This is a genomic window from Micromonospora sp. HNM0581 (genome assembly GCF_012726175.1).
Taxonomy (GTDB): Bacteria; Actinomycetota; Actinomycetes; order Mycobacteriales; family Micromonosporaceae; genus Micromonospora.
Genome location: NZ_JAASAD010000016.1, coordinates 57,222 through 107,775 on the forward strand (window position 1 = coordinate 57,222; position 50,554 = coordinate 107,775).

Genomic DNA, 50,554 nt, shown 5'->3' on the forward strand with positions numbered 1-50,554 from the left:
GATCCCGCGCTGACCGCCCGTACCCTGGGTACCGAGTTTGAGCCCCGGGACCGGTGGGCTACTATTTGTCGGCACGCCTCGGGGTGTGGCGCAGCTTGGTAGCGCGCTTCGTTCGGGACGAAGAGGTCGTCGGTTCGAATCCGGCCACCCCGACCAGGTAAGAGGGCACATCCGATCGATGGATGTGCCCTCTGGTGCTTCTGTACAGCAGTGGAGTACAGCAACAGCGGTCAACGCAGACTCTCGCCCAGGCGCTTGAGGGCTTCACGGGTGGCGTCCGAGGACGCCTGCGAGTAGATCTCCATCGTCACCGACACCTCGGCGTGCCGGAGCACCTGCATGATGACGCGCGGGTGCACGTCCAGGTCGACGAGCAGGGTCGCGCAGGTACGCCGGGCGTCGTGCACGGTGATCTTCCGAACCCCGGCACGGGCGCAGCGGGCGTCCCAGGAACGGTTGAAGTTGCGCGGCTCGATGGGGGTCCCGTAGCGGGTGGTGAACAGCAGTGGCGAGCCCTGCCAGGCGATCCCCGCCTCGTCGCGGTCGGCCTTCCTCGCCTGCTGGCGGAGGTCGAGTGCCGCCGCGCAGATGTCCGGCAGCGGAAGGGTGGCGTCCGAGGTCTGCGTCTTGGTCTCCCGGTGCAGCAGTTGGCCGCCGACCCGCTGCAACTGCCAGCCGATCGACAGCTCGCCCGCCGCCAGGTCCACGGCGTCCCCGGTGAGGCCGAGCACCTCACCCTTGCGCAGGCCGAGCACCAGGATCAGCACGTACGCGGCGTACAGCGGATCGCGGTCGGCCCGCGCGGACTCCAGGAAGCGACGCGCCTCGTCGCTGGTCCAGGCCCGGCCCTTGCGGCGGCGGACCGGTGGGAGCTTGACCAGGGCGGCGGCGTTACGGGTGACCAACTCCTCAGTGGCGGCGTGGTTGAGCGCCGAGCGCAGCACACCCCGGACGTCCTTGACCGTGCGGGCGGACGGCACGTCACCGCAGCACCGGCCGAGCGCACAGCAGCGCCGCCTGAGTTCCGGGCGGCGGGCGTCCTTGCCCTGGGCACAGCACTGGCAGGCGCGGGCCACCTCGTTGATCCAGGTCTGCACGTCGCGCACCTGGAGCCGGTCGAGCCGCTTCCCACCGAGGCCGGGGATCACGTACAGCCGGAGGATCGTCTCGTAGGTGGCGCAGGTCAGCGGCGCGAGGTTGGGGCGCACGACCTCCCGGTGCCAGTAGGTCAGGTAGTCGCCGAGGGTCGGCACCCGGGTGGCGACCGGGCCGGCCTTGGCCTGCTGGTGCAGCTTGATCCACTTGTCGTGGACGACCTCCCGGGTCTGGCCGTAGACGTACTTGCGGGTGCGCTTGCCGTCGGGCTTGATGATCCAGACATACGCGGCGAAGCCGTTGCGGTACGGGAAGATCGAGCCTTCGCCGTTGGCGCGGGTACGGGCGGGCATCAGGCGGCCTCCTGCCGCTGGACCTGCTCGCGGACGTACTCGTCGACCCACTCGGGCAGGACGCGACGGTACTTGCCGTCCTTGATGGAACGCAGCTCCCCGGTGGCGATCTTCATCTTGACCTTGGACAGGCCGAAGCCGAGCAGGACGGCGACCTCGGCCGGGGAGTACCAGCGCGGGGTGAGGTGCCGGGTCACGCCGCCACCCCCGACCACGCCTCGTGGGCGAGTTCTTCCCGGCCGACGCGTTGGCGTTCCCGGCGTTGGGCGGCGGCGGTGTTGGCGAGCAGGGCGTCGCCGTCGGTCAACCAGCCGGAGCCGACGAAGGCCAGCGTGCCCACGGTGACCATGCCGGCGGTGTCGTCGCTGCCGGCGGTGTCGGTGTGCTCGGTGCGGCGGTAGGCGGCGCGGGTGTCGCGGAGCAGGCCGAAGGTGACCGAGTAGCGACGGGCCTTGGTGAGGAAGTGGCCGCCGTAGCCGAGCATGTGCGCCCAGCGGCGCAGCCCGGCGTACTCGTTCGGTGTGGTGTCAAGGTCACCTTGACGGTCTTCTGTCTTTCCGGCCGTCCGGGTGACGTGGTGCCGGGTGGGGCGGCCGAGTCGCCAGCAGGCGTCGATGAGGCGGGCTAGGTGGTCGCCTTCCGGGTCGGCGTAGGCGTCGACGGTGTCCGGGGTGAGTCGGGTGGAGCAGTGGCCGGTGACCTCGGTGGACTTGGTGGCGTACTTGGCGAGGTAGGCGGCCACCTTGGCGTCGGTCACGTCGCCGTCGCTGGTGCCGATGCGGCGTACGTCGACCTGCTCGCCCCAGGCGATCGGCCAGCCCTGCGGGCGGTCGGGGTGCGGCGGGGTGGTGACGGCGATCTGTCGGGTGGCGGCGTGGACGGCGGCGTCGAGATCATCGACGGTGATGCCGGCGGGCGGCGGCACCAGGGCGTGCCGGTCGTGCGGGTCGACGCCGTCGAGGCGCAGCAGAACGTGGAAGTGCACCGCCCCCCGGCGCTGCATCTCGGCGACTTTGCCGTGTGACACCCGCACCGGAGGCACCCGCCGGATTCGGCCGGACTCGGTGACGACCTCGACGTGGGGGATGCCGCGTCGGCGGCACACGGCGGAGAGGTGGCGTTCGATGGCCTGTTTCGTGCGTCGCCACAGCTCCCCGGAGAAGTGGTTCCAGACGACCTGGTGGTCGTGGTCGTAGCAGTCCAGGCAGAGCGGCCGACCGAGCTGCGAATCGTCGGCGTCGTGGCGGGCGAAGCAGGCTGCGGGCCGCCCGTGCGGGCAGGTGCCGGCGGTGCTCCGGGCGCGGCAGGGAGCCGGACGGCAGTCGCAGCGCCGCCGGGCGGCGCAGGTGTGCCGGGGGATGTGCCGGTGGTGCACCGGGCCGAACGACGGCGCGGTGAAGGTGGCGAAGACGACCGGATGCCGGGCGACGGTGGTGGGGATGGTCTTACCGCCGGTCAGGCCGCAGCGGACGACCTGGAAGGCGTCACCGGCGTAGACCCAGGCGCAGTCGGGGCACTGGGCGGCACGGCGGTTGCCGCACGCCTTGTGCAACGTCCGGTCGGGCAGCTCGTCGGTGTGCTGCTCGGCCAGGACCGGCCGGTGCCGGATTCGACGGCGGTGAGGGTGCCGGTCAGCCGGATCGGGCGGGTGCAGCCTCCGGCGGCACGGGTGTGCTCCAGCCAGCCGAAGAAATCCGGGGTGGCGGCGCGGTGCAGGGCCTGGGCGTCACGGCCGGCGGTGAGGGTGGACGGGGTGGACACGGGTTCTCCTCAAGGGGTGGCAGGGGACGGGCGACGAACTGCCACCGGACGCCGGAGCGGTGTCCGTCGGTGGTGTTCGTGGTGTCTCCTGGCACCGCCGGGGAGGGCGGCTCACGCCGGAGGGCGGGGTTGGCCATCGGCCTTGGACCGCCGTAGAGCTGGGTTCCTGGATCTTGAATGACGCCGGGACGGGTGGGGTGCCTGGTCGTCGGCTACCGGCGGGTTGCCGCAGGCGATCCCCACCCGTCAAAGTGCGCGAATCCGAGGGCCATCGTGGACGGCAGGAAAGGCCGCGCTGGGCCGCTCAGCGGATTCCGGGTCGGCGCAGTGGCCGGTGCGATCGAGAGCCGGCGGGACGTGACCCGCATCAGCGGCAGGAAGGCCGCTCGGCAGCTCCGAAGTCGAGTTCAGCGATCCGGCGGGAAGGCGGCGCTGACGTGCTCGACGAGGGCCAGAGTAGCACCAGGTACCGACACGTCAACCCGCCGTGAACCCGCTGGGTGGCCGGCTGCCGGCCGGTGTGGGAGGACTTTCTGTACGTCTATCAAGGCGGCCCTGAACGGGCCGCACGCGCCGCCGCCAGGGCGCGCGCCCGGCGGCTGGCGCGGACAGCGGGAAGCCCGGAGGGCCGCCGCATGACGACAGGCCGTTTCCCGGTGGGGTGGAGGGGTCGGCAGCCGGCCGGGCCGCGCGGCGAGCACCGCGCGGCGTGGGGGAGCGGACGCCGGGTCCGTCGGCGGCTGCCGGGTGGTGGTGGGGTTGCGGTTACTGCGCCTCCGGCGGGGGCGCTCGGGCTCCGAGATGGCCGGGGCTCCGTCGGCGCGTCGCGGCCCGTGGGTGGTTGCGGTGGGAACCATCCCGCCCACCGTCGACCCGGGCGAGCCGAGCAGACCACCGTCCGGCCCGCCAGCGTCCGTCCGGGCGTCAAGGCCGTCTTGACGTGGCGGGCCGGGCGGCGGCCCGCTCCACAGGAGTGCGGGTCGACGGCAGACGGGATGGCGAAACTGAAGTGATCTCAACGACTTTCTGGTAGGTATTTGTACTCGAAGTGGGTCAGGTGTAATGCGGCGGCGACGATGTCGCCGATTCGGCGTGGGCTGATGTTTGTATGGCGTAGCGTTTTCCAGCGTCCGATCAGGATGGCGAAGCCGCGTTCGCCTTGCCATCGCAGGCCGCGGAGCAGTCGGTTGTAGACGCGGTTGTCGGGTGCGAGGCGGCTGCCGTCGGTAGGCTGCTTGATCGGGGTCTTGATGCCGTGGCCTGTGCTTTCGTAGCCGGAGTCGGCCAGGGCGGGTAGGTCGAGTTCGGCGGCGGACCAGTTCAGGGCGGCGGTGATCCCGAGGTCGCGGGCGCAGCTGGTGTCGTGTAGATGTCCGGGCATCGCTTCCGAGGTCCAGATCGGCAGCCCGTCTGGACGCATGATCGCTTGAATGTTCGCGCCGACGTCGCGGTGTTTTCCGGAGTACCAGGCGTCGATGACCTCGCCCTTGACGCTCGTGGTGGTTTCGGTGAACCGGTCGCAGTCGAACAGTTTGCCGTCGAGGATCACGTGGGACCAGCCGTCGGCGGCGGCCCGACGCAGAGCGGTGTGCAGGTCGGCCGCCTGGGCGGCGAGCACCGTGATGCCCTCGTCGCGGTAGCGGTACGCCGTCGCCCGGGAGATACCGAAGCCGGCTGCCAGCAAGGTCATGTCCTCACCCTTGCGGAACCACACGAGCACCATCAGGGCCTGGTAGAAGCAGGTCAACGCCCGAGTGCCACGGCGAGTCCCGCAAGCCCGGCGCTGTACGTACAGCAGCCGCGCGAGATGCTGCACGAGTTCCCTCGGGACGTCGACCATGGCACGATAGGCAATCACGTGGAGCCCTCTCGAAGACGTGGATCTGTCGCAAGGACATGTCTATCGATGGCTCCACGCCTGTCTCCACCACCGCCCGACTCGCCGCCTTCACCCGTGTCGCGCCAATCAACCCATATGCGTTACTGAGATCACCTCACTGGGTGGCTGGAATCGTTAGGTAACAGCCTGCAGTTGTGGCAGCGCGCGCCCATCAAAACGAACAATGGGTGCGCGCCGGCTTAGCTGGAGGGACTTACCGCCTTCTTGCGCGTCGCCGAAGCCGGAAGCTTTGAACCAGCAAATTGATGAAAAGAATCGTCGCAAGCAGAGGTGTCAAGTCAATAAGCCAGTCCCACCGCTTCCACTCGCCCGGCTCGAACAGGAGCGTCATGAGGAAGGCGAAGGCAATGACCACCGCAGCAACTTGTAAACTGGTGATCAGGAGGAAGCGGAAAGCTGATTGCATCTTGACTCCTTCAGGCTGCGCGCCCGATTCTAGTATCTCACCCTGCAGAGCTGCTAGCGACCTTCCAGCTCCATGGGTACGAGCCAGCGGTCGTGCCTAGCTCAATGTAGATGTAGGGGTAGGTGGTCGTGTAGCAACCGACGTTCCCCCCAACGCAGTATTCAATGTTTGCCCTTTTGTCGTGCCAGCCGCTGTACTTGGTGCTCCGTACGCCATAGCTGTCAACCTGCCAGCCGCGGAAGTAGATTCCCCACGTTTCGTTGTTGATATATCCGACCGCTCGGTCGATATTGACCAGCTTGTTGGTCGTAACGTCATAGCACCATTCGGTTTCTACATTGAAGCGATAGATGCGGCTTCCGAAGACGTCCTTTTTTTCGACGTAGCTCCACTGATTCCAGCAACTAATCGCCAGCGTCCCGATCCCCGACTTGCTTGCCTTTTCTATTGCCTTTACGGAGGGCTCGATTGGCCGCGCTGGCATCGTCGTTAGGGTGCCGGGATCCCGGGGATCCGGAACGGCGTGGCCAACCTCGGGAATCTGCTTGAGCAGATCAATGTCACTTTCGGTCCAAGTGCCATTCGAAATCCGGTCCAGGGCGCTCCGAATCTCCACAACGCTTGGCTTGTTTCCCGTCTGGTCTGCGGCTGAGGCTGAGGTGCCTACTCCCGCGACGACGGCACCAACCATGAGCGTGGCTACCGTGACTTGACTGAGCTTTCGGAGTATAGTAGGTCCAGTTCTCATGTTGCCTCCACGGCGATTGAGGATCCGACGGCCCACGGGCCCAATCCCGTGGGCCGTCTTCGTGCGTTGAGAAATGTATCAAGGCAGATGCCTCAAAGGTGGCCGCACGTGCGCTGCGTAGCCGACCTGGCTACGCAGCGTTGTTGTGATACTCAAACCATCGTCCCATTTCGGTGGCTAAGTGGGGTTACCCAGCTACTGAGGGTTAGGGTAACGAAAAGGTAACAGAAGATCACTTGCTGTTTGGTGCGATGCCAGCCGCCTTGCCCGCCCTTCTTGAGTAGCGGAGCGCACAGAGGGTCGACGGATGCAGGTCGGACAGACCCTCGAAGGGGCAGGCTTACGAGTGGGCGTCAGGCAGCGAGGCAGCAAGAAGGCAGCGCGAGCGTCAACGCGGGTCGGCTCCGGACGTGAATCAACGACGCCCGGCACCTGCTCACCGACGCAGGCCGCCACCAGCTGACAGCCGCCGACAGGTTCAGACCGCATCCCCCCGACGGGGGTCGGTGTTGGGGTTCGTCTGGGCGTCACACCGGGCTGTGCCCCCGGTAGACGCCGCCTACTACGCGAGCGAGGGTTCGGTGCGGATACTGGCGGGGTGGTGGAGGAGCAGGCGACGGAGTTGACCCGGTGGACGATCCACGGCGAGCGGGTGGTGGACGACTCCCGTCGAGCGCGGTTGAGCATCGCCGAGGTGGAGTTGCCCGACGGGGTGCGCTTCGAGCAGTACGTCATCCGGGCTCCCCGGTCGGCCATGGTCGCCGTACTCGACGACCAGGAGCATCTGTTGTTGATGCGGCGGCATCGGTTCGTGTTCGACCGGTGGGTGTGGGAGCTGCCCGGTGGCTACGTCGACGACGACGAGCAACCGACGCAGTGCGCTGTGCGTGAGGTCGAGGAGGAGACCGGCTGGCGCCCTCAGTGGATGGAGCCCTTGCTGTCCTTTCAACCGTGGGTCGGGACTGCGGACGCCGAGAACCTGCTCTTCCTGGCCCGGCAAGCCGAGCACATTGGCGCACCCGTGGACGTGAACGAGGCTGAGCAGGTCGCGTGGATCCCGCTCGACGAGGCGTACGGGCTGGTGTCGCGGGGTGAGATCGTCGGTGCCGGCACGGTTATCGCGGTGCTGGAGCTGGTGGCGCGCAAGGCCCGGGGAGAGCTGTGACGGTCAGCGTCGAGGGCCGAGGGTGGCGTCAACGCGGCCGGTGAAGTGCCGGACGGCCGGTAGCCGCCGGTGTGGGGCGAGCTGCGCTTGCAGGTCGCGGACATAGCGAACGGCCCTGGCCGAACGGAGCTGGTTAGTCAGAGTGAGGGCTTCCGCGCCGATGACACAGGCCCGGTCGGGTTCGCCCTGCTGGGCGTGGACGCTGGCGAGCAAGGCGAGGTTGAACGCTCTGCCGCGAACGTACCGGTTGTCCATCCGTAGGGATCGGGCGGCGAAGCGTTCGGCGTGGGTGTTGCGGCCGAGGGCGTGGAAGCAGTGGCCGAACTTGGCCGATAGGTACGCCTCGTCGAAGTAGCTGAGCCACTGCGGGTCACTGCTGCGGTCGGCCCGGTCGAGGGCCTGTTCCGCCTGGTGCAGGGCGGCAGCGCAGGCCCGTTCGTCGTGGGCCTTGGCCAGGGCGTGGGCTTCCATGACGTGGGCTTCGGCGGTCAGCACGGGAACCCCGGCGCGGCGGGCGGTCCGGCCGGCAGCGCGGGCCAGGTCGAGGCCGGTGGCGGTGTGGCCGAGGTAGGTGGCCTGGTGGCTCATCGCCGCCAGGATCTCCGCGCCGAGTCCGTCGTCTCCGGCGGCGTGGGCGAAGTCCAGGGCAAGGGTCAAGTACCGCTGGGCGATGCCGTGCTCGGCCGTGTCGTACGCCTGCCATCCGGCGAGTTGGGCCAGTTCGGCGGCGGCGCTGAGCAGCCGTTGCCCGGTGGCGTGGTCGTACCGGCCGTCGGTGAGTAGCGGGGTCACCTCCTGGTGGAGGTAGCGGGCCACAGTGTCGCGGGCGTGCCCACCGCCGTACTGGTTGTCCAACTGGCGGTAGGTCGCCGTCATCGCGCGGATGGTGTCAATGTCGGCTTGACCGATGGTGTTGCGGCCGGGTTGAGTGACCGGGGCCGGGTCGGGGGCGGTGAACCAGCGCAGCGCCGGCAGGGTGTAGCCGGCGGAACTGAAAGCAACCTGCCGCAGGATGTCTCGACGGTTCACGTCACCTCGCCAAAGCTCTGCGGCACTGCGTACGTCCTCCTGCCAGGTCCGGATGGCCGGCGGCTCGCTGGGGGCGCGCCGGCCGGTGCCGGTGGGTGGTGCGGCCTGGCGGGGTGCCAGGCCCATAGTGGTACGTGCCTGGTCGGGCATCCGGCATCCGTCGGCGATCCGCTCCAGGACGTCGATCGAGGTGACCTTGCGTCCGGCCATGATCCGGCTGACGTACCCCTGTTCCAGCCCGACGGCAGCCCCGATCCTGCTCTGACTCGCCCCGGTGAGACTCGTGATCCAGCGGAACAGGCCGCCGATGTCGCGGGCGGCCAGGGCGGCCAGCACCTCGCCGTGCGACCACGCATCCTCCGGTATTCGCAGCGGATCGAGCAGCACGGCGGCTCCCAGCGTCGCGTTCCGACTACTCAAGGTGTTCAGATCGACAGCCTAGGGCGACCCTTCGTACTGGTCGAGCCGTCCCATGTCACCGTGACATGACCGCTGGTCATGGAGCGGTCCGCCGTCGGGCGGGATGGTCGGCGCATGTCCTTCGATGTCGAGAACCCGCCCCTGGAACCGCCCGCCGACTGCCAGCACCGCCTACTGTGGCGACTGGCCCGCGCCCTCTGGGAGGCCCACCGACCCGACAGCTTCGGCTTCTGCGTGATCGCCGGCTGCTGGCACACGAACCAACGCGACCCCTGCCGGCTCGCACAGCTCGCCCAGGAGGGGATGCGAACCGCCTGCGGCGAAGTCACTCCCGCCTCACCGCCCTGGATCGCCGTCACCCGCGAGCGCCTGGCGTCCGGAGACATCGACCCCAGAGACGCCGTCGCCGAAGCCCTCTGGCTCCACCGCCACACCCCCGGGTCGGGGCGGTGACCGATGGGAGCCATCTACACCTCGGCAGCCTTCCGCGAGTACGCCCAAGCCCAGGTCGACCACGCCGACATCCTGCTGACCAAGCACGCCGAGGCGGCCCTGAACCTGTGCCGGTGCGGCCGACTCCACCCCTGCGACGAACACCGTCACTGGCTGGAGATGCGCACCCACTTCCGGCAGTTCCTCGTCGACGAGCAGTACAGCAGCGAAGTACAGCAACCCAGCCCTCCGAACCCGACCCAGCGCGACCCCAGCAGGCCGGACGGCCTCGGATGACACCCGATCCGACCGGCGTGCCGCCAGTTCGGGACGAAGAGGCCGTCGGTTCGAATCCGGCCACCCCGACCGAGGTCAGAGGGCACATCCGATCGATGGATGTGCCCTCTGACGCTTTCGTGCACAGATCAAGTACAGTAGTGGGTAAGCGCAGGCTCTCGCCCACTGTGGCAGGCGTACGCAGTCGACCCCGGAGACGATCCGCGACAACGGGTACGCCCGACAGATCACCTTGAACCTGCTCGATGGACTGCGCGCCGTCCGAAACGGCGCCTGCGACCTCGCGGTCCGGGTTGGACTCTCCTCGTGATCCACGGGGCAGGAGCCTTACCCACTTGCCGCGCAACCGACCACAGCTTTTCGCTGGCGAGATGCGGCGGGCTTCGGGGAGCGGGCGACGGGTCGGTCGGGTTCAGCGCAGTTCGGCGATGGTCGTCCGCAGCTCGCGGAGTGCCTGCCGGGCGAGTTCGTCGAATCCCTGGTGGTTGGCGGGGTCGGCCCAGCGCGAGTATGCCTCGCCGAACGCGAGTACGCCGAGCCAGGCGGCGACGCTTGCGGGCCGGTCAGGGATGCCTCTGCGGCGCAGCGCCTCGGTCATGGTGTCGGCGAAGCCTCTGCGCTTGAGCGCGTCGCGCTCGCGTAGTTCGCTGTTGTCGGCGAGGGCGGCGAGGAGAGCCGGCGCGTACTCGCGCCTTGCGGGGGTGAAGATTGTGGCGACGGTGTCGAGGGCGGCCTCGACGGCGTCGAGTGGCGTCGCGGCGCTGGGGGCGTTCGTGATGCCTTCGGCGAGGAGGCCGTTGAGGAGGTCCTGGCCACTGAAGAGCACTTCCCGCTTGTCGTGGAAGTGCCTGAAGAAGGTGCTCTTGGCCAGTCCTGCTCGTTGGGCGATCTCGATGACGGTGGTGCGGTCGTAGCCCTGTTCGGCGAACAGGTCGAGCGCGGCGCGTAACAGCCGGTCCTGGGCGTCGGGTTCCCATCGGGCCATGCCCACAGGATAGTTGATAGGACTTGGTCTCATCACTCTGCTACGGTGATGGGACCAAGTCCTATCACTCGTCCGGCACTGGGCGGACGAGCTGTTCCCAGGAGGCTTCTCATGCGTGTTCTCGTCACCGGCGCAGCGGGCTGGATCGGCTCGGCTCTCGTACCCGAGCTGATCAGTGCGGGGCACCACGTCGTCGGGTTGGCCAGGTCGGACCGCTCGGCGGCGGTCGCCGCCGAGCTGGGCGCCGAGGTGCTGCGCGGCGATCTGGCGGACCTCGACCTGCTGCGCGACACGGCGGCGGGCGTCGACGGGGCGGTACACCTCGCCTTCGGCCACGATTTCAGCCGATTCGAGGAGTCGGCGCGGGAAGAGGGACGGGTCGTCGAGGCGTTCGGCACGGCCCTGCGAGGCTCCGGCAAGCCGCTGGTCGTCGCATCCGGGACGCCGGTCGTGCCCGGCGGGGTGGCGACCGAGCGCGACCGGGCCGAGGGCGAGGGATTCGCGGTGCTGCGTGACGCGAATGCGCAGGCGGCGGTCGGACTGGCCACGCTCGGTGTCCGCTCCTCGGTGGTGCGCCTACCCCGGTCCGTACACGGCACCGGCGACCGGGGGTTCATCAGGATGCTGGTCGACACGGCCCTCGACCGAGGCGTCTCCGGTCACGTCGGCGACGGCTCCCAGCGCTGGCCCGCCGTGCACGTGCGGGACGCGGCGAGCCTGCTCCGCTTGGCGCTGGAGCAGGCTCCGGCCGGGTCGGTCCTTCATGCCGTGGGCGACGAAGGCGTACCGATCCGGGAGATCGCCGGGACGATCGGCCGTCACCTGGACGTGCCCGTGACCGCCGTCCCGGCCGACCAGTTCGGCTTCCTCGGCGGGCTCCTCGGAATCGACCAGCCCGCCTCCAGCGCACTGACCCGCGACCTGCTCGGCTGGCAGCCCGTCGGGCCAGGGCTGATCGAGGACCTGGACACGGGTCACTACTTCCCGTGACGCACGAAACCTTCCGCAACTCGGTGAGGGGTCTCCGGCCGGTCGGCCGGAGACCCCTCACGTTCGTCCTACCTCAGAACGGGCACGCCGCGCCTCACTCGGTGCTACGCCTGCGCAGGATCAGCGTTGCGGCACCCCCGATGGTCACCATGGCGGCGCCGACGCCGAACAGCCACCACAGCTGCGTCGGCTCGCTACCGGTGACCGGGAGGGTGGGGACGGGGCTGACCGTCGGTGGTTGGGTCGGTGCGACCGTGGGTGACGTGGTCGGGGTCACCGTTGGCGTCGGCGTCGGTGTCACCGTCGGCGTCGGCGTCGGCGACGGGCCGAGCGGACGCTCACAGGTGGCTTCGGCGAGGATGACGGTGCCGACCGGGATGTCGAGCAGCGGCCCACCGATGATGGTGCCGGTCAGCCGGAGGGTCGCCTGCACGGCGATGGCCACGGCACCGGCATCGGTGACGGATTCGACCCTGGTCAGGGTAGCGCTGAGGGAAGCGTCGAGTAGACCGGGAACGGCGACTGCGGCACTCGCGGTGATGCCGGGGGTGTTCGGCAGCAGATCGATCGGTGTGCTGAACAGTTCCAGCCCCACGAGGGTGGTGTCGGCTGTCTGTGCTCCGACCTGCGGGCAGGTGACCGCCGCGGTGATCACGTCGGCGTCGATGACGGGGGTGTCGAGGACAGTCAGGGCCAGGTTGGCGATGTCGGCGTTGGCCGATGATGCGGTCTCGCCTCGTGTGGCACTCACCTCGACGACCGTGCCCGAGGCTGTCACCCCCAGAGCGCCGGGGAGGGTGATCGCCAGAGCGGTGTCGGTGTCGGTACCACCGCCGGGCGGTGCGGTGACGCTACCGATGACCGCGTCGGCGGTGATAACCGGCACGCCGGCCACGGTTGCGGACAGGTCGACCACGACACCACGAGCGCTGGCATCCCCGGGCGCGGCAAGCACCGGGGTCGCGCTCGACAACGCGACGGCACCCACGGCGATCGCTATCGCTCCGGTGGCGGAAATTCGCCGGATTACACTCACGTTTTCGCCTCTACTCGATCAGACCTTCCCGACCGTCGGGAAGGCAGACCGACTTTAACCACGAAGACCCCTATATTAGTCCAAAACGGACAATATGCATTCCTTTCATTAACATGGTGCCGTCCCTCGACCGGAAGCACCCACCCTCGCCACCACGGCACGACCGCCACCCACAGGCCACGTCCGCACCCCGCGGATAGCACATGCGTACGATCTCAGCTTCCTCCCAGGCCCGCGTGAGTACGCTTGATCCGCGACCCGGCGCCACCGGGGAACGGCTCCCACCTGGAACGACGTGCGAGTGGATCATCAGAGTGTCATCCGTGACGTCACGGTCCGCCTGCCCATGGCGTCGACCGTCGCCGAGGTCTGCGAAACGGCCGTCGACGCCCTCGCCCGGTACACCCCTGCCACCATCGCCGTCCTGCTGCACCTGCACGGTCGGCTCCGCTGCGTCGCCGCCACCGGGGCCTGGCAGGTATTCGCCACCGTCGCGCCCGACGCCGGGGTCGTCGGGCGGGTCTACACCAATGGGCGTTGCGCCGTCGTCCCTGATGTCGACGCCGACGCCGCACACATCCCGGTACGCCCCGACGTGACCGCGGAGGTGTGCGTACCGGTCGTTAGTCCGGCGGGCCGGACCATCGGCGTACTCGACCTGCAATGGACCGAAACAGCCGACCTCGCCACCTGGCGGCTGGTCGCCGAGCGGATCGCCGCCCGCCTCGGCGCCCGGATCTCGGCACTCGGCGGGCCGACGGAGAGCCGCAGCGAAAAACTACTACGACACGTCTCGGCAATGACCGTCGCCAGCACCGCGTGGGAACTCATGACGGCCGCGATCGCTGCGGCCCGGGACGTGTCGACCCTCGCCGCCGCCGTCCTGCTCCTCGGTGGCCGGGGCGGCCCACGACTCGGTGCACCGACGGCCACCCCCGGTGAACTGGAGACCCGGATGCGCGCCGAGCTGGACGAGTTGGCCGCCCCGGCGATCGGGCGGATCATAGAGCGGGCCCACCGCTACGGCGCCGGCTACACCCTCGGCGAATCCGGTCATCCACCGACCGACGAGCATCAACCGCTGGTCCGGATCGGCGTCGGCACGTTGGTGGCGGTGCCCTTCGGCCCGCCGGAACGAGGTGGGGTGCTGCTGGTAGCCGACGGGCGACTGCTGCGGCCGGACCCGACCACCGTCAACCTGCTGGAACTGCTGGCCGGGCAGGCATGGAGCTGCCTGGAGCGGCTACGCGCCCTGGAACGACTGCGTGAGCAGGCCAGCTCCGACCCGCTCACCGGACTGCGGCACACCGGCCCGTTCGGGCAGCGGATCGCCACCGTGACGCCGGGCCGCACCGCCCTGCTGGCGATCGACGTGGACGACTTCAAGACCGTCAACGACACGTACGGCCATCAGGCGGGCGACCGGGTACTGATCGGCCTCGCCCGGGCCCTGGAGGGCGAACTGCGCCAGGGCGACGAGTTGTACCGGACCGGCGGAGACGAGTTCGTCGCGGTGATCGAGGTGAGTCGCCCCGACGAGGCGGTACGCGTCGCCGAGCGGCTCACCGAGGCGGCTCGCCGGGTAGGTCGTACGATCAGCGTCGGCGTGGCACTTCCTCGCCCCGGCGAGTCGCCCGAGCTCGCCCTGCGCCGCGCCGACCAGGCCCTCTACGCCGTGAAACGACAGGGCCGCGACGGCGTCCATCTCTCCGCCGCCTGACCCCACCCGCAGCGGCCAGCGGCTAGAGGTCCTGGGCGAGGTGTTCGGCGATCTGGGCGATGTTGAGGGCAGCGCCCTTGCGGAGGTTGTCGCCGGTGACGAAGAAGTCGAGGGCCCGAGGGTCGTCCACGGCACGGCGGATCCGACCGACCCAGGACGGGTCGGTGCCGACCGCGTCGATCGGCATCGGGAACTCACCGGCCGCCGGATCGTCGACGACTATCACTCCGGGCGCGTTGCGTAGCACGCTACGGGCCCCCTCGGCGTCGATCTCGGTGGCGAAGACGGCGTGCACCGCGACCGAGTGGCCGGTGACCACTGGTACCCGCACACAGGTGGCGGAGACCTTCAGGTCGCGCAACCCGAGGATCTTACGCGACTCGTTGCGCATCGTCATTTCCTCGGACGACCAGCCACCGTCGGCAAGTGCACCCGCCCAGGGGACCACGTTGAGCGCCAGGGGCGCGGGGAACGGGCCGAGATCGTCGCCGACCGCCTGCCGCACGTCGCCGGTACGCGAGCCGAGCAGCCGGTCACCGGCCACTTTGGCCAACTGGTCGTGTAGTGCGTCGACACCGATTCGACCGGTCCCTGAAACCGCCTGGTACGACGCGAGTACCAGTTCTCGCAGGCCGTATTCACGGTGCAGCGGAGCGACCGCGACGATCATCGCGAGAGTGGTGCAGTTGGCGTTGGCGACGATGCCCCGGGGCCGGTTGCGCAACTGCTCCGGATTGATCTCGGGCACCACCAGCGGTACCTCGGGATCCATCCGGAAGGCTCCCGAGTTGTCCACCACGACGGCACCACGGCCCACGGCGATGGGTGCCCAGTGCGTGGCGACCTCGTCCGGCACGTCGAACATCGCCACGTCGACGCCGTCGAGCGTTTCCTCGGTGAGGAGCCGGACGGTCACTTCCTCGCCCCGGCAGCGGACCTTGCGCCCGGCGGAGCGTTCGGAGGCGAGGAGCCGGATTTCGCCCCAGACGTTGCGTCGCCCGGTGAGCAGCTCACACATCACGGTGCCGACCGCCCCCGTGGCCCCGACCACGGCCAGGGTGGGCAGCCCAGCCACCCGGGCTACCGCCCCGTCCCCGCGTACACCACGGCTTCGGTGTCGCCGCCGAGGTCGAAAGCCTCGTGGATGGCTCGGACCGCCGCGTCGAGGTCGGTGTCCCGGCAGACAACCGAGACACGGATCTCCGAGGTGGAGATCATCTCGATGTTCACTCCGGCTTGACCGAGCGCGGCGAAGAAGCCGGCGGCCACGCCGGGGTGCGAGCGCATCCCGGCGCCGATCAGGGAGACCTTGCCGACGTGGTCGTCGTAGAGCAGGCCCTTGAAGTTGAGGGTTTCCTGAATCTTGCTCAGGGCAGCCATCGCGGTGGGGCCGTCGGCCTTGGGCAGGGTGAAGGAGATGTCCGTACGACCGGTGCCCTCGGTGGAGACGTTCTGCACGATCATGTCGATGTTGATTTCGGCGCCCGCGACGGTGTCGAAGATGCTCGCGGCGGCACCGGGCTCGTCGGGCACCCCGACAATCGTGATCTTTGCCTCGCTGCGGTCGTGAGCGACCCCGGTGATCAGTGCCTGCTCCACAGGGAGTTCCTCCATCGATCCGGTGACCATCGTGCCGGTGTTTGTCGAGTATGACGAGCGGACATGGATCGGCAGCCCGGCCCGCCGGGCGTATTCCACGCTACGTAGGTGCAGCACCTTGGCGCCGCAGGCGGCCAGTTCCAGCATCTCCTCGTAGGTGATCTGCCGGATGTGCCGGGCGTTGGGCACGATCCGTGGATCCGCGGTGAACACCCCGTCGACGTCGGTGTAGATCTCGCAGACGTCCGCGCGCAGCGCTGCCGCCAGCGCCACGGCGGTGGTGTCGGAGCCGCCCCGCCCGAGGGTGGTGACGTCCTTGGTGTCCTGTGAGACGCCCTGGAAACCGGCGACGATGACGACCGATCCCTCGTCGAGTGCACCCTTGAGCCGGCCCGGGGTGACGTCGATGATCCGGGCCCGGCCGTGCACCGACGTGGTAATCACGCCGGCCTGGGAGCCGGTGAACGAGCGGGCTTCGTACCCCAGGTTGTGAATCGCCATGGCGAGCAGTGCCATGGAGATCCGTTCACCGGCGGTGAGGAGCATGTCCAGCTCCCGACCGGGCGGCAACGGGCTCACCTGGTTGGCCAGGTCGAGCAGCTCGTCGGTGGTGTCACCCATCGCGGAGACCACCACGACCACGTCGTCACCGCCCTTGCGGGCCGCGACGATGCGCTCGGCCACCCGCTTGATCCGCTCGGCGTTGGCGACGGAGGACCCGCCGTACTTCTGCACCACGAGTGCCACGACGGTGCACTCCCTCCCGGTTGCCCTGAGCGTGCCGACGCCGCCGGCACCGGGGCCGGCGGCGCGGGTCGGACGACATCAGGGTATCGGGCCGCTCTGACCGCCGGGTCAGGTGATCCCACGATCCGGCCTCCGGACACGACACGGGTCGCCTGCGACACGCCGAAGAAGCCGGCCGGTGCGGGGCTGTCCCGGACACCTGTCGAACGCCCAGAATGATCGGGTGCCCGCCGCCCACCATCCGAACCGTCACCTGACCGTCGCGCTGGCGCTCGTCGTGCCCGCCTCCCTTGCCGCCTGCTCGCCCGACCCGCCCACCGAACCCGCGCCGACGCCGACCGCCGTGCCTCGTCCAGCTGGTCCGGGTGCGGCCCGCGACGAACTGGCCGCCCTCGCGGCTGCTGCCCAGGACCGGCACCTGATCGCCCGTTATCGGCTGCGGGCGGACGGTGCCACCGACCGTCTGATCGTGTTCACCAGCGCAAACGACGGCAGTTGGCGGGTGGACGTGCCGGGCGGCGCCCTCGGCGGCACCGTCGACATCACCCTGGTCGCCGTCGCGGCCGGGCTGTACCAGTGCGCGTTACCTTCGGCTGTCCGGCCGGAGCCGGCAGTCTGCGTACGCCTCGGTGAGCCTGACGACACGCTGCCGCGCCGCCTTGATCCCCGGGTGCAACACCCGTTCACCGACTGGCTCGATGTGCTCACCGACCGGCGCGCCCCGTTGTCTGTGTCGCCGGCCATGGCACCTCCCGAGGCGACCGGCACCTGCTACTCGGTGGAGACGACGGCGGCGTCGATCAATCCGCCGTTGGACGTCGGCATCTACTGTTTCGACGCCGACGGCACGCCGACCGGGGTACGGGTGGCCTTCGGCACGCTGACTCTGGCCGCCCCACCCGAGCCGGCCCCCGGCACGGTGCAGCTTCCCGGTCCCGTGGTGGAGGGTGAGCCGCTGGGTTTGGCGGCGCCGGCCGTGGACCCGACGGCACTCGCTGACCTGGAGTCGACCGGTTCGGACGTGTCCGCAGGAACGCCATGACGTTTCGTCCGTTACGGGTGTCTTTTCCCACATTCAGGCATCCCCCACGCTAGCTCGAAACGCCCATACGGGACGCTTCGTGTCATGGCCGACCTCACTCCGCTGCTCGCCTTCCGCTGGAGCCCCCACTCGTTCGACCCGATCGCGGAAGTGACCTCGGCCGAGGTGACGACCCTGCTGGAGGCGGCACGATGGGCACCGTCGGTCGACAACCGGCAACCCTGGCGATTCGCCGTCGGGCACCGTGAGGAGGAGACCTTCAAGCACATCCTGGTCAACCTGCCGGCGAGCGAACAGCGGTGGGCCGGGCGAGCCAGCGTTCTGCTGCTCGCCGCTGAACACACCACCGACAACCCGTTCGCTACGTACGACCTGGGTCAGGCGGTGGCTCACCTGACTGTGCAGGCCACCGCACTGGGTCTGCACGTACGCCAGGTGACGGAGTTCGACCGCCGCGGCCTGATCACCGACCTCGATCTGCCCAGCGACGTCCGACCATACGTGGTCACGGCGATCGGGCAGCTCGGCGATCCGTTCAGCCTCCCGGCCGACCTGTTGCGCCATGAGACTTCGCTGCGGCATCGCCAGCCCTTGGGCGAACTGGTCATGAGCTGTGCAAACAGTCCATCGTAAAGCTGGCGACACAGACGCTGTCCCAAATCCCGGACGAGCCTTCCCAGACCTGACACCCACCACGTAGGGTCGGTTCGTCATGTGGCGGGCGCACCTTCTCCTTGGTCGCCGCGACGAGGCCTGACGGCCGGCACCTCGTCGCGGAGTCGAACCGCGCCGCCAGCAGTTCCGGACACTTCCTCGGCCTCACCGCCGACCTCCACAGCTGACGTCACATGACCACGGGAGAAGTTCGCCATGGCTCACTCAGCCGGCACCACCGACATCGACTCCGATCCGATCGCCAGGCAGCGTCCCAGCCGGATGCCTTACACCAGATACCAGCCGTACCGACAGCAGTTCCGCATCGACCTGCCGGACCGGGCCTGGCCCACCCGGCACGTCGAGGTCGCACCACGCTGGTGCGCGGTCGACCTGCGCGACGGCAACCAGGCACTGATCGACCCGATGTCACCCGAGCGCAAACGCCGGATGTTCCAGCTCCTGGTGCAGATGGGCTACAAGGAGATCGAGGTCGGTTTCCCGTCGGCCAGTCAGACCGACTTCGACTTCGTCCGGCAGCTGATCGAGCAGGATCTGATCCCCGAGGACGTCACCATCCAGGTGCTGACCCAGTGCCGGGAACATCTGATCGACCGCACCTTCGAGTCGCTGCGCGGTGCCCGCCGGGCGATCGTGCACTTCTACAACTCGACCTCGACGTTGCAGCGACGGGTGGTCTTCGGGCTGGACCGGGACGGCATCACCGACATCGCCACCAGCGGCGCCCGGCTCTGCCAGAAGTACGCCGAGATCCACACCCCGGACACCGAGATCTTCTACGAGTACTCCCCCGAGTCCTACACCGGCACCGAGCTGGAGTACGCGCTGGAGGTGTGCACGAAGGTCATCGAGGTGGTCGACCCCACCCCGGACCGCAAGCTCATCATCAACCTGCCGGCCACGGTGGAGATGGCCACGCCGAACGTGTACGCCGACTCGATCGAGTGGATGCACCGGAACCTGCCCCGGCGCGACAGCCTGGTCCTGAGCCTGCACCCGCACAACGACCGGGGTACCGGGGTGGCCGCCGCCGAGCTGGGTCTACTGGCCGGCGCCGACCGGATCGAGGGCTGCCTGTTCGGCAACGGTGAACGCACCGGCAACGTCGACCTGGTGACGCTGGGGCTGAACCTCTTCTCCCAGGGCATCGACCCGATGATCGACTTCTCGGACATCGACGAGATCAAACGGGCCGTCGAGTACTGCAACCAGCTACCCGTACACGAGCGCCACCCGTACGCCGGTGACCTGGTCTACACCGCTTTCTCCGGCTCCCACCAGGACGCCATCAATAAGGGGTTCACCGCGCTGGAAGCCGACGCGGCAGGGGCCGGACTGCCGGTCGACGAGTTCACCTGGGCGGTGCCGTACCTGCCGATCGACCCGAAGGACCTCGGTCGCAGCTACGAGGCGGTGATCCGGGTCAACTCGCAGTCCGGCAAGGGCGGCGTGGCGTACATCATGAAGACCGAACATCAGCTCGACCTGCCCCGTCGGCTCCAGATCGAGTTCTCCGGCGTGGTGCAGCAGGTGACCGACCACGACGGCGGCGAGGTCGCCCCGGCCACCATGTGGCAGATCTTCGCCGGGCAGTACCTGCTCGACCACCAGCGCGACCCGGCGGTGGCACTGTCGGACTACGTGATCGGCACCGCCGACGGCAAGGTCGAGATCACCGCACGGATCCGCACCGGAGGGAAGTCCCGCTCGATCACCGCCATCGGCAACGGCCCGATCGACGCGTACGTCAACGCGCTGGGCACGACCGGGGTGCGCGTACGCGTGCTCGACTACCACGAGCACGCCCTCTCCTCCGGTGGGGACGCGCAGGCTGCCGCGTACGTCGAATGCGAAGTGCACGGGCACACGGTGTGGGGCGTCGGCATGGACGCCAACATCGTCACCGCCTCCATCAAGGCGGTCACCAGCGCCGTCAACCGCGCCACCCCCTGAGGCGGGAGGAAGGGCACCTTGCTGGTAGGTGCCCTTCCTCACACAGCTACTTCGGTGTGGAGACCGGCATCGAGTGGCAGGGCTGAGCCGGCGGGGGACGGCGGGCCGGTCGGTGGACCAGCAGGGCGGCGATGAGTGCTCCGGCCAGCAGCAGACCCGCGCACCAGAGCAGCGCGCCACGGTAGGCAGCGGTGAGTTCGTCGGGTTGTTCGTACCCGGCGCCGGTCAGCCCGACCAGCAACGGTAGGGCGGCCACCGCCAGCAGCCCGCCGACCCGCGAGGCCGCATTGTTGAATCCGCTGGCCACTCCCGCGAAACGGTCGTCGACGGCGGCCAGCACCGAGGCGGTCAACGGTGCCACGACCAGGGTCAGCCCGGCTCCGAAGATCGCCACCCCGGGCAGCACCTGCTGCCAGTACGACGCCCCGGGTGCGATCTCGCGCAGCATCAGCAGCCCGACGGCGGCCAGCACCGGCCCGACGGTGAGCGGCAACCGGGGACCGATCCTCGTCGACAGTGCACCGGTCAGCGGTGAGCCGACCAGCAGCAGCAGGGTCATCGGCAGCAAGGCGAGGCCGGTGAGCAGGGCCGACCAGCCGATCACGTTCTGCAGGTACACGGCGACGAAGAAGGTGAACCCGCCGAGGGCGGCGTAGACCAGCACGGTGAAGAAGTTCAGCACCGAGAACAACCGGCTGCGGAACAGGCCGGTGGGTAGCATCGCGGTCTCCCCACGGCGCCGCTCCAGGACCACGAACGCCACCGCGGCGACGACCCCGGTCAGGACCGCCGTCACCACCGCCGGCGAGTTCAGACCTCGACCCGGCGCGTCGACCAGGGCGTACGTGACACCGGCCAGGGCTGTGGCTCCGAGCAGGGAACCGGCGATGTCGAACTGGCGGGTGGCCCGCTGCCGGACCACGTTCTCGTCCCGGCTCTCGGGAACCCAGCGCAGCGTCGCCGCCACGACGAGCACCGCCAGCGGCACGTTCAGAAAGAAGATCCACCGCCAGGAGAGAGCGTCGATCAGCCAACCGCCGACGAACGGTCCGAGGGCGGTGGAGACACCGGAGAGCCCCGACCACGCGCCGATCGTCTTCGCCCGGTCGTCGGGATGGAAGCTGGCCTGGAGCAACGCCAACGAGCCCGGGGTGAGCAGGGCACCCCCGGCCCCCTGAAGGAAGCGCGCAGCCACCAGCCAGTCGGTACGCAGCGCGAGCCCGCACAGCACGGAAGCGGCGGTGAACCACACCACGCCGAGCAGGAACACCCGCCGACGTCCGAAGCGGTCGCCGAGCGCCCCACCGAGCAGGACGAACGCGGCGAGGGTCAACAGGTAGCCGTTGATGGTCCACTGGAGACCGGCCACCGACGCGCCGAGGTCGGCACCGAGGCGGGGCAGTGCCACGTTGACCACGGTGCTGTCCAGGAAGACCATGCCGGAGGCCAGCACGGCGGCGGCCAGGGTTCCCCGGCCGGCGCCGCTGCGCAGGCGGAGGAAGGCAGTGGATTCAGGCATGGGTACCAATCTGCCGTGCACCATCTGTCAGACACCACGAAACGCCGAAACCCTGGCCGGGTACTGTGCGGGATCGCCGGAAGCCCGCAAGCTGGAGAGGTGTCGTCTGTGCGTACCAGATCAGGATGGCGTGCCCTGGGGGCGCTCGCGCTCGCCACGGTGCTGACCACCGGCGCGGCGGGTTGTGTTCCGCTGGAGGAGGAGCCGGTCACGCCGCCGAGCGGCGGCGGCAACATCATCCAGATGCTCTCCGAGCTGACCGTCGCCGAGGCGGGGTCGATGCGCGGCTACAGCCGCGACCGCTTCTCGCACTGGCGCAAGACCGGCCAGAACTGCGACGTCCGCGACACCGTGCTGGAGCGTGACGGGAAGGACATCGAGCACTCCGGCTGCAACGTGGTCGGCGGGCGGTGGGACAGCGTGTACGACGGCCGCACCTTCACCGATCCGTCCGACGTGGACATCGACCACATGGTGCCTCTCGCCAACGCCTGGCGCTCCGGTGCCGACGACTGGGACGACTCCAAGCGGAGCGATTTCGCCAACGACCTCGACCGGCCGCAGCTCTTCGCGGTTTCCGCGTCGTCGAATCGGGCAAAGGGTGACCAGGACCCGTCGCAGTGGAAACCGCCGAACCGGTCGTACTGGTGCCAGTACGCCGGGGATTGGGTGGCGGTGAAGCACCACTGGCAGCTGACGGTGACAAGTGCCGAGCAGGCCGAGCTGACCGACATGTTGGAGGGCTGCACATGGGAGAGCAAGCCATGACCGGCGCCGACGGTGCACCGCCGCTCGAACACTCGTCGGAATCCGACAGTGGGGACGCCACGGCGCCCACCAGCGGCCAACCGCCCGGCCCGGCCACGGCCGGCATGACTGCTGACGGCGCCTCGGCAGACGCGGTGGAGGTGCCGGGCGCCGGGATGACCGCCGACGCGGGCGGTGCCGCTGGCCGGCAGAGTCGCACCTCCGACATCGTGCCGGGACCGGGCGGGGTGATGACCGACGAGGTGGGCGTGGTGACCGGCGAGTTGACCCTGCGTACCGACTTCGCCGACGGGCGGGTCAGCCTGCACGTGCAGTACAAGGACGCCGACGAGTGGTATGCGGTGACCGGCGGGGATGCGCCGCTGACCGACCCTGCCGGCCTGGACGCGGTGCACGACATCGCCGCCGGCCTGCTGAACCGTCCCGAAGGCTGATCGCGGTACCGGCAGCGGCGCCGCGATTCGACGGTGTGTGGTGTTGGGAAGGGCCCCTTCCTGTTCCGCAGACAGCGCTGGAAAGAGGCCCTTCCTTCGCTGGGCGCACCGATCAGACGAAGGAGCCGGGCTCGGTGGGGGCGGAGACGATCGAGGGTTCCTCACCCTCGCCCGCCGGTTGGGTGATCTTCACATCCACCTTGTGCGCACGTAGTTCACCGTTGGCGATCTGCTCGGCCCAGTGGCAGGCGACCCGGCTACCGCCGATCTCGCGTAGTTGCGGTCGCTCGTCGGCGCAGCGGGTCGGCTGTGCCCACGGGCACCGGGTGTGGAAGCGGCAACCTGACGGCGGGTCAGCTGGGGACGGCAGGTCACCGGCGATGAGGATTCTTTCCCGGCGGTCCTCCACGTCCGGGTCGGGCACCGGCACCGCCGACATCAGCGCCCGGGTGTACGGGTGCAGCGGTTCGGTGTAGAGGCGGTCACTCGGCGCTTCCTCGACCAGTGCACCCAGATACATGACGCCGACGGTGTCGGAGATGTGTCGGACCACCGCCAGGTCGTGTGCGATCACCAGGTAGGTCAGACCGAGGTTGTCCTGCAGTTCGTCGAGCAGGTTGACCACCTGGGCCTGGATCGACACGTCGAGCGCGGAGACCGGCTCGTCGGCGACGATGAGTTCCGGCCCCAGCACCAGCGCCCGGGCGATGCCGATGCGTTGCCGTTGGCCGCCGGAGAACTCGTGCGGATAGCGGGACAGCGCCCAACGCGGTAGTCCGACCTGGTCCAACGTCTCAGCGATGATCTTGCGTCGGCCGTCGCGGTCACCGCCGATACCGTGCGCCTGCAGACCCTCGGTGAGGATGGACTCGACGTTCTGTCGAGGATCGAGGCTGGACATCGGATCTTGGAAGATCATCTGCATCCGGCGGCGCATCGCCCGCAGCTTGCTCGGTGCCAGCGTGGTCAGCTCGACTCCGTCGAAGCTGACCGCACCGGCAGTGGGTGGGGTCAGCTGGAGCAGCGCCCTCCCGAGCGTCGATTTTCCACAACCAGACTCGCCCACCAGGCCGTACGTCCGGCCCCGCGCGATGCTCAGGTCGACGCCGTCGACCGCCTTCACGTGACCGACCGTGCGGTCGAACAGCACCCCCCGTTTGATCGGGAAGTGCACCTTCAGGTCCCGTACCTCGACGAGCACGTCCTCCCCGGTCACGGCGTCTCCTCCTCGCTCGGTGCGGCGGCCAGGCCCGGCACGGCCGGCGGATCGCCCGGCACCGCCTGCGCGGGCGCCGAACCCGGCACTGCCTGTCCCGGTGCCGCCGCCCGAACCTCCTCGCCGGGTGTCAGGCCCGCTACGGGAGCCGGGTCGACACACCGGTAGCTGCGACCGTCGTGGGTCAGCACCAGCTCCGGTGGCTCGCCGACGCAGGCGTCCACCCGGCGGTCGCAACGCGGGGCGAAGGCGCAGCCGTCCGGCCAGGGCAGCAGGTCACGGACCGAGCCCGGGATCGGGTTCAGCCGTTCGCCGCGCCCCGCGTCCAGGCGCGGCACCGAGCCGAGCAACCCCACGGTGTACGGGTGCCGGGGCTGGCGGAACAGCGGACGCCGCCGCGCGGTCTCCACCACCCGACCGCCGTAGAGCACGTTGATGGTGTCGCACATGCCGGCCACCACACCAAGGTCGTGCGTGATCATCACCAGCGCGGTGCCGGAGTCCCGGACCAGATCCTTCAGCAGTTCCAGGATCTGCGCCTGGATGGTGACGTCCAGGGCGGTGGTCGGCTCGTCGGCGATGAGCAGCCGGGGCTGGCAGGCCACCGCCATGGCGATCAGAGCACGCTGGCGCATCCCGCCAGAGAGCTGGTGGGGGTACTCCTTCAGCCGCCGCTTCGGGTCGGGGATGCCGACCCGGTCCAGCAGTTGCGCCGCCTCCCTCGCCGCCTTTTCGCCCCGCATCCCGCGGTGCCGGGTCAGCACCTCGGTCACCTGGAGACCGATCGGCACGACCGGATTCAGCGACGACAGCGGATCCTGAAAGATCATTGCCACGTCCCGACCCCGGATGTCCCGCCGCGACCGGTCGTCCAGTTGGAGCAGGTCGGTGCCGTCGAAGACGGCCCTGCCGCCCACCTGAAGGCCGGGCTGTCTGGGCAGCAGACCCATGATCGCCAGTGAGGTCACCGACTTGCCGCAGCCGGACTCACCGACCAGACCGACCACCTCGCCCGCGTCGACGGAGAAGGAGACCCCGTCAACGGCCCGTACCGCCCGCTGACCACGCCGGGCGAAGGTGACTGACAACTCTTCGACATCAAGCAGTGCCATGCCGCACCGCCCTTTCGTTCACGGCCACGGAAGTCGCGTACACACGTCTCATGCCCGGCGCACCTACTTCCGCAGCTTCGGGTCGAGTGCCTCACGCATCGCCTCACCGAGCAGGGTGAACCCCAGCGCGGTGATGATGATGGCGACCGCCGGATAGATGGCCAGCGCGGGCCGGATGCCCAGCCACTGCTGCGCGTCGGCGAGCATCACCCCCCACTCGGGGATGGCCGAGTCCGGATTGCCGAGCCCGAGGAAGGACAGCGCCGCCGCCTCGATGATCGCGGTGGCCAGGGTCAGCGTCGCCTGGACGATGACCGGAGCGAGCGAGTTGGGCAGCACGTGGGTCAGGGCGATCTTCGACTTGCGTACGCCCAGCGAGGTGGCGGCCAACACGTAGTCGCTGTTGGACTGGGCGATCATCGAGCCGCGCAGGAGCCGGGCGAAGACCGGCACCGACACCATCCCGACCGCGATCATCACCGTGGTGAGGCTCGGTCCGAGCAGCGCGGCGATACTCACCGCCAGCAGCAGACTCGGCAACGCCAGCAGCATGTCGATGAAACGCATCAGGGCGCCGTCCACCCAACGACCCCAACGCCCGCCGAGACCCGCGGCGGCACCGGCGACACCACCGATCAGCGCGCCCACAGCAAGACCGATCATGGTGGCGACCACGCCGACCAGCAGGGTCTGTCGCGCCCCGACGATCATCCGGCTGAAGACGTCCCGGCCCTGGTGGTCGTAGCCGAGCCAGTGCTCGGCCGAGTGGCCCGGGATCAGGCCCTGCCCCACCCGGACCACGCCCTCACGGATACCCATGGTGTCCGTCGGCGAGTACGGCACGAGGAACGGGCCGACGATCGCGACCAGGACGAAGACTGCCAGGATCACCGCCCCGACGACGGCGGCCGGGTTGCGCCGCAGCCGTCGGAAGGCGTCCTGCCAGAGGCTCACCCCGCGCTCGTCCTCGCGGGCGGACAGTTCGGCGAGCCGGTCGATCTTCTCGCGCTTCTTTCCGCCGACGGTCGTCATCGGACCCTCACCCTCGGGTCGATCAGGCTGTAGGAGAGGTCCACGATCAGGTTCACCAACACGTAGACCACGGCGATGATCATGATGAAGCCCATCAGCACCGGATAGTCGCGCTGGTTGATCGCGTCGGCGAGGAAGGCACCGATCCCGCTGAAGGCGAATACCGTCTCGGTGAGCACCGCCCCCGAGAGCAGGCCACCGGTGAGCAGACCGATCGAGGTGGCAACCGGAAGCATCGCGTTGCGCAGCACGTGCCGGCGGCGGACCACGTTCTCGGTCAGCCCCTTGGCCTCGGCGGTACGCACGAAGTCCTCGTTCAGCACTTCGAGCACACTGGCGCGGGTGATCCGCACGATGATTGCCAGCGGGATGCTCGCCAGGGCCATTCCCGGCAGCACGAGATGCATGAGCGCGTCGGCGGCGGCGTCCCACTCCCGGGTCATCAGCCCGTCGAGGACGAAGAAGTTGGTGATTCGGGTCGCGCCGATCGTCGGATCCTGCCGGCCACTCGAAGGGAACCAGCCGAGGTTTTCCGAGAAGACCGCCTTGAGGATGTACGCCAGGAAGAAGACCGGGATGCAGATGCCGATCAGCGACCCGCCGACGGAGGCGTGGTCGAGGAACCTGCCGCGTCGGCGGGCGGCCAGGTAGCCCAGTGGAATACCGATGCCGATGGCGATCACCATCGCGGTGACGGTCAGCTCGACGGTGCCGGGAAAGCGCTGCAGGAACTCCGTCGTCACCTCGCGCTTCGTCGAGATGGACGTGCCAAGGTCGAGGCGGACCATCCGCCGGACGAATCGGCCGTACTGGATCAGGATCGGCTCGTCGAGCCCAAGATTGCGGCGGATCGCGGCGCGCATCTCGGGCGTTCCCCGCTCGCCGAGAATGGCGGTCTCGGGGCCTCCGGGCAGTCGCCGGAGCCAGATGAACAACAGGATGGAGAGCCCGAACAGCGTGGGTATCAACTGAAGCAGGCGTCTGACGATGAACCGGAACACGGCGGCCTCGGAAGGGGGCAGGGATCACGGGCGGGCGCTGTGGGTCACAGCGCCCGCCCGTGGTCGGTGCGTCAGGTCAGGACTTGAACTCCGCGGCGGCGAACCGCTCGTCGGTGAGCGGGCTCGCCTTGACCCCGGTCACGTCCTTGCCGAACACGATGGCCGGCGGCGAGTGCGAGATCGGCACACCGGGCAGGAGGTTCATGATGTCGGCGTTCAGCTCCTTGTAGAGCGCCATCCGGGCCGCCTGGTCCGGAGTGGAGTCCGCCTGCTTGAACTTCTCGAACAGGGCGGGGTCGTTGAAGCCCCACTCGTCCTTCTGCCGGTCGAAGAACGTACCGATGAAGTTGTAGCCGTCGCCGTAGTCGCCGGTCCACCCGAGGAAGTGCAGGTCGTGTGCGTTACCCGAGGTGGTGGCGTTCAGGTAGTCCGGGCTCCACTTCAGCGGGATCGGCTCGACCTTGATGCCGGCCGCCTGGAGGTCCGCCGAGACCAGCTCGAACAGGTCCTTCGGGTTCGGCATGTACGGCCGGGTGACCTCGGTCGGGTAGTGGAACCGCAGGGTCAGGTCCGAGGCGCCGGCCTCGGCCAGCAGCGACTTGGCCTTCTCGACGTCGTACTCGTACTTGGTGACGTCGCCGTTCCAGCCCTCGACGGTGTCGGGGAAGAAGTTCACCGCGACCTGGGCGCCCGGGGGCAGCTTCGAGTCGACCAGTGCCTGCCGGTTCACGGCGTGGGCGAGCGCCTGCCGGACCTTCAGGTCCGCCAGCTTCGGGTTCCCCTTCTGGTTGATGGCCAGGTAGAGGATGTTGAAGGCGGGCCGGGTCAGGACGTTGAAGCCCTCGTCCTTGAGCGGCTCGACGTCGGCCGGGCCGACCAGGTCGTAGCCCTGGATGCCGCCGGAGCGCAGCTCCTGCTTACGGGCGTTCTCGTCCGAAATGGTCTTGAAAATGAGGCTCTTCAGCTTGGCCTTGTCGCCCCAGTAGTCCTCGTTGCGCTCCAGGGTCAGCGTCTTGTTCGCGATGTCCCAGGTCTTGAACTTGAACGGGCCGGTACCGGTCGGGTGCTCGGTGGCGTAGGCCGGATACGTGATGTCGTCAGCGCTGCCCGAGACGTTGCTGGCGTCGTACTCCTGGAGCGCCTTCGGGCTGTGCATGGCGAAGGACGGCAGCATCAGGGCGGCCGGGATCTTGCTGGAGACCCGGCTGAAGGTCAGTGCGACCGTCGACGGGTCGGTGGCGGAGCAGGACTTGAACAGGCTCTCACCGAGGGTGTCGTCCTCGTTGGCGGCGAAGCCGCCCATGACGTCCTGCCAGTACGCGGTCACGTCCGGGCTCTGCATCAGGCCCTTGGCGTTGTACCAGCGGTCAAAGTTGACGCAGACGGCCTCGGCGTTGAAGTCGGTGCCGTCGTGGAACTTCACACCGGAACGCAGCTTGAACGTCCACGTGGTGCCTGCCGCGTCCGGCTCCCAGGACTCGGCGAGGCCCGGGCTGACCTTGGTGCCGCCCTCTTCCGGCCGGACCAGCGTCTCGAACACCTGGCGGGCCACACGCAGCGACTCGCCGTCGCTGGCGAAGCTCGGATCGAGCACCTTCGGGTCTCCGGCGACGCCGAAGACCAGGGTGTCGTTGCTACTACCGCCGGAATCCTCGCGGTCGCTCTCGGCACAGCCTGCTACCGCGAGGGCCGCGGCCGCCACGGCCGCGATAGCGACCTTCGGCCTGGATGCACGCATGGTGCTTCACCTCGTCCTTGGGGGTACGGACAACGTGGTGACAGGGTCACCGATGGCCGGAACACTAGCTCCCGTTCGGACCGGCGGGAAACGGCGCGGGAAGCTCTTGGTACCGGATCGTGTCCTTAGCGCCTGGCCCCGGTGACGTGGACCAGCGGGCTCGCGGACAAAACCCCCAATAACCCCAAACAATCGATACCATTCTGTTACATCGATTGAGCGGATCACCAGCAGTGTGTCATACCGTCGTCCGAAACCGGTCATGGTGGCGGCGGGGTTGGGCACGAGGGCAGACGTGCCAGATCGAAGTCGGCATCCGGGGTGCCCAGTGCCCGGAAATCAAGCCGATGGCAAAGTTGCAACAGTCCGACCGGCCATGGGCCGTAGGGCTCGGTCGACTCGACGACAAGCGACAGTTCCGGCTCCCGATGGATCTGCCAGACCTCCACCCCCTGCTCGTCGGCCAGGGTGCGCAACCGGTCGTCGGACCCCCTGGCCCCGGCGGCGACCACCGCCTCGGCGTAGCTGCCGGCCCGTCGGTCGAGTTCCGCCGCAGCCGCCGTCTCGCCGCGGTCGTTCGCCTCGCGGTGCTGGCGCATCTTTCCCGCGACACACCACCAGCCGGCCAGCACGGCAAGCACCAGCAGGGCGGCCAGCACCGACGGCGCCCAGGGCCGGTCGTCCCGTTGCTGCCGCACCTCGACCTCCCTCATGCCGCAGGAAACCGGTGGGGCCGGCCGCTGACGACCGACCCCACCCGACCCGTGTCAGTTGTAGCCGACGGCGGGCAGTCGAGCGGTCACCGCATTGGCGTACGTCACGTTGCCGGTGTCCTTCGGGTGGAACGAGGCGCGGCTGATGCAGGTGTTCAGCCCGCCCGTGATCCGATCCGGTGCGAGCGGTGCCGCCTGCGGCGGACGGGGCGGCCCGGGATCAGGATCTGGAGTGGACGGCGCGGCTGACGCCGCGGTGCCGGACGGCACCAGCGGAACAAGGACCACCAATGCCAGCAACGAGACAAGGGCACGACGCACAACGACCTCCGTGAATCCGCACGCGGAGGCCCAGATTCACAGAGGTCACCATCAGCGGATCATCGCCGCGCCACCGGCACGCCACGCCGACCCGCGCCACCCCACGACCCGCCGCTCGGCGGATCCGTCACACGGCGCGGCGGCCCTCGAAGGCCCGGCCCAGGGTGATCTCGTCGGCGTACTCCAGGTCGCCGCCCACCGGCAACCCGCTGGCCAGCCGGGTCACCGCGATCCCCATCGGCTTCACCATCAACGCCAGATAGGTGGCGGTCGCCTCGCCCTCGGTATTGGGGTCGGTGGCCAGGATCAGCTCCCGCACAGCGCCGCCGCCGAGACGGGTCATCAGCTCGCGGATGCGCAGATTGTCCGGCCCGATGCCCTCCAGCGGATTGATCGCCCCGCCGAGCACGTGGTACCGGCCGCGGAACTCACCGGTCCGCTCGATCGCCACCACGTCCTTCGGTTCCTCGACCACGCAGATCACCTCGTCGGTGCGGCGCGGGTCGCGGCAGATCCGGCACGTGTCGGACTCGGCCACGTTGTAGCAACTGGTGCAGAACCGCACCAGCTCCTTGACCTTGCGCAGCGCGCCGGCCAGCCGGTTGACGTCGGCCGGGTCGGCGGACAGCACGTGGAAGGCGATCCGCTGGGCACTCTTGGGCCCCACGCCGGGCAGCCGGCCCAGCTCGTCGATCAGATCCTGGATGGCGCCCTCGTACATCTGCGGGCTCAGAACCCGGGCAGGCCGAAGCCGCCCATCCCACCCGCGACCGGGCCCATCTTCTGCTCGGTCAGCGCACGGGCCGCCTCGCTGGCGTTGTGCAGCGCGGCGACGACCAGATCCTCGAGCGTCTCCACGTCGTCCGGGTCGACAGCCTTAGGGTCGATCTTGATGGTCTTGACCTCGCCGGAACCGGCGACGACAGCGGTCACCAACCCGCCGCCGGCCGTGCCGGTCACCTCGGCCTCGGCCAGCTCCGCCTGCGCCTTGGCGATCTGCTGCTGCATCTTCTGCGCCTGCTTCAGCATCTGCTGCATGTTCGGCTGTCCACCAGGCCGCACGATGACTCCCTCAACTCGCCCGTTCTGCCGCGCCCACCCTAGCGCCCCACACCGACCCGCACCGCGCGCCGCACCCTGCCCCTTCCCCGGCCTGCCGCTGCCGCACTTCGGTCGTCCCGACGGCACGTCCGACGGCGTCCGATAGGGCACGAAGGGGGTCAGTCGCCGATCTTCTCGACGTTACCGAAGGCCTCACGAAGCAGGCGAACGGCCTGCTGCTCACTTGACTCACGGGCGGTCTTCTCGTCGATGATCTCGTCGAGTGGCTCGTCGCCGGGATCAAAACCCTCGTAGGCGGGAACAGCCGCCGGTCGGGCGCCGCCGGAACGTCCCACACCGCCACGCACCGGGCCGTCGAAATCCGGGTCGTACGGCGGCTCGCCGGCAAACTCCGCATCCGCGGTCGGCCGCGACGCGTTGGCGGTTCGGACACCTCGCCCGGCGGCTGCCGCCCGGGCCGCCGCGATCGCGCTGCTCACCGGAGCACCACCACCATTGGGCGCGGCCCGGCGCGGTGCGGGAGCCGCTCCAGAGCCACCCGGGCCGCCGGGCGCATGGAACTCCGCCACAGCCGTATCCGGTTTGCCACGCGAACCGGTTCCGCCCGGCGCGAATGATGGTGCGCCGCTACCCGTGATCGCACCACGGTCCGCCTCGGGACCTGCCGTACCGGACCCGTTCGTGGACGTACCGGACCCGTTCGTGGTTGCCGGGCCGGTCGTAGCTGCCCGGGAGATGTCCGCGGTGCCCGCCCTGGCTCCGGCGGACGAAAGTGACCCCGGGCCGACATGATCGACGACACCGCCGCCCGGGCGGGCCGCCTCGGGCCAGTCGTCGTCGGACGGGTCGCCGGAGACGGACGGGATCGGGGCGGCCCGCCCGGGGCGGGCAGGCTCCGGCCAGTCGTCACCCTCCTCGGCCGAGCCATCCGACCGAGACGCGGAAGATTCAGCGGAGCGAGCCTGGGCGGCTCTTGTTACCGGCGGCCCGGCGGCGACCGCCGCCGGAGCGGAAGCCAGGCCGGAAGCGGCCGTGCTGCGGGATGGCGGGGGCCCAGCCGCACCACGTTCACCCGCCACCTCGCAGCGGATCTGCCAACGACCGTCCAACTCCTCGTAGAGCGCGTCGGTGAGCACCTGCGCGTGATCGGACATCATTCGTGCCAGCACCGCCGACTTCACGGTCAGCACGAGAGTGTCCCCGTCGAGGTCTCGGACGACCGCGTCCCGCATCAGCGCGGCGATCCGCTTGTTGCTCCGGTTCACCTTGCCGACCACCTCCGGCCAGACACGACGCACCGCGACCGCGTCAAGCGTGCCGGGGCTCACCGCACCGGGGCGGGGTGGCTCCGGTGTCGCCGAATCGGGCATGACCGCCGACGCCGGCACCGGCCGCCCACCACCTGCCATCGCACCGTCCGGCCCCGGACCGGCGGTCGAGGTCGCTTCGGCACGGTCGGCGTTTCGGGTACTGCCGTCGTCGGTGGACACGGTGCCGTCGGTGGACACGGTGCCGTCGGTGGACACGGTGCCGTCGGTGGACACGGTGCCGTCGGTGGACACGGTGCCGTCGGCTGGAGCCGTGGCGGCAGCCGGCGCGGCAGCGCCGGTCCCGGCCCGATTCATGGCGGCAGCCGGCGCGGCAGCGCCGGTCCCGGCCCGATTCATGGCGGCAGCCGGCGCGGCAGCGCCGGTCCCGGCCCGATTCGCGGCGGCAGCCGCGGGCGCGGCGGGCGGCTGGGTGCGTACCGCCGGGGGTGTGGTGGCGGGCGCGGAGCCGGCAGCGGGCGACGGCGCGTCGGTGCTGGCGAGGGTGAGCCGGCGCTCCATCCGTTCGAGGCGTTGGAGCAGGCCGCCTGTGCCGTCGTCGACGCCGGGCAGCAGCATCCGGGCGCAGATCAGTTCGAGCAGCAGCCGGGGTGCGGTGGTGCCGCGCATCTCCACCAGGCCGTCGTGCACGATGTCGGCGCACCGGGACAGGGTGCCCGGCCCGAGCTGCTGCGCCTGGGCAGCCATCCGCTCTATCTGGTCGTCCGGTCCGTCGATGAGACCCTTGGCCACCGCGTCGGGCACCTGCTGGAGCACGATCAGGTCGCGGAGCCGTTCCAGCAGGTCGGAAGCGAACCGGCGGGGGTCGTGCCCGGCCTCGGCGACCCGGTCGACGGTGGCGTACGCGGCGGCGCCGTCACCGGCGGCGAGGGCGTCGCACATCTCGTCGATCAGTGCCGCGTCGGTCACCCCGAGCAGCGCGGCGGCCCGGGCGTAGGTCACCCCGTCGGGGCCGGCACCGGCGATGAGCTGGTCGAGTACGGAGAGGCTGTCCCGGGCGCTGCCGCCACCGGCCCGCACCACGAGCGGGAACACCGCCGGCTCGACCTGCACCCCCTCGACTTCGGTCAGCTGCTCAAGGTACGGCCGGAGCACCTTCGGCGGGATCAGTCGGAACGGGTAGTGGTGGGTCCGCGACTTGATGGTGCCGAGGACCTTCTCCGGCTCGGTGGTGGCGAAGATGAACTTGACGTACTCCGGCGGCTCCTCGACCAGCTTGAGCAGGGCGTTGAAGCCGGCCGACGAGACCATGTGCGCCTCGTCGATGACATAGATCTTGAAGCGGCTGTTGGCCGGTGCGAAGAACGCCTTCTCCCGCAGCTCACGGGCGTCGTCCACACCACCGTGGCTGGCCGCGTCGATCTCGATGACGTCAATCGAGCCGGCCCCGTCGCCGGCCAGCGAACGGCAGGAGTCGCAGGTGCCGCAGGGCTCCGGGGTGGGCCCGTGCTCGCAGTTGAGCGAGCGGGCCAGGATGCGGGCGCTGGAGGTCTTGCCGCAGCCGCGCGGGCCGGAGAAGAGGTAGGCGTGGTTGAGCCGCCCGCTGCGCAGCGCCTGCGACAGCGGCTCGGTGACGTGCTCCTGCCCGATGACCTCGGCGAAGGTACGCGGCCGGTACTTGCGGTAGAGCGCCAGTGCCACGGCGTCCCGCCTCCTCTCGACCGAGCCATTCTGCGCCGACCTCACCCGCCTGACCACCCACCCCGCCGGGTCGCCCCGGCCGGTCCGCCCGGCTTGCGGCATGTCGCGCCGCGGCAGGTCGTGGTGCCGGGATGATCCACTCCGGTTGCGGCATCTTGCGGCCTCCACCGGCCGGGAAACCCCCAGATGCCGCAACCGGGGCGCGCCGGAGGGCGCCGGAGACAGAAAGGCCCCCCGTGCACCCGGCAGAGCTCGCTTATCCTTGCTGCCTTCCGGCCCTGGGGAGGTTCACGAGATACCGCCGCACGGGAGGTACGCCCAGCCTACCCGACCGACCGTGGATCCTCAGGGGGTGGTGGGGTGGGAAGCTCGGCGCGGACCTGTATCCTGGCTCGCGGAGGATTCGCCTAGAGGCCTAGGGCGCACGCTTGGAAAGCGTGTTGGGTTCACACCCTCACGAGTTCGAATCTCGTATCCTCCGCTCTCCTGAGCAGCGTAAACGAACAGGGCCGGCCCCCACGGGACCGGCCCTGAGTCGTCTTCGACGTCGCTCCCGTCTCAGTTGACCGCCCGTAAGCCACAGGCGGACCAGGACGTGCCCGGCCACACCCTCCTCACCAACTGGAACGGTCCATGACGCCAAGGGCCGAGCCACACCAGCAACTCAGGTAGACGAGATATAACGTCAGACGTACTATACGTTCATGCGGGAACCCACATTTCTGATCCTCACCGCGTTGGCCGCGCAGCCGTTGCACGGCTATGGCGTCATCCGGTCGGTCGACGAGTTGTCGGCGGGCGAGGTCAAGCTGCGGCCGGGCACCCTTTACGGCGCCCTGGACCGGCTGGCCGAGCAGGGCCTGGTCACCGTCGACCGGGAGGAGGCCGTCGAGGGTCGGCTGCGCCGCTACTACCGGCTCAGCGACACCGGTGCCGCCGCGTTGCAGGCACAGGTCGAGCGACTTCGCCGGCACGCCGCCGCCGCAGAGGTCCAGTTGGGCAAGCGCCTGGGCGGTGCGCTGAGCTTCGGCCTGGTGATCGCCCCGACCGCAGGCGAGGTGACCGGATGACCGCAGCCTGGTCGGCCCCCGACCCCAGCGCCGCCGCTGCCAAGCCGGCCGAGCCCGACAACGCCAACCCGAGCACGCCCAGCACCTCTGCCTGGCCGAACGCCGATGACCGGCTGGAGCGTGGCTACCGCAGGCTGATGCTCGCCTACCCGCGTCGGCACCGGCGGCGGCACGGTACCGAGGTGGTGACCACGCTGCTGGAGATGGCGGAACCGGGCCAGCGCCGCCCCCGGGCCAGTGAGGCTCTCCACCTGATCGGCAGCGGCCTGCGGCTGCGGTTCCGGCTGCCCGCCGGCCGGCCGTTCATGGCGATCGCGGCGCTGCTCGCCGCACTGGTCATGGGCGGTTTCGGTGCCGCCGCCGGCTCCTGGCTCGGTGCCCAAACATTCGCGGACCTGCCCGACGCCGACAGCTCGACGCGCCTGATGCAGTTGGCCGGCGGGCTCGGCGAGTCGAGCCAGTACCGCGTGAAGACGAACTGGCACGCCCACCGAAGCAACGTGACCGACGCCGTCGCGGCCGGTTGGAACGGCGAGCAGGTCCGGCAGCGGTTCGCCGATGCGGGTTGGTCCGTCTCCGAGTCCACTCCGCTCTCCGGGCGCCGCGTCACGGTCAACCCGGACGGCACCACCACCGAGACCACATTGCGTGGCACGCGGTTCAACGCCGAGTCCGGCGGCCTGCTCATCCAGGTACGCGCGTACATCGCCGAAGACGGCGGCAGCGTATCGATCGACGCCACGCCAACCCGTACCACCGCCTTCCTGCCCTTGGTCGCTATCGGCGTGGCCGTCGGGCTGGTCGTCGGCTGGCTCGTCGCGGCGGCCGTCGCGTACCAGATGACGGCAGCACCGCCTGGACGCCGGATGACCGCCGGTGCGCTCTGGGGGACCTCTCTGCTGGCGCTGGCGCTACCGACGTTCGCGCTGTACGGCAACGCCGTGCGGATCGTTCGCGCTGACGGCGGCGTTGATGACGGCGGCCTGCTCACCGTGCACAGCGCCTTCACCCCAGGCGAGTACTACTACCCCTTCGGACCGTCCTGGCTGATCCTCGGGCTGACCATCGCCGGTCTCGCGGTCGCCGTCGCGACGCTGCTCGTCGCCCGGCCCGGCAGGCAACCACCGCAGCAGGTCGCCGTGGCGAACTGAACACGGTGACCTGACCGACACGGAGACGGGGGCCGTGCTGGACGAGGCGGTGCTGCGCCGGCCGGTCGGCGGCCCGGTCGTGATGCGCGAGCAACTGCTGGCGCTCGCCGAAGCGTCGACCCGGCCGCACATCCGGATTCATGTGGTGCCGTCCACAGTGGGCGAATACGCTGGGCTGAACGGCCCGTTCATCATCGCCACCGCGTCGGATCACCGTCTTGCCGGCTACCTGGACAACCAGTTGCAGGGGCAGGTGGTCAGCGAGCAGGCCGAGATCGCGGCGATACTTGCCGCGTGGGAGAACGTGCGCGGCGAGACGCTTTCGCACTGGCAGTCGGTCGACCTGATCAGGGAGGTGGCGCAGTCATGGCAGTGAACGACACCCCGGCGCTGTCCGGCGCCCGGTGGCACAAGAGCAGCCGCAGCAGCGGTAACGGCGGCGCCTGCGTCGAGGTCGCCCGGAACCTGCCCGACGTGGTGGGCGTACGCGACTCGAAGGACCCGGCAGGTCCAGCGCTGGTGTTCAGCCCGGCCGCCTGGCGCGCCTTCGTCGCCACCGTCGACAAGACCTGACCACCGTCGTACACATGTTCTATCCACAGGTTGTGGAAGCCGGGTGAGTTACCAGCTCAGCGCGGTCGTCGCGGACGCCGAGCTGCTGCGCGAGGAGACCCGCGAGCTGGATCATGCCGTGCTCGGCGAGCTGCGGCAGGACTTCGCGCTGCTGCCGGTCACGCCGCAGCTCGTGCTGGAGCTGACCGGGACCCCGCCGGACTACCGCACCGACGAGCCCGGCCCGGAGCAACCGTTCGAGCTGGTCTTCTCCCCCGCGCTGACCGAGGTGCTGGCCCGCTGGTCGGTGCGCGGCCCGCTGGCGTACGTCGAGGCGGAGTTCGCCGGTGGGGCCGGTCACCAGGCCGCGGCGGTCTGGCTGGGCGGCAGCCTCGCCTGGGGGCCGCGCTTCGACGCGGCGCTCGACGGGCCACGCCCGGAGTGGCCGATCAACGCGGCGCTCGTCGAGCTGGGCGTGGAGCCGGGCCGGTGGATCGACCCCTTCGCTGAGCTGGGTCTACATGTCGAGCGGAGCACCGAGGGATGGCTCATGCACGGGCGGCGAGGGCTCAGCGCCGACTACTGGGACGAACTGGCAGACGAATGGGAGGCTCGGCAATAACCTCAGCACCCCCGTCACGTTGGGGACTGGGGGATTCTGATGAAATTGCGACAATTCGGCTTCATCGCCGCTCTACTTCTGGCTGCCTCGACATCGGGCAGCGGAGTCATGCCACCGGACACCCTCGCCGTCCGCGAGCCAGTCGCGTCGGTCAGCGTCGTCGATCTCGACGGAGTGGCCGATGTGGACTTCGGTGATTCGGAAAGCGAGCTGACCCGGCGCGGCATCCTGCGCACCGACGTCGACGCCTGCGGCCCGACGCTGGCCGGGCACGACGAGATCAGCCCGATCTTCATCGATGATCGGCTGGTGCTGCTCTGGGCCGGCGACCCGGTCCGCACCCCGGAAGGCATCGCGGCCGGCTCACCCGTCGCCGAAGTCCAGGCGAGCTACCCGACCGTACGGGAGCTGCACGCTCCGCAGGGGACATACCGCTTCGACGGCCTGCTCGCCCGCGACGGCGACCGCGCCTACCTCTTCCTGCACGACGGCCATACGGTGCGGAAAGTCATCGCCGGGTACGCCGACTGGGCGCACCGTCTCTTCGTCGAGGGCCACGCCCCCTGCTGACGCCGTCCTGACACGAATCGGCGTCCCGGGTGACGCATTCACACCAACGTTCCTGTCGTTCCGGGGACCTGTTGCCAGGAGATCGATTGAGATGAAATCATCCGGCCACACGCGCCCGACGGGCGCATCACCACGGGGAGTGTGGCGTGAGAGGCATCCTGCCTGCCCATCGTCCAGATCAAACGAGAAGACCCGTCCTCATCCGCAGCGCGTTGGTGACTCTGACCGTCGCCGCGACCGTCGGCGTCGGAGCGCCCGCAGTCGCGGATCCCACGGCCGCCACCAGTGTGTCCAATCCGGCCGGCGCCGTCCACCCAGCCGCAACCGCCGCACCGGCCATCCCGGTAGCGCCGGACACACCCGCAGCACCCGAAGTCGAGGCACGCCCCGTCAAGCTGACGGAGGCTGCCGCCGACCAGTGCGGTGGCAGGCTCGCACTCGGGCGGGTCGCTTCCTGTTCCACCATCGTCGACCAACAACAGCATCAGTTCACGGTGACCACAACCGTCGACTCCGACGTGCTCATCGGCCGGCTGACCCAGTTGTCGGGAGAAATTGTCCAGGCGCAGGTCACCGATCCGGGCGGCAGCCAGGTCTGCTTCCTGAGCAGCTACTCGACGGAGTGTCAACTCGGCCCGGCCGGGCGTTACACGGCGACCGTGTACATCTATTACGGCACGGGCACCAGCAGCTACCTGCTGTCGTTCGAGTCGACGAAGGCCCCGTCCGCCTGCAAGACGCTGCCGGAGAGGTTCTTCTCCTTCGCCTCGCCGGGCGTCAGCGGCACCCTCCGGGCCGGGTTGGCGGCCCGGTGCTTCACCTTCGACCAGCCGACCGGCACCGTCCTGCACCTAGCCGACCCGAGCGGCACCGACGACGTGCAGGGCAGCGTCCGTGACGCGGAAAATCAGCCGGCGGGATGCAACGTCCGCTACGCCCAGAATTGCACGCTCACTGGCCCCGGCCCGTATCGACTGTTCCTTGAGGAGACGTACGGCAACGAAGCGCCCTACAACCTCAGGATGCCGCGCATATCACACGCGTTCGGCTGCCCCACCCTGCCGCTGACTGGCTTCGGTGACCCCGGTCCGTCTGGCGGCAGCGGAACCATACCGGCCTCCGAGATCGGCTGCCAGGCGCTGACCGCCGCCGCACCTGGCACCGTCGCCATCCGCTTCGACGGTTTCGCGGCCCAACGATTTTACTGGTATCTGTACGACGTCGACGGGCAACAGGTTTGTAGCCAGTACGAAAACGCCCGCTCCTGCGCCCTACCGCAGGCTGGCTCGTACACACTGATCGCCCGCAACAATAACTGGGATCCGGTCGTCTACCAGGCGGCGGTGACTAGCCTGAACGGCAGCGACGGTTGCGCCCCGCTCACCGGCACCGCCTGGGACCCACCGGCCGTGGTGGTGAGCCAGACGTCACCGGTGCAGACCAACTGCCAGCCGTTCACGGCGGAGGCCGGTGACCGGATCATCGTGTACGGCGCACCGGATCGCTGGAACCAGCTCTCCACGTGGCTGGTCGATGAGCAGGGCACTGTCCTGTGCACCGAGTGGTCAGAGGAGGACGGGTGCGTGCTGCCCAACGACGGCACGTACCGCGTGATCTCCTACCTGTCGGGCTGGGATTCAGGCACCACCGAGTTGACGTACCGGTTGCAGATCCGAGCGTTGGACGACCCAAGTGGTTGCCCCACGGTCACGCCCGGCAGTTACGGCACCGCCCCGGAGGCCGGGCTCGCCGGCATCCGCTGCCGGGTTCTCGATATTCCGGCGGCCGGCACCTACCAAGTCCGGGCGGTGAACGCCAACAACTACCGGCAGTACCCCACCATCTACGACGCCTCCGGTCTCCGGGTCTGCTCCTGGCAGCATTGCCAGTTCCCTGCCGCAGGCCGGTACACCCTGGTCCTGAACGGTCCGGAGGTAAACAAGGTGATCGACAATGATCACCTGTACACCGTCAGCGTGTTGCCTGTCGCGCCGTCGAACTGTGCGACGGCAGCCGACGACGGCCCCTCCATCGAACCGTTCCGGGACAGCTTCACCGCGCCGGGCGAGGTCGACTGCGTCGAACTGCCCAGCCCGGCCGGGGCGCGGATCGTTCGGTGGGCACCGGGCGACGCGACCGGTGCGGCCCGACCCGAGATCACCATCGTCGACGCTACCGGGGCGTATCTCTGCGACTACAACTCGCTGTACCAGTACAGCTGCGAACTCACCGGCACCGCACCCTTCTACGCCGTCCTGGTCAGCCCGGAGAACACAGCCGGCGGAGCGTACTCAGTGGCGTTCAGCCGGGTCGACGGATCGTCTTCCTGCCCGGAGTTGCCCCGCGGAGACGTCGGTGCCACCTTCGACGCCGGCCCGGATGACTTCGTAGCCTGCTTCACCGTCCCCGCGGACCAGCATGGAGCCCGGGAGAGTTTCACCTGGCAGCGCACCGCCGGCAGCGGTGACGCCAGTCTGTCGGTCTTCACCGAGGCCGGGGTCCGATACTGCGGTCCGACGTCGCAGTCGGTGAACCGAACAGTCACCTGCCACCTGCCGGATGGTCCGCTGACGGTGTTCCTCGAGGCCGACGGTGTCGATGCCTCCTACCGGCTCACCCACCGCGAGCCGAGCGCCTGACGTAGGCCGAACGCCCGGCGGGTCCTCGCAGACCTGCCGGGCGTTCTCGCTGTTCACGAGCGGTGGCGGAGGGATTTGAACCCTCGGAGGGCGTAAACCCTCACACGCTTTCGAGGCGTGCTCCTTAGGCCGCTCGGACACGCCACCGCCGACGAGGGTACAGGACGGCAGGCTAGGACACCGAACCGGTCCCTGCCAGGCCGGCCTGGCAGGATCAACGCCATGAGTACGCACATCGGCGCGAAGCCGGGCGAGATCGCCGAGCGGGTCCTGATGCCGGGCGACCCGCTACGGGCCAAGTGGATCGCGGAGACCTACCTTGAGGGCGCGAGCTGCTACTCGACGGTGCGGGGCATGCTGGGCTTCACCGGCCGTTGGAGCGGCGTCGAGGTTTCCGTGCAGGGTTCCGGCATGGGCATGCCGTCGGCGTCGATCTACGCTCACGAGTTGGTCAACGAGTACGGTGTTAAGTCACTGATCCGGGTCGGCTCGTGCGGCGCGCTCACCGAGGAACTCCAGTTGCGCGACGTGGTTGCGGCGATCGGGTCGTCGACCGACTCGAACATGAACCGGATGCGTTTCGACGGGCTGATCGACTACGCCCCGGTCGCCGATTTCGGGCTGCTGCGTACCTCGGTGGAGGTGGCCGAGCGACGCGGCATCGCGATGCGGGTCGGGCCCATCCTGGCCGCCGACGCCTTCTACACCGACCGGCCGGACCTTTACGACAGCCTCGCGGAGTACGGCGTGCTGGCGGTGGAGATGGAGTCGGCGGCGCTGTACACAATCGCGGCCCGGTTCAGGGTTCGCGCTCTGACCCTGTTGACGGTGAGCGACCACATCAAGACCGGTGAGAAGACCACCTCCCAGGAGCGGGAGCAGACCTTCAGCCAGATGGTCGAGATCGCCCTGGAAACGATCACCGCCTGACCCCTCGGGCCTCGGGCGGGGCCGCGGGCCGGGAGCGGACGCCGTCAGCGGAAGAAGGCGCGCAGGACGGCGGCGTTTTCGGTTTCGAGGACGCCGCCGTACACCTCGGGCCGGTGGTTGAGCCGGCGGTCGCGCAGCACGTCCCAAAGCGAGCCGGCGGCACCGGTCTTGGGTTCCCAGGCGCCGAAGACCACCGTCGTGACCCGGGCCAGCACCAGCGCTCCGGCACACATCGTGCAGGGTTCGAGGGTCACCACCAGGGTGCAGCCGTCCAGCCGCCACCGGCCCAGCCGCTGGGCGGCTCGGCGTAGCGCGAGCACCTCGGCGTGCGCGGTCGGGTCGCCGGTCAGCTCGCGTTCGTTTCGGCCGACCGCCAGCTCACGGCCGTCCGGCCCGTAGAGCACCGCGCCTACCGGCACGTCGCCGGATTGGCCGGGCTCGGCCTCGACGGCATCGCCAGCCGCCGCCGGGCCGGCCGCTACACCGCCCGAAGGCGCGACGTCCCCGGTCACCGCGACTTCGAGGGCACGGCGCATCCAGAGCTCGTGCCGCTGCCGCCGGCCCGTACCGGCCGGGTCGTTCACGTCGGCGGGCTCATGCCTCGCGCAGCTCCTCGACGTCGTCGACGCAGCCGAGCACCTGGCAGATCTCGACGGTGACATCGGCCGGCATCATGCCTCCGTGGGCGCAGAGGGCGAGTAGCCGCTGTGCGGGTATGCCCAGGTCGGTAAGGAGGTCCGCCTCGCCCACCGGGTCCGCCTCCGGGTCGACGGCGGGTTGCTCGTTGTCGTCGTCGCCGGTCGTGACAGTCGGACGCGCCTCCTCGGTGTCGTCGAGCCCGGTCACCGACGTTTTCAGGTCACCGACCAGCAGTGCGCCCAGCCGGGACTCCTCCGCGTACGCCGAGTCGGAGCCGAAGACCCGCAGGTTTTCGCCCTCGTCAAGACGCAGGATGACCAGGTAGGTGTCGTCCGCCTCCACGAAGAGCAGTGACAGGTCCGCGTCCGGGGCGATATCGCGGAGCCGCTCGGCGACCTCGTCGACGTCGGCGGTACCCCGCAGACTCAGTTCCGCGGCTGTCCAGCCGCCCTTCTCGCGCACGACGGCCGCAGCGAAGTACGACACGTTCTCCCCCAAGTTGCCTCGGCACAGCATTCGCCGATCCGTTACGCGTGCACGTTAGCCGGTCGTGTCGGCAGGCGACCGGTCAACGCCCCGAAGGGCCGGTCATTCCTGGGGAAGGATCTTCCGAACCGCTCAGCCGGCGGGGCGTCGGCGAATGGCGATCAGTTGGCGGAGTTGTGCGGTACGGGCCCGCTGTGGCCGTTCCCGTTCGCGTACCGCGCGCGCGTCCGCCAACTGTGCCAGAAGCTGGAGGCGGCGGCGGCTGCGATCGGGATCCAGCCGCGGAGTGGTCCAGGCCATACCGGGAGCGTGCCGAGTCGCGGCGACCTAGTCAAGATGGGTTTCAGTGTCGGCGCGACGACGCACCGCAGTCGCTGTCGACAGGGTTCACCACAACGGCCAGTCGCCACTGCTCAACCAGCGGGTGGCGACCGCGGCGGCGGCGATGCTCCACCCTCCGGCAGTGACGATCGCGATACCGGCCGCCACTCCCCGATCGCCGTGTCTGACCAGACCCACGGCCACGAGCCAGGCGAGGGCGCCGGCAAACAGAGTCCACCAGACGTACCCGACGAGACTGCCGCCGAGCAGGCCGAAGAGGACGAGCCAGGCGAGGGTGCAGACCGCCCCAACGGTGACTCCGACACCACCGACCGGGTTCGGCTCGCGGTAGCTGGGGCGTGGCGGTCGCCCGGTGGGGAAGAGACCCGACGGGTTGTACGGCAACACCGGCACCCACTCCTCCACTCGCGCGGACGCTGCGACTGTCACCGTACCGAGTCTGTCGGGGTGACCGGATGGTTCCGCTGACGATCGGCCCTCGGCCGGCGTACGCCGTGTTGCTGCTCGTGCCGGTGCTCGCTTTCTCACCTTTCTCGAACTCTCGCCATCGACGAAGCGTGCGCCGATCGGCGCGGCCGAACCGGCACGCGTTGGAAAAAGATGCGACCTCCCGTCCCACGCCGCCCCCACCACCGGGTCCTGGCCGCCACCGCCGCTGCGACCCTGGTCCTCGGTGGGCTGGCTGTCATCGCCAGCTTCGCCGCGCAGGCCGCGCCGGTCGGCGCCGGGACCTGCTCATCCCGGACGCGAACAACTACGACCGCTCCGGACACCCGCTTGCCGTACCTGCGCGACTTCGACATCTACGCGGGGCACGACTGGGCCTCCGCTCACGGCGCATTCGCCAGTGGTGACGGCGGCGCGTACGGGCGCACACCACACCATGATCCACCTCGCGCCGCCGGTCGCACCGCGACCGGCAGCGCGGACGCGTAGGTTGCACATCATGAGCGAGCGCCAGCGAGCGAACCATCAGCGCAGCGCGCCGGTGCCTCGGGTCGGCACGCAGCGCTGCGGAGTGGCGACATGAGCGTCCGGGATCCCATCGCCGACCTGCGGCGGATCGCCTTCCTGCTGGAGCGGGCGAACGAGGCCACCTACCGGGTACGCGCCTTCCGCTCGGCGGCCAGGACGCTGGCCGAGCTTCCGGCTGAGGAGGTGGGCGAGCGGGTCCGGGCCGGCAGGCTCACCGAGCTGGCCGGGGTCGGCGACGTCACCGCCCGTTGCGTGGCCGAGTCGCTGGCCGGGGAGGAGCCGGTCTACCTGCGCCGGCTGGTGGCCACCGAGGGCAGCGACCTGGATGCCGAGGCCACCGCCCTGCGTACCGCCCTGCGCGGCGACTGCCACACCCACTCGGACTGGTCCGACGGTGGGTCCCCGATCGAGGAGATGGCGCTGGCCGCCGTCGAGTTGGGCCACGAGTATCTGGTGCTGACCGATCACTCGCCCCGGCTGAAGGTGGCCCGGGGGCTGACCGCCGACCGGCTCCGCCGCCAGCTCGACCATGTGGCGCGGCTCAACGAGGCGCTGCCGGAGGGGTTCCGTGTCCTCACCGGCATCGAGGTCGACATCCTCGCCGACGGTTCGCTGGACCAGGACGAGGACCTGCTGGCCCGACTGGACGTGGTGGTCGGTTCGGTACACAGCGGCCTCAACGACGACCGGGCGAAGATGACCCGCCGGATGCTGGCCGCCGTCGCCAATCCGCACCTGGACATCCTCGGCCACTGCACGGGCCGGATGGTCTCCTCCCGGCCGGTCGGGGTGACCGGGCCGGGCGACCGGGGGCACCGCGCCCGGACCCGGGCCGAAAGTGACTTCGACGCCGACGCGGTCTTCGCCGCCTGCGTGGCGAACGACACCGCCGTGGAGATCAACTCACGTCCGGAGCGGCAGGATCCACCGAAACGGCTGATCCGGCGGGCGTTGGAGGCCGGTTGCCGGTTCGCCATCAACACCGACGCGCACGCTCCAGGTCAGTTGGACTGGCAGCGCTTCGGCTGTGAGCGCGCCGCCCGGTGCGGCGTCCCCGCTGATCGGGTGGTCAACACGTGGAGAGCCGAGGAACTGGTCGCCTGGACCCGCGCCTGAGGACACCCGGCGGGGTTCAGGCCCGCCCGCGACCGGTCAACGGGTGACGGGTTCGACGACGGGTGCCGTCGGGGTGCCCGCACCCTGCGCCACCCGGCGACGCCGCCGGCCGACCAGGCCCTGTGAGACGGCGACGCCGAGCAGCACGATGAGCGCGCCGGCCGGCTGATGCCAGGTCAGTCGCTCGTCGAGCACGACCGCGCCGATCAGCACCGCGAACACCGGAACCAGGTACGTCACGGTGGAGGCGGTGCTCGCGCCCACGATCCGGATGTTCCGCAGGTGGATCACGAAGGCGAGCCCGGTGCCGAGCGCGCCCAGCACCAGCACCGCCGCGAGTACCCGCGGGGACAGCGCGGTCGGCAGCGGCGGCGCACCGGCCACCATCGGCGACACGATCGCGAGCTGCCCTACCGCGACGACCAGCTGAGCCGCCGACAGGGACAACCCGGACAGGGTGCTGCCGGCGACGAACTTCTTCTGGTACGGGATGGCCAGGCCGTAGCAGGCGGCGGCACCGAAGCACATCAGCTGACCGACGAAATGCGCACCGCCGACGCCCTGCCACACACCGAGCACCACCAGGACCCCGGTGAAGCCGAGCGCGAGCCCGAGGGCGCCGCGTGCGGTCAGCCGCTCGGTGCGGAACACCAGCACGGCCAGCGGCAGCACGACAAGTGGCGTGGTCGCGTTCCAGATGCCGGCGAGCATCGACTCGACCCGCTGCTCGCCGTAGCCGAACAGGGTGAACGGCAGCGCCACCCCGAAGGCGGCGATCACCGTCAGGTGCCCCCAGACCCGCGGGTCACGGGGCAGCCGGTCACGCAGCACGGCCAGCACCCCTAGCAGGGTCAACGCGCCGAAGCCGACCCGGTAGAGGGTGAGGTGCAGCGGGTGCAGCTCGGTCACCCCCACCTTGATGAAGAGGAAGCTGGAACCCCAGATCGCGGCCAGCGCGACGAAGCCGGGCAGCCAGCTCCGCAGCGCCGGAAGGTCAGGGGCGATCTCGCGTGTCACCCCTGACACTCTGCTCCCGGGGTACGACTTTGTCCTGCGGTTTTCGGTCGTCGTGTCACGCGCCACAGAACCACCGACAGTGGTGCAGCGTCGGCCGGCAGATCCGGCCGACCTGCTGCCCTGACCGCTCGGCGGCACCACCTCCACGCCCGCCTCGCGTAGGGTGCGCAGCGTGGGAAGAATCGACGAACTGGCCGACCGCTACGTCGCCGAGTGGGCCGCACTGAGCCCCACCGGCGCCACCGCCGTCGGCATCGCCGGCCATGACGACACGTTCGACGACCTGTCTCCGGACGGGTACGCCGCCCGCGCCGAGCTTGCCCGACGGACTCTGGCCGCGCTCGACACGATCGAACCGGAGACGGAAGCCGAGCGGACCGCGCGGGAGGCGATGCAGGAACGCCTCGGGCTGGAGCTGGACCTGTACGTCGCCGGCGAGACCACCAGCGAGGTGAGCGTCATCACCAGCGGGCTGCACGAGATCCGGATGGTCCTCGATCTGATGCCCACCGACGGGGAGCAGGCGCGGGCCAACCTGGCCGCCCGCCTGAACCTCTTCCCGCACGCGTTGGAGCAGTACAAGACCACGTTGCGCGAGGCCGCGGCCGCCGGTCGGGTCAGCGCGCGTGCCCAGCTGATCGAGGTGGCCAAGCAGTGTGACGTCTGGGTCGATCCCGACGGCGACAACGTCTTCCACGGGCTGGTAGAGCGGCTGGGCGAGGAGAGCACCCTCGGTGCCGGGCTGCGTCGCGGTGCGGCGGCGGCCACCGCAGCGACCGCCGAGTTCGGCCAGTTCCTGCGTACCGAGTTGGCCCCGCGCGGGCGGGAGAAGCAGGCCGCCGGTCGTGAGCGCTACGAGCTGGCCTCCCAGTACTTCCTCGGTGCCCGGATCGACCTCGACGAGACGTACGCCTGGGGGTTCGCAGAGCTGGCCCGGCTGGAGGCCGACATGCGGACGGTGGCCGCGCAGATCGTCGGTCCGGGCGCGACCGTCGACGAGGCAGTGGCAGCCCTGGACGCCGACCCAGCACGCACGGTCCGGGGCCGTGACGCGTTCCGCGACTGGATGCAGCAGCTGGCTGACCAGGCGATCACCGACCTCAACGGCACTCACTTCGACATCCCCGAGCAGGTCCGGCGGATCGAGTGCATGATCGCGCCGACCAGTGACGGCTCCATCTACTACACCGGCCCGAGTGAGGACTTCGCCCGCCCGGGTCGAATGTGGTGGGCGGTGCCACAGGGGCTCACGGACTTCTCCACCTGGCGGGAGGTGACCACCGTCTACCACGAGGGGGTCCCCGGGCATCACCTTCAGATCGGCCAGACCGCCGTCCGGGCCGAGTTGCTCAACCGCTGGCAGCGGCTGCTCTGTTGGGTCTCCGGGCACGGCGAGGGCTGGGCGTTGTACGCGGAGCGGCTGATGGAGGAACTCGGCTACCTGGACGACCCCGGCAACCGACTCGGCATGCTCGACGGTCAGGCGCTACGGGCGGCTCGCGTGATCGTCGACATCGGCATGCACCTGGAGCTGGAAATTCCGAAGGACAACCCGTTCGACTTCCATCCGGGTGCGCGCTGGACACCGGAGCTGGGTTGGGAGTTCCTGCGGGCGCACTGTCGGGTGCCGGACGAGATGCTGCGCTTCGAACTCAACCGCTACCTGGGCTGGCCGGGGCAGGCCCCGTCGTACAAGGTGGGCGAGCGAATCTGGCTTCAGGCGCGGGAGGACGCGAAGGCCCGCAAGGGCGCGGACTTCGACCTGCGGGAGTTCCACCGCCAGGCGCTCGACCTCGGTGCGCTCGGTCTCGATCCACTCCGCCGGGCCCTGGCCCGACTCTGACGTCCGCCACAACTTCGCGGGAGTCTGCCCGTGGCGGGCCGGCGGGAACGCCACGATTCGGATGATTCGCGTTCTTCCGGGAGCAGTGGAATGCAGACTCCCGGTCGGTCAGCGCGTTGGCTACCGTAGTTCTCTTCCGGAGTAGGATCCCCTCGCTCCGCATACGGTATGTCGCGAAGAGGTAGTTGTGACGCTGTACGGCGAAGAACATCCACCGCCGGCCGACGACCGGCCCACGGTTCAGGTGGCTGCGGTCACCTGGCCCATCGAGGAGCCGGTGCGTCCGGCGCCTGTCCCGCCGGATGGAGACCGGCCCCGGTCCCGCCGGTTCCGGCTCCTGCTCGCGGCCGGCGTGGCCACTGCGGTGCTCGGCTCGGTAGGTGGGGTGGCCGTCTGGGCGTACGCCGGTGACGTGCCGCGCGGCACCAGCGTGCTCGGCACCGAGCTCGGTGGGCGCAGCCGGACGGACGCGGCCCGGGAGTTGCGGGCACAGCTCGACCGCCGGGCGGCCGAGCTTCAGGCACCTGTCGAGGTACGGGTGGGCGAGCGGACCGCGGAGATCATCCCGGCGGAGGTGGGGTTGACCGTCGACGTGGACGCCACCGTGGCCGCCGCCGCAGCCACCGACGCCCACGCCGTGGACCGTCTGGTCGGATCGCGGGAGGTTGAGCCGGTCGTGTCGGTGGACGTGCCGAAGCTTGAGGCGGCGTTGAAGGAACTCATGGGCGACCAGGGCCGGAAGATGACCATGCCGGCGATCACCTTCTCCGGCACCGAACCGAAGGTGCGGTACCCGAAGCCCAGCCTCACCATCGATTCGGAGCATTCCGCCGAGGCCGTCAAGCAGGGCTGGTTGAGCGGGCAGGCGGTGACCGTTCCGCTTGTGGAGAACCATCCGGTCACCACCTCCGAGGAAGTCGACCGGCTCGTCGCCGAGTTGGCCGAGCCGGCCGTGGCGGCTCCGGTCGAGCTCACCACCGACGGTGGTTCGGTCACCATCCCGCCGCAGGCCATCGCCAAAGGTCTCGTTTTCAACGCTGACGAGGCCGGCAGGCTCACACCCACCGTGGACGTCAAGAAGCTGAAGGCTGCGCTCGGTAGCAAGCTCGACGCCGTCGAGGTGGCCCCGAAGGACGCCACGATGACAGTTTCCGGCGGTAAGCCGAAGGTGGTCGCCGGCCGGACCGGCAAGCAGGTCGACAGCAGCAGCCTCGGCGCCGATCTGCTCACCGTCTTGCCTCTCGGCGAGGGCCGTACGGTCTCCGCCGGCCTGAAGCTGGTGCAGCCCGAAATCACCGCGGAGAAGCTCAGCGGTCTCGGCATCAAGGAGAAGGTTTCGTCCTTCACCACCAACTTCACCGGTGGGCTTTCCTCGCCACGCAGCCAGAACATCGTGACTATCGCCAACGACGTGAAGGGCACGGTGCTGCTGCCCGGGGAGACGTTCTCACTGAACGGTCACACCGGTGAACGTGGCTACGCGCAGGGGTACCGTGACGCGCCGGTGATTCTCGACGGCAAACTGGTACCGGGCGTGGGCGGCGGTACGTCGCAGTTCACGACGACCCTTTTCAACGCTTCCTACTACGCCGGCTTGGAAGACGTCGAACACAAGCCGCACTCGTACTATTTCAGCCGTTATCCGGCGGTCATCGAGTCGACCATCTTCTGGCCCGACCTCGACTTCAAGTTCCGCAACAACACCGAGTACGGCGTCCTGATCGACACGTCGTACACCGGCAGCTCGGTGACCGTGTCGATGTGGAGCACGAAGATCTGGGACAGCGTAAAGACCGAGTACGGTCCCAGGCGGAACTTCACCTCGCCGGAGACCGTCTACCTCGAACCGGGACCGACCTGTATCGCCGCCAACGGCAGCCAGGGCTTCACCCAGGATGCGTTCCGGGTCATCAAGAAGGACGGCAAGGTCGTCAAGCGGGAGAAGTTCAGTTGGACCTACAGTGCGGAACCACGCTTCATCTGCGCCGAGGAACCCGCCTGACGCCCGTCGGCCGACAGCTTGACCACGGCCCCGCCAGCTTCGCGCCGGTGGGGCCGTTCCGTGTGGTACGCCTCGAAGCCGGGTTCCCTTCGCCGGCGCGTTGTCCGGTGTCCGCGGGCCCTCGGCCTCTTCATCACCATGTCGCGGGTGGCACGCCGGTAGCCGAGCAGGTATCGCTGGGTGGTTGGGGGACTGTTCGGGAACGCGTTCAGGGCCACCCATGCGGGTGGCCCTGAACGGAAAGAATGTCCGGCGGTGTCCTACTCTCCCACACCCTCCCGGGTGCAGTACCATCGGCGCTGGAGGGCTTAGCTTCCGGGTTCGGAATGAGACCGGGCGTTTCCCCTCCGCCATGACCGCCG

General features: G+C 69.4%; 48 protein-coding genes, 3 tRNA genes, 1 rRNA gene, 1 other RNA gene and 3 pseudogenes (1 of these 56 running past the window's edge). 26 read left to right on the forward strand and 30 right to left on the reverse strand.

Translation table 11 applies throughout. The features are described 5' to 3' along the window. Together HCA58_RS18385 and HCA58_RS18390 are read left to right on the forward strand one after the other, a co-directional pair. Positions 1–13, forward strand: the 3' end of a protein-coding gene (locus HCA58_RS18385; protein ID WP_169599081.1) for a metallophosphoesterase. The gene continues 881 nt to the left of window position 1, outside the view; only the last 13 of its 894 coding nucleotides appear in the window; the start codon falls outside the window, past its left edge; the stop codon is at positions 11–13. 66 nt (positions 14–79) lie between these two features. Then, a tRNA-Pro gene (locus tag HCA58_RS18390) sits at positions 80–156 on the forward strand. 74 nt (positions 157–230) lie between these two features. Here HCA58_RS18390 and HCA58_RS18395 read toward each other — a convergent pair. The 6 genes and pseudogenes from HCA58_RS18395 to HCA58_RS18420 form a co-directional block, all read right to left on the reverse strand. Continuing rightward, positions 231–1,448 carry a site-specific integrase gene (locus HCA58_RS18395; RefSeq protein ID WP_169599082.1) on the reverse strand — a complete coding sequence of 406 codons (1,218 nt, stop codon included), beginning with the start codon at positions 1,446–1,448 and terminating at the stop codon, positions 231–233. After that, entirely contained in the window at positions 1,448–1,645 is a 198-nt protein-coding gene (locus HCA58_RS18400; RefSeq protein ID WP_026269772.1) for an excisionase family DNA-binding protein, read from the reverse strand. The genes HCA58_RS18395 and HCA58_RS18400 overlap by 1 nt, the downstream gene beginning before the upstream one ends. Continuing rightward, positions 1,642–3,209 (reverse strand): annotated as a pseudogene (locus HCA58_RS18405) (replication initiator). Before HCA58_RS18405 ends, HCA58_RS18400 begins: the two are co-directional and overlap by 4 nt. 1,015 nt (positions 3,210–4,224) lie before the next feature. Then, positions 4,225–5,049 (reverse strand): transposase family protein, encoded by an 825-nt coding sequence (locus HCA58_RS18410; RefSeq protein ID WP_169599083.1) that lies wholly within the window; start codon positions 5,047–5,049, stop codon positions 4,225–4,227. Positions 5,050–5,302: 253 nt separating this feature from the next. After that, entirely contained in the window at positions 5,303–5,515 is a 213-nt protein-coding gene (locus tag HCA58_RS23225) for a hypothetical protein (RefSeq protein ID WP_205808996.1), read from the reverse strand. Positions 5,516–5,552: 37 nt separating this feature from the next. Further along, entirely contained in the window at positions 5,553–6,263 is a 711-nt protein-coding gene (locus HCA58_RS18420) for a hypothetical protein (protein ID WP_240956464.1), read from the reverse strand. A gap of 598 nt (positions 6,264–6,861) precedes the next feature. Here HCA58_RS18420 and HCA58_RS18425 point away from each other — a divergent pair. Continuing rightward, positions 6,862–7,428 (forward strand): NUDIX hydrolase, encoded by a 567-nt coding sequence (locus HCA58_RS18425; RefSeq protein ID WP_169599084.1) that lies wholly within the window; start codon positions 6,862–6,864, stop codon positions 7,426–7,428. A gap of 3 nt (positions 7,429–7,431) precedes the next feature. On the opposite strand, the gene HCA58_RS18430 is transcribed toward HCA58_RS18425, so the two are convergent. Beyond that, positions 7,432–8,844, reverse strand: a complete 1,413-nt coding sequence (locus tag HCA58_RS18430; RefSeq protein ID WP_169599128.1) for a helix-turn-helix domain-containing protein — start codon at positions 8,842–8,844, stop codon at positions 7,432–7,434. A gap of 147 nt (positions 8,845–8,991) precedes the next feature. On the opposite strand from HCA58_RS18430, the gene HCA58_RS18435 reads away from it, so the two are divergent. The 3 genes and pseudogenes from HCA58_RS18435 to HCA58_RS23645 form a co-directional block, all read left to right on the forward strand. Then, positions 8,992–9,330: a hypothetical protein gene (locus tag HCA58_RS18435; protein WP_169599085.1), complete on the forward strand. Its 339-nt coding sequence runs from the start codon at positions 8,992–8,994 to the stop codon at positions 9,328–9,330. 3 nt (positions 9,331–9,333) lie between these two features. Beyond that, positions 9,334–9,606 carry a hypothetical protein gene (locus tag HCA58_RS18440; protein WP_169599086.1) on the forward strand — a complete coding sequence of 91 codons (273 nt, stop codon included), beginning with the start codon at positions 9,334–9,336 and terminating at the stop codon, positions 9,604–9,606. A 181-nt stretch (positions 9,607–9,787) separates the two neighbouring features. Next, positions 9,788–9,916: pseudogene (locus HCA58_RS23645) on the forward strand (XRE family transcriptional regulator); the annotation flags it as partial. 102 nt (positions 9,917–10,018) lie between these two features. Here HCA58_RS23645 and HCA58_RS18450 read toward each other — a convergent pair. Beyond that, a complete protein-coding gene (locus HCA58_RS18450) occupies positions 10,019–10,591 on the reverse strand; it encodes a TetR/AcrR family transcriptional regulator (protein WP_169599087.1) in 573 nt (190 codons plus the stop codon). Between the two features lie 111 nt (positions 10,592–10,702). On the opposite strand from HCA58_RS18450, the gene HCA58_RS18455 reads away from it, so the two are divergent. Beyond that, positions 10,703–11,581, forward strand: coding sequence for an SDR family oxidoreductase (locus tag HCA58_RS18455; protein WP_169599088.1), 879 nt, complete (start codon positions 10,703–10,705; stop codon positions 11,579–11,581). A 94-nt stretch (positions 11,582–11,675) separates the two neighbouring features. Here the strand turns inward: HCA58_RS18455 and HCA58_RS18460 are convergent, their stop codons facing one another. Next, positions 11,676–12,617: a hypothetical protein gene (locus tag HCA58_RS18460; RefSeq protein WP_169599089.1), complete on the reverse strand. Its 942-nt coding sequence runs from the start codon at positions 12,615–12,617 to the stop codon at positions 11,676–11,678. A 301-nt stretch (positions 12,618–12,918) separates the two neighbouring features. Here HCA58_RS18460 and HCA58_RS18465 point away from each other — a divergent pair, with 301 nt between their 5' ends. Next, positions 12,919–14,337, forward strand: coding sequence for a sensor domain-containing diguanylate cyclase (locus HCA58_RS18465; protein WP_169599090.1), 1,419 nt, complete (start codon positions 12,919–12,921; stop codon positions 14,335–14,337). A 22-nt stretch (positions 14,338–14,359) separates the two neighbouring features. On the opposite strand, the gene HCA58_RS18470 is transcribed toward HCA58_RS18465, so the two are convergent. Both HCA58_RS18470 and HCA58_RS18475 read right to left on the reverse strand, forming a co-directional pair. Further along, positions 14,360–15,412, reverse strand: a complete 1,053-nt coding sequence (locus tag HCA58_RS18470) for an aspartate-semialdehyde dehydrogenase (protein ID WP_169599091.1) — start codon at positions 15,410–15,412, stop codon at positions 14,360–14,362. 5 nt (positions 15,413–15,417) lie between these two features. Further along, entirely contained in the window at positions 15,418–16,683 is a 1,266-nt protein-coding gene (locus tag HCA58_RS18475) for an aspartate kinase (RefSeq protein WP_169599092.1), read from the reverse strand. A 223-nt stretch (positions 16,684–16,906) separates the two neighbouring features. On the opposite strand from HCA58_RS18475, the gene HCA58_RS18480 reads away from it, so the two are divergent. The 3 genes from HCA58_RS18480 to leuA all read left to right on the forward strand — a co-directional run bounded on the left by HCA58_RS18480 (position 16,907) and on the right by leuA (position 20,353). Continuing rightward, positions 16,907–17,725, forward strand: coding sequence for a hypothetical protein (locus HCA58_RS18480; protein WP_346776037.1), 819 nt, complete (start codon positions 16,907–16,909; stop codon positions 17,723–17,725). Between the two features lie 84 nt (positions 17,726–17,809). Continuing rightward, positions 17,810–18,358, forward strand: a complete 549-nt coding sequence (locus tag HCA58_RS18485) for a nitroreductase family protein (RefSeq protein WP_169599093.1) — start codon at positions 17,810–17,812, stop codon at positions 18,356–18,358. 237 nt (positions 18,359–18,595) lie between these two features. After that, positions 18,596–20,353 (forward strand): 2-isopropylmalate synthase, encoded by a 1,758-nt coding sequence (gene leuA, locus HCA58_RS18490; protein ID WP_169599094.1) that lies wholly within the window; start codon positions 18,596–18,598, stop codon positions 20,351–20,353. Between the two features lie 46 nt (positions 20,354–20,399). Here leuA and HCA58_RS18495 read toward each other — a convergent pair whose 3' ends face one another. Then, positions 20,400–21,872: an MFS transporter gene (locus HCA58_RS18495; protein ID WP_169599095.1), complete on the reverse strand. Its 1,473-nt coding sequence runs from the start codon at positions 21,870–21,872 to the stop codon at positions 20,400–20,402. Between the two features lie 159 nt (positions 21,873–22,031). On the opposite strand from HCA58_RS18495, the gene HCA58_RS18500 reads away from it, so the two are divergent. Both HCA58_RS18500 and HCA58_RS18505 read left to right on the forward strand, forming a co-directional pair. Beyond that, positions 22,032–22,640: an HNH endonuclease family protein gene (locus tag HCA58_RS18500; protein ID WP_346776040.1), complete on the forward strand. Its 609-nt coding sequence runs from the start codon at positions 22,032–22,034 to the stop codon at positions 22,638–22,640. After that, a complete protein-coding gene (locus tag HCA58_RS18505; protein WP_205809000.1) occupies positions 22,622–23,074 on the forward strand; it encodes a hypothetical protein in 453 nt (150 codons plus the stop codon). Before HCA58_RS18500 ends, HCA58_RS18505 begins: the two co-directional genes overlap by 19 nt. Before the next feature lie 112 nt (positions 23,075–23,186). On the opposite strand, the gene HCA58_RS18510 is transcribed toward HCA58_RS18505, so the two are convergent. The 11 genes from HCA58_RS18510 to ffs form a co-directional block, all read right to left on the reverse strand. Continuing rightward, the gene (locus HCA58_RS18510) at positions 23,187–24,290 is read right to left on the reverse strand and encodes an oligopeptide/dipeptide ABC transporter ATP-binding protein (protein WP_169599098.1); all 1,104 of its coding nucleotides are present in this window, start codon (positions 24,288–24,290) and stop codon (positions 23,187–23,189) included. Further along, positions 24,287–25,402, reverse strand: coding sequence for an ABC transporter ATP-binding protein (locus HCA58_RS18515; protein ID WP_169599099.1), 1,116 nt, complete (start codon positions 25,400–25,402; stop codon positions 24,287–24,289). Before HCA58_RS18515 ends, HCA58_RS18510 begins: the two co-directional genes overlap by 4 nt. 63 nt (positions 25,403–25,465) lie before the next feature. After that, positions 25,466–26,434 (reverse strand): ABC transporter permease, encoded by a 969-nt coding sequence (locus HCA58_RS18520; protein ID WP_169599100.1) that lies wholly within the window; start codon positions 26,432–26,434, stop codon positions 25,466–25,468. Beyond that, entirely contained in the window at positions 26,431–27,435 is a 1,005-nt protein-coding gene (locus tag HCA58_RS18525) for an ABC transporter permease (RefSeq protein ID WP_169599101.1), read from the reverse strand. The genes HCA58_RS18520 and HCA58_RS18525 overlap by 4 nt, the downstream gene beginning before the upstream one ends. A gap of 76 nt (positions 27,436–27,511) precedes the next feature. After that, positions 27,512–29,173 (reverse strand): ABC transporter substrate-binding protein, encoded by a 1,662-nt coding sequence (locus HCA58_RS18530; protein ID WP_169599102.1) that lies wholly within the window; start codon positions 29,171–29,173, stop codon positions 27,512–27,514. A gap of 260 nt (positions 29,174–29,433) precedes the next feature. After that, positions 29,434–29,871, reverse strand: coding sequence for a hypothetical protein (locus HCA58_RS18535; protein ID WP_169599103.1), 438 nt, complete (start codon positions 29,869–29,871; stop codon positions 29,434–29,436). Positions 29,872–29,940: 69 nt separating this feature from the next. Beyond that, the gene (locus HCA58_RS18540; RefSeq protein ID WP_169599104.1) at positions 29,941–30,207 is read right to left on the reverse strand and encodes a hypothetical protein; all 267 of its coding nucleotides are present in this window, start codon (positions 30,205–30,207) and stop codon (positions 29,941–29,943) included. A 127-nt stretch (positions 30,208–30,334) separates the two neighbouring features. Then, the gene (recR, locus tag HCA58_RS18545) at positions 30,335–30,928 is read right to left on the reverse strand and encodes a recombination mediator RecR (protein ID WP_164450030.1); all 594 of its coding nucleotides are present in this window, start codon (positions 30,926–30,928) and stop codon (positions 30,335–30,337) included. Positions 30,929–30,936: 8 nt separating this feature from the next. Next, positions 30,937–31,245, reverse strand: a complete 309-nt coding sequence (locus HCA58_RS18550; protein WP_205809048.1) for a YbaB/EbfC family nucleoid-associated protein — start codon at positions 31,243–31,245, stop codon at positions 30,937–30,939. A 182-nt stretch (positions 31,246–31,427) separates the two neighbouring features. Further along, a complete protein-coding gene (locus HCA58_RS18555) occupies positions 31,428–34,238 on the reverse strand; it encodes a DNA polymerase III subunit gamma and tau (RefSeq protein ID WP_169599106.1) in 2,811 nt (936 codons plus the stop codon). A 225-nt stretch (positions 34,239–34,463) separates the two neighbouring features. Then, positions 34,464–34,553, reverse strand: an RNA gene (gene ffs, locus HCA58_RS18560) — signal recognition particle sRNA small type. An 81-nt stretch (positions 34,554–34,634) separates the two neighbouring features. Here ffs and HCA58_RS18565 point away from each other — a divergent pair. The 8 genes and pseudogenes from HCA58_RS18565 to HCA58_RS18600 all read left to right on the forward strand — a co-directional run bounded on the left by HCA58_RS18565 (position 34,635) and on the right by HCA58_RS18600 (position 40,842). After that, a tRNA-Ser gene (locus tag HCA58_RS18565) sits at positions 34,635–34,719 on the forward strand. A 223-nt stretch (positions 34,720–34,942) separates the two neighbouring features. Beyond that, positions 34,943–35,308 carry a PadR family transcriptional regulator gene (locus tag HCA58_RS18570; RefSeq protein WP_169599107.1) on the forward strand — a complete coding sequence of 122 codons (366 nt, stop codon included), beginning with the start codon at positions 34,943–34,945 and terminating at the stop codon, positions 35,306–35,308. Beyond that, positions 35,305–36,459, forward strand: coding sequence for a hypothetical protein (locus HCA58_RS18575; protein ID WP_169599108.1), 1,155 nt, complete (start codon positions 35,305–35,307; stop codon positions 36,457–36,459). The genes HCA58_RS18570 and HCA58_RS18575 overlap by 4 nt, the downstream gene beginning before the upstream one ends. Before the next feature lie 31 nt (positions 36,460–36,490). Continuing rightward, a pseudogene (locus tag HCA58_RS18580) lies at positions 36,491–36,835 on the forward strand (DUF5753 domain-containing protein); the annotation flags it as partial. Beyond that, the gene (locus HCA58_RS18585) at positions 36,826–37,032 is read left to right on the forward strand and encodes a DUF397 domain-containing protein (RefSeq protein WP_169599110.1); all 207 of its coding nucleotides are present in this window, start codon (positions 36,826–36,828) and stop codon (positions 37,030–37,032) included. The pseudogene HCA58_RS18580 and the gene HCA58_RS18585, both read left to right, overlap by 10 nt. A 43-nt stretch (positions 37,033–37,075) precedes the next feature. Next, a complete protein-coding gene (locus tag HCA58_RS18590; RefSeq protein ID WP_169599111.1) occupies positions 37,076–37,633 on the forward strand; it encodes a hypothetical protein in 558 nt (185 codons plus the stop codon). A gap of 39 nt (positions 37,634–37,672) precedes the next feature. Then, positions 37,673–38,203, forward strand: a complete 531-nt coding sequence (locus HCA58_RS18595; protein ID WP_169599112.1) for a hypothetical protein — start codon at positions 37,673–37,675, stop codon at positions 38,201–38,203. Positions 38,204–38,418: 215 nt separating this feature from the next. Continuing rightward, positions 38,419–40,842, forward strand: a complete 2,424-nt coding sequence (locus tag HCA58_RS18600) for a hypothetical protein (protein WP_169599113.1) — start codon at positions 38,419–38,421, stop codon at positions 40,840–40,842. A gap of 60 nt (positions 40,843–40,902) precedes the next feature. On the opposite strand, the gene HCA58_RS18605 is transcribed toward HCA58_RS18600, so the two are convergent. After that, positions 40,903–40,989 (reverse strand) — tRNA-Ser (locus HCA58_RS18605). 75 nt (positions 40,990–41,064) lie between these two features. Between HCA58_RS18605 and deoD the strand changes: the two genes are divergently transcribed. Continuing rightward, positions 41,065–41,772: a purine-nucleoside phosphorylase gene (gene deoD, locus HCA58_RS18610; RefSeq protein ID WP_169599114.1), complete on the forward strand. Its 708-nt coding sequence runs from the start codon at positions 41,065–41,067 to the stop codon at positions 41,770–41,772. 44 nt (positions 41,773–41,816) lie between these two features. On the opposite strand, the gene HCA58_RS18615 is transcribed toward deoD, so the two are convergent. The 4 genes from HCA58_RS18615 to HCA58_RS18630 all read right to left on the reverse strand — a co-directional run bounded on the left by HCA58_RS18615 (position 41,817) and on the right by HCA58_RS18630 (position 43,668). Then, positions 41,817–42,308, reverse strand: a complete 492-nt coding sequence (locus HCA58_RS18615; RefSeq protein ID WP_240956481.1) for a nucleoside deaminase — start codon at positions 42,306–42,308, stop codon at positions 41,817–41,819. 58 nt (positions 42,309–42,366) lie between these two features. Further along, the gene (locus HCA58_RS18620) at positions 42,367–42,897 is read right to left on the reverse strand and encodes a tRNA adenosine deaminase-associated protein (protein WP_169599130.1); all 531 of its coding nucleotides are present in this window, start codon (positions 42,895–42,897) and stop codon (positions 42,367–42,369) included. Between the two features lie 132 nt (positions 42,898–43,029). After that, positions 43,030–43,197, reverse strand: a complete 168-nt coding sequence (locus HCA58_RS18625) for a hypothetical protein (RefSeq protein WP_169599116.1) — start codon at positions 43,195–43,197, stop codon at positions 43,030–43,032. Between the two features lie 87 nt (positions 43,198–43,284). Beyond that, entirely contained in the window at positions 43,285–43,668 is a 384-nt protein-coding gene (locus HCA58_RS18630; RefSeq protein ID WP_346776038.1) for a hypothetical protein, read from the reverse strand. Positions 43,669–43,839: 171 nt separating this feature from the next. Here HCA58_RS18630 and HCA58_RS18635 point away from each other — a divergent pair, with 171 nt between their 5' ends. Further along, entirely contained in the window at positions 43,840–44,175 is a 336-nt protein-coding gene (locus HCA58_RS18635; RefSeq protein ID WP_169599040.1) for a hypothetical protein, read from the forward strand. A 90-nt stretch (positions 44,176–44,265) separates the two neighbouring features. After that, positions 44,266–45,330, forward strand: a complete 1,065-nt coding sequence (locus HCA58_RS18640; protein WP_169599117.1) for a PHP domain-containing protein — start codon at positions 44,266–44,268, stop codon at positions 45,328–45,330. 36 nt (positions 45,331–45,366) lie between these two features. On the opposite strand, the gene HCA58_RS18645 is transcribed toward HCA58_RS18640, so the two are convergent. Continuing rightward, positions 45,367–46,347: a DMT family transporter gene (locus HCA58_RS18645; protein WP_169599118.1), complete on the reverse strand. Its 981-nt coding sequence runs from the start codon at positions 46,345–46,347 to the stop codon at positions 45,367–45,369. Positions 46,348–46,519: 172 nt separating this feature from the next. Here HCA58_RS18645 and HCA58_RS18650 point away from each other — a divergent pair, with 172 nt between their 5' ends. Both HCA58_RS18650 and HCA58_RS18655 read left to right on the forward strand, forming a co-directional pair. After that, positions 46,520–48,190 (forward strand): DUF885 domain-containing protein, encoded by a 1,671-nt coding sequence (locus HCA58_RS18650; protein ID WP_169599119.1) that lies wholly within the window; start codon positions 46,520–46,522, stop codon positions 48,188–48,190. A 187-nt stretch (positions 48,191–48,377) separates the two neighbouring features. Beyond that, positions 48,378–50,192: a VanW family protein gene (locus HCA58_RS18655; protein WP_169599120.1), complete on the forward strand. Its 1,815-nt coding sequence runs from the start codon at positions 48,378–48,380 to the stop codon at positions 50,190–50,192. Positions 50,193–50,439: 247 nt separating this feature from the next. On the opposite strand, the gene rrf is transcribed toward HCA58_RS18655, so the two are convergent. Next, positions 50,440–50,554: ribosomal RNA gene (gene rrf, locus HCA58_RS18660) — 5S ribosomal RNA — on the reverse strand; the annotation flags it as partial.

Bases quoted from the DNA above. Each gene is read 5' to 3' on its own strand.
- HCA58_RS18395 (WP_169599082.1), bottom strand. From the start codon at position 1,448: ATGCCCGCCCGTACCCGCGCCAACGGCGAAGGCTCGATCTTCCCGTAC.
- HCA58_RS18410 (WP_169599083.1), bottom strand. From the start codon at position 5,049: ATGGTCGACGTCCCGAGGGAACTCGTGCAGCATCTCGCGCGGCTGCTG.
- HCA58_RS23225 (WP_205808996.1), bottom strand. From the start codon at position 5,515: ATGCAATCAGCTTTCCGCTTCCTCCTGATCACCAGTTTACAAGTTGCT.
- HCA58_RS18420 (WP_240956464.1), bottom strand. From the start codon at position 6,263: ATGAGAACTGGACCTACTATACTCCGAAAGCTCAGTCAAGTCACGGTA.
- HCA58_RS18435 (WP_169599085.1), top strand. From the start codon at position 8,992: ATGTCCTTCGATGTCGAGAACCCGCCCCTGGAACCGCCCGCCGACTGC.
- HCA58_RS18440 (WP_169599086.1), top strand. From the start codon at position 9,334: ATGGGAGCCATCTACACCTCGGCAGCCTTCCGCGAGTACGCCCAAGCC.
- HCA58_RS18450 (WP_169599087.1), bottom strand. From the start codon at position 10,591: ATGGCCCGATGGGAACCCGACGCCCAGGACCGGCTGTTACGCGCCGCG.
- HCA58_RS18455 (WP_169599088.1), top strand. From the start codon at position 10,703: ATGCGTGTTCTCGTCACCGGCGCAGCGGGCTGGATCGGCTCGGCTCTC.
- HCA58_RS18485 (WP_169599093.1), top strand. From the start codon at position 17,810: ATGGCCGACCTCACTCCGCTGCTCGCCTTCCGCTGGAGCCCCCACTCG.
- leuA (WP_169599094.1), top strand. From the start codon at position 18,596: ATGGCTCACTCAGCCGGCACCACCGACATCGACTCCGATCCGATCGCC.
- HCA58_RS18495 (WP_169599095.1), bottom strand. From the start codon at position 21,872: ATGCCTGAATCCACTGCCTTCCTCCGCCTGCGCAGCGGCGCCGGCCGG.
- HCA58_RS18505 (WP_205809000.1), top strand. From the start codon at position 22,622: ATGGGAGAGCAAGCCATGACCGGCGCCGACGGTGCACCGCCGCTCGAA.
- HCA58_RS18515 (WP_169599099.1), bottom strand. From the start codon at position 25,402: ATGGCACTGCTTGATGTCGAAGAGTTGTCAGTCACCTTCGCCCGGCGT.
- HCA58_RS18520 (WP_169599100.1), bottom strand. From the start codon at position 26,434: ATGACGACCGTCGGCGGAAAGAAGCGCGAGAAGATCGACCGGCTCGCC.
- HCA58_RS18530 (WP_169599102.1), bottom strand. From the start codon at position 29,173: ATGCGTGCATCCAGGCCGAAGGTCGCTATCGCGGCCGTGGCGGCCGCG.
- recR (WP_164450030.1), bottom strand. From the start codon at position 30,928: ATGTACGAGGGCGCCATCCAGGATCTGATCGACGAGCTGGGCCGGCTG.
- HCA58_RS18550 (WP_205809048.1), bottom strand. From the start codon at position 31,245: ATGCAGCAGATGCTGAAGCAGGCGCAGAAGATGCAGCAGCAGATCGCC.
- HCA58_RS18570 (WP_169599107.1), top strand. From the start codon at position 34,943: ATGCGGGAACCCACATTTCTGATCCTCACCGCGTTGGCCGCGCAGCCG.
- HCA58_RS18575 (WP_169599108.1), top strand. From the start codon at position 35,305: ATGACCGCAGCCTGGTCGGCCCCCGACCCCAGCGCCGCCGCTGCCAAG.
- HCA58_RS18585 (WP_169599110.1), top strand. From the start codon at position 36,826: ATGGCAGTGAACGACACCCCGGCGCTGTCCGGCGCCCGGTGGCACAAG.
- HCA58_RS18595 (WP_169599112.1), top strand. From the start codon at position 37,673: ATGAAATTGCGACAATTCGGCTTCATCGCCGCTCTACTTCTGGCTGCC.
- deoD (WP_169599114.1), top strand. From the start codon at position 41,065: ATGAGTACGCACATCGGCGCGAAGCCGGGCGAGATCGCCGAGCGGGTC.
- HCA58_RS18615 (WP_240956481.1), bottom strand. From the start codon at position 42,308: ATGCGCCGTGCCCTCGAAGTCGCGGTGACCGGGGACGTCGCGCCTTCG.
- HCA58_RS18625 (WP_169599116.1), bottom strand. From the start codon at position 43,197: ATGGCCTGGACCACTCCGCGGCTGGATCCCGATCGCAGCCGCCGCCGC.
- HCA58_RS18635 (WP_169599040.1), top strand. From the start codon at position 43,840: ATGCGACCTCCCGTCCCACGCCGCCCCCACCACCGGGTCCTGGCCGCC.
- HCA58_RS18640 (WP_169599117.1), top strand. From the start codon at position 44,266: ATGAGCGTCCGGGATCCCATCGCCGACCTGCGGCGGATCGCCTTCCTG.